Annotated in this window: 44 protein-coding genes and 3 pseudogenes (1 of these 47 cut by a window edge); 35 read left to right on the forward strand and 12 right to left on the reverse strand. The window is 72.5% G+C overall.

All coding sequences use genetic code 11. The annotated features are described in order from the left end of the window. From ACIGW2_RS19435 to ACIGW2_RS19450, 4 genes are all read left to right on the forward strand, one after another. Positions 1 to 1,254, forward strand: partial view of an ATP-binding protein gene (locus tag ACIGW2_RS19435; protein ID WP_391653572.1) — the final stretch only. Its footprint begins 1,302 nt before the window's first position; the window shows 1,254 of its 2,556 coding nt (coding positions 1,303-2,556); the start codon falls outside the window, past its left edge; it ends in the stop codon at positions 1,252 to 1,254. A gap of 157 nt (positions 1,255 to 1,411) precedes the next feature. Further along, positions 1,412 to 2,095 carry a response regulator gene (locus ACIGW2_RS19440; protein ID WP_361580598.1) on the forward strand — a complete coding sequence of 228 codons (684 nt, stop codon included), beginning with the start codon at positions 1,412 to 1,414 and terminating at the stop codon, positions 2,093 to 2,095. 47 nt (positions 2,096 to 2,142) lie between these two features. Further along, positions 2,143 to 2,541, forward strand: coding sequence for an OB-fold nucleic acid binding domain-containing protein (locus ACIGW2_RS19445; RefSeq protein ID WP_356066235.1), 399 nt, complete (start codon positions 2,143 to 2,145; stop codon positions 2,539 to 2,541). Positions 2,542 to 2,544: 3 nt separating this feature from the next. Further along, positions 2,545 to 3,300: a DUF3159 domain-containing protein gene (locus tag ACIGW2_RS19450; RefSeq protein WP_391653571.1), complete on the forward strand. Its 756-nt coding sequence runs from the start codon at positions 2,545 to 2,547 to the stop codon at positions 3,298 to 3,300. A 95-nt stretch (positions 3,301 to 3,395) separates the two neighbouring features. Here ACIGW2_RS19450 and ACIGW2_RS19455 read toward each other — a convergent pair whose 3' ends face one another. Together ACIGW2_RS19455 and ACIGW2_RS19460 are read right to left on the reverse strand one after the other, a co-directional pair. Then, positions 3,396 to 4,070, reverse strand: a complete 675-nt coding sequence (locus ACIGW2_RS19455; protein ID WP_361580605.1) for a TrkA family potassium uptake protein — start codon at positions 4,068 to 4,070, stop codon at positions 3,396 to 3,398. Next, positions 4,070 to 4,738, reverse strand: a complete 669-nt coding sequence (locus ACIGW2_RS19460; protein ID WP_046911473.1) for a TrkA family potassium uptake protein — start codon at positions 4,736 to 4,738, stop codon at positions 4,070 to 4,072. The genes ACIGW2_RS19455 and ACIGW2_RS19460 overlap by 1 nt, the downstream gene beginning before the upstream one ends. 254 nt (positions 4,739 to 4,992) lie before the next feature. On the opposite strand from ACIGW2_RS19460, the gene ACIGW2_RS19465 reads away from it, so the two are divergent. Beyond that, entirely contained in the window at positions 4,993 to 7,044 is a 2,052-nt protein-coding gene (locus ACIGW2_RS19465; protein WP_391653570.1) for an APC family permease, read from the forward strand. Between the two features lie 63 nt (positions 7,045 to 7,107). Further along, positions 7,108 to 8,436 (forward strand): class I SAM-dependent RNA methyltransferase, encoded by a 1,329-nt coding sequence (locus tag ACIGW2_RS19470; protein ID WP_399844638.1) that lies wholly within the window; start codon positions 7,108 to 7,110, stop codon positions 8,434 to 8,436. Between the two features lie 154 nt (positions 8,437 to 8,590). Here ACIGW2_RS19470 and ACIGW2_RS19475 read toward each other — a convergent pair whose 3' ends face one another. From ACIGW2_RS19475 to ACIGW2_RS19490, 4 genes and pseudogenes are all read right to left on the reverse strand, one after another. After that, the gene (locus ACIGW2_RS19475) at positions 8,591 to 9,043 is read right to left on the reverse strand and encodes a hypothetical protein (protein ID WP_399844640.1); all 453 of its coding nucleotides are present in this window, start codon (positions 9,041 to 9,043) and stop codon (positions 8,591 to 8,593) included. Between the two features lie 544 nt (positions 9,044 to 9,587). Then, positions 9,588 to 10,643, reverse strand: a pseudogene (locus ACIGW2_RS19480) (PAS domain S-box protein); the annotation flags it as partial. 126 nt (positions 10,644 to 10,769) lie between these two features. Then, positions 10,770 to 11,399 (reverse strand): annotated as a pseudogene (locus ACIGW2_RS19485) (caspase domain-containing protein); the annotation flags it as partial. Then, positions 11,396 to 11,779, reverse strand: coding sequence for a hypothetical protein (locus ACIGW2_RS19490; protein ID WP_399844642.1), 384 nt, complete (start codon positions 11,777 to 11,779; stop codon positions 11,396 to 11,398). The gene ACIGW2_RS19490 and the pseudogene ACIGW2_RS19485, both read right to left, overlap by 4 nt. Before the next feature lie 356 nt (positions 11,780 to 12,135). On the opposite strand from ACIGW2_RS19490, the gene ACIGW2_RS19495 reads away from it, so the two are divergent. The 4 genes from ACIGW2_RS19495 to ACIGW2_RS19510 all read left to right on the forward strand — a co-directional run bounded on the left by ACIGW2_RS19495 (position 12,136) and on the right by ACIGW2_RS19510 (position 20,229). After that, the gene (locus tag ACIGW2_RS19495) at positions 12,136 to 13,146 is read left to right on the forward strand and encodes a quinone oxidoreductase family protein (RefSeq protein WP_399844644.1); all 1,011 of its coding nucleotides are present in this window, start codon (positions 12,136 to 12,138) and stop codon (positions 13,144 to 13,146) included. A 105-nt stretch (positions 13,147 to 13,251) separates the two neighbouring features. Then, the gene (locus tag ACIGW2_RS19500) at positions 13,252 to 14,751 is read left to right on the forward strand and encodes a sigma-70 family RNA polymerase sigma factor (RefSeq protein WP_399844646.1); all 1,500 of its coding nucleotides are present in this window, start codon (positions 13,252 to 13,254) and stop codon (positions 14,749 to 14,751) included. 311 nt (positions 14,752 to 15,062) lie between these two features. Then, positions 15,063 to 17,498 (forward strand): non-reducing end alpha-L-arabinofuranosidase family hydrolase, encoded by a 2,436-nt coding sequence (locus ACIGW2_RS19505; protein ID WP_399844647.1) that lies wholly within the window; start codon positions 15,063 to 15,065, stop codon positions 17,496 to 17,498. A gap of 103 nt (positions 17,499 to 17,601) precedes the next feature. Further along, positions 17,602 to 20,229 (forward strand): RICIN domain-containing protein, encoded by a 2,628-nt coding sequence (locus ACIGW2_RS19510; protein ID WP_399844649.1) that lies wholly within the window; start codon positions 17,602 to 17,604, stop codon positions 20,227 to 20,229. A gap of 150 nt (positions 20,230 to 20,379) precedes the next feature. On the opposite strand, the gene ACIGW2_RS19515 is transcribed toward ACIGW2_RS19510, so the two are convergent. Both ACIGW2_RS19515 and ACIGW2_RS19520 read right to left on the reverse strand, forming a co-directional pair. Further along, complete coding sequence (locus tag ACIGW2_RS19515) at positions 20,380 to 21,588, reverse strand: cytochrome P450 (protein ID WP_391653532.1); 1,209 nt, start codon at positions 21,586 to 21,588, stop codon at positions 20,380 to 20,382. A 38-nt stretch (positions 21,589 to 21,626) separates the two neighbouring features. Further along, positions 21,627 to 22,259 carry a class I SAM-dependent methyltransferase gene (locus ACIGW2_RS19520; RefSeq protein WP_391653531.1) on the reverse strand — a complete coding sequence of 211 codons (633 nt, stop codon included), beginning with the start codon at positions 22,257 to 22,259 and terminating at the stop codon, positions 21,627 to 21,629. Positions 22,260 to 23,001: 742 nt separating this feature from the next. On the opposite strand from ACIGW2_RS19520, the gene ACIGW2_RS19525 reads away from it, so the two are divergent. The 17 genes and pseudogenes from ACIGW2_RS19525 to ACIGW2_RS19605 all read left to right on the forward strand — a co-directional run bounded on the left by ACIGW2_RS19525 (position 23,002) and on the right by ACIGW2_RS19605 (position 44,672). After that, positions 23,002 to 24,339, forward strand: coding sequence for a YcaO-like family protein (locus ACIGW2_RS19525; RefSeq protein WP_399844652.1), 1,338 nt, complete (start codon positions 23,002 to 23,004; stop codon positions 24,337 to 24,339). Positions 24,340 to 24,413: 74 nt separating this feature from the next. After that, positions 24,414 to 25,019, forward strand: coding sequence for a cyclodehydratase (locus tag ACIGW2_RS19530; protein ID WP_391653529.1), 606 nt, complete (start codon positions 24,414 to 24,416; stop codon positions 25,017 to 25,019). A 114-nt stretch (positions 25,020 to 25,133) separates the two neighbouring features. Continuing rightward, entirely contained in the window at positions 25,134 to 26,831 is a 1,698-nt protein-coding gene (locus ACIGW2_RS19535; RefSeq protein WP_391653528.1) for a TOMM precursor leader peptide-binding protein, read from the forward strand. Positions 26,832 to 26,834: 3 nt separating this feature from the next. After that, positions 26,835 to 27,557 carry a tpaF gene (locus ACIGW2_RS19540; protein ID WP_399844655.1) on the forward strand — a complete coding sequence of 241 codons (723 nt, stop codon included), beginning with the start codon at positions 26,835 to 26,837 and terminating at the stop codon, positions 27,555 to 27,557. A gap of 169 nt (positions 27,558 to 27,726) precedes the next feature. Then, on the forward strand, positions 27,727 to 29,607 hold the full coding sequence (locus tag ACIGW2_RS19545; protein WP_399844657.1) for a hypothetical protein: 1,881 nt from the start codon (positions 27,727 to 27,729) through the stop codon (positions 29,605 to 29,607). After that, positions 29,604 to 31,568, forward strand: coding sequence for a YcaO-like family protein (locus ACIGW2_RS19550; protein WP_399844658.1), 1,965 nt, complete (start codon positions 29,604 to 29,606; stop codon positions 31,566 to 31,568). The genes ACIGW2_RS19545 and ACIGW2_RS19550 overlap by 4 nt, the downstream gene beginning before the upstream one ends. Positions 31,569 to 31,605: 37 nt before the next feature. Next, positions 31,606 to 34,440, forward strand: a complete 2,835-nt coding sequence (locus ACIGW2_RS19555) for a lantibiotic dehydratase (RefSeq protein ID WP_399844660.1) — start codon at positions 31,606 to 31,608, stop codon at positions 34,438 to 34,440. Next, positions 34,421 to 35,383 carry a lantibiotic dehydratase C-terminal domain-containing protein gene (locus ACIGW2_RS19560; RefSeq protein WP_399844663.1) on the forward strand — a complete coding sequence of 321 codons (963 nt, stop codon included), beginning with the start codon at positions 34,421 to 34,423 and terminating at the stop codon, positions 35,381 to 35,383. The genes ACIGW2_RS19555 and ACIGW2_RS19560 overlap by 20 nt, the downstream gene beginning before the upstream one ends. Before the next feature lie 82 nt (positions 35,384 to 35,465). Further along, entirely contained in the window at positions 35,466 to 35,621 is a 156-nt protein-coding gene (locus tag ACIGW2_RS19565) for a thiocillin/thiostrepton family thiazolyl peptide (RefSeq protein WP_073444393.1), read from the forward strand. A 48-nt stretch (positions 35,622 to 35,669) separates the two neighbouring features. Beyond that, entirely contained in the window at positions 35,670 to 35,825 is a 156-nt protein-coding gene (locus ACIGW2_RS19570) for a thiocillin/thiostrepton family thiazolyl peptide (protein ID WP_073444393.1), read from the forward strand. Between the two features lie 125 nt (positions 35,826 to 35,950). Further along, entirely contained in the window at positions 35,951 to 37,084 is a 1,134-nt protein-coding gene (locus tag ACIGW2_RS19575) for a hypothetical protein (protein WP_399844665.1), read from the forward strand. 19 nt (positions 37,085 to 37,103) lie between these two features. Then, the gene (locus ACIGW2_RS19580) at positions 37,104 to 39,089 is read left to right on the forward strand and encodes a RiPP maturation radical SAM C-methyltransferase (protein ID WP_391653520.1); all 1,986 of its coding nucleotides are present in this window, start codon (positions 37,104 to 37,106) and stop codon (positions 39,087 to 39,089) included. Positions 39,090 to 39,103: 14 nt separating this feature from the next. Continuing rightward, positions 39,104 to 39,781: a DUF5825 family protein gene (locus tag ACIGW2_RS19585; protein ID WP_361580781.1), complete on the forward strand. Its 678-nt coding sequence runs from the start codon at positions 39,104 to 39,106 to the stop codon at positions 39,779 to 39,781. A 2-nt stretch (positions 39,782 to 39,783) separates the two neighbouring features. Next, a complete protein-coding gene (locus ACIGW2_RS19590) occupies positions 39,784 to 40,164 on the forward strand; it encodes a hypothetical protein (RefSeq protein ID WP_392173524.1) in 381 nt (126 codons plus the stop codon). An 810-nt stretch (positions 40,165 to 40,974) separates the two neighbouring features. Continuing rightward, entirely contained in the window at positions 40,975 to 43,071 is a 2,097-nt protein-coding gene (locus ACIGW2_RS19595) for a calcium-binding protein (protein WP_399844668.1), read from the forward strand. Between the two features lie 301 nt (positions 43,072 to 43,372). Next, positions 43,373 to 43,651, forward strand: a pseudogene (locus ACIGW2_RS19600) (IS110 family transposase); the annotation flags it as partial. Between the two features lie 25 nt (positions 43,652 to 43,676). Further along, a complete protein-coding gene (locus ACIGW2_RS19605) occupies positions 43,677 to 44,672 on the forward strand; it encodes a phosphotransferase family protein (RefSeq protein ID WP_399844669.1) in 996 nt (331 codons plus the stop codon). Positions 44,673 to 44,899: 227 nt separating this feature from the next. Here the strand turns inward: ACIGW2_RS19605 and ACIGW2_RS19610 are convergent, their stop codons facing one another. Next, positions 44,900 to 45,277: a hypothetical protein gene (locus ACIGW2_RS19610; protein WP_399844671.1), complete on the reverse strand. Its 378-nt coding sequence runs from the start codon at positions 45,275 to 45,277 to the stop codon at positions 44,900 to 44,902. 143 nt (positions 45,278 to 45,420) lie between these two features. On the opposite strand from ACIGW2_RS19610, the gene ACIGW2_RS19615 reads away from it, so the two are divergent. The 4 genes from ACIGW2_RS19615 (at position 45,421) to ACIGW2_RS19630 (ending at position 48,278) form a co-directional block, all read left to right on the forward strand. Further along, on the forward strand, positions 45,421 to 45,852 hold the full coding sequence (locus tag ACIGW2_RS19615; protein WP_361580792.1) for a cell division protein SepF: 432 nt from the start codon (positions 45,421 to 45,423) through the stop codon (positions 45,850 to 45,852). Between the two features lie 55 nt (positions 45,853 to 45,907). Continuing rightward, a complete protein-coding gene (locus ACIGW2_RS19620) occupies positions 45,908 to 47,290 on the forward strand; it encodes an ATP-binding protein (RefSeq protein ID WP_399844672.1) in 1,383 nt (460 codons plus the stop codon). Further along, positions 47,277 to 47,648, forward strand: coding sequence for a nucleotide pyrophosphohydrolase (locus ACIGW2_RS19625; protein ID WP_391653513.1), 372 nt, complete (start codon positions 47,277 to 47,279; stop codon positions 47,646 to 47,648). The genes ACIGW2_RS19620 and ACIGW2_RS19625 overlap by 14 nt, the downstream gene beginning before the upstream one ends. A 126-nt stretch (positions 47,649 to 47,774) precedes the next feature. Then, on the forward strand, positions 47,775 to 48,278 hold the full coding sequence (locus ACIGW2_RS19630) for a DUF6099 family protein (protein ID WP_356061014.1): 504 nt from the start codon (positions 47,775 to 47,777) through the stop codon (positions 48,276 to 48,278). 6 nt (positions 48,279 to 48,284) lie between these two features. Here the strand turns inward: ACIGW2_RS19630 and ACIGW2_RS19635 are convergent, their stop codons facing one another. From ACIGW2_RS19635 to ACIGW2_RS19645, 3 genes are all read right to left on the reverse strand, one after another. Further along, entirely contained in the window at positions 48,285 to 48,479 is a 195-nt protein-coding gene (locus ACIGW2_RS19635; protein ID WP_361580801.1) for a hypothetical protein, read from the reverse strand. A 308-nt stretch (positions 48,480 to 48,787) separates the two neighbouring features. Beyond that, entirely contained in the window at positions 48,788 to 49,333 is a 546-nt protein-coding gene (locus ACIGW2_RS19640; protein WP_399844674.1) for a TetR/AcrR family transcriptional regulator, read from the reverse strand. Between the two features lie 85 nt (positions 49,334 to 49,418). Further along, positions 49,419 to 50,918, reverse strand: coding sequence for an MFS transporter (locus ACIGW2_RS19645; RefSeq protein WP_399844676.1), 1,500 nt, complete (start codon positions 50,916 to 50,918; stop codon positions 49,419 to 49,421). Between the two features lie 204 nt (positions 50,919 to 51,122). Here ACIGW2_RS19645 and mmuM point away from each other — a divergent pair, with 204 nt between their 5' ends. The 4 genes from mmuM to ACIGW2_RS19665 all read left to right on the forward strand — a co-directional run bounded on the left by mmuM (position 51,123) and on the right by ACIGW2_RS19665 (position 57,640). Beyond that, the gene (gene mmuM / locus ACIGW2_RS19650; protein WP_399844678.1) at positions 51,123 to 52,046 is read left to right on the forward strand and encodes a homocysteine S-methyltransferase; all 924 of its coding nucleotides are present in this window, start codon (positions 51,123 to 51,125) and stop codon (positions 52,044 to 52,046) included. A gap of 91 nt (positions 52,047 to 52,137) precedes the next feature. Continuing rightward, positions 52,138 to 53,709 carry a 3' terminal RNA ribose 2'-O-methyltransferase Hen1 gene (locus ACIGW2_RS19655; RefSeq protein WP_399844680.1) on the forward strand — a complete coding sequence of 524 codons (1,572 nt, stop codon included), beginning with the start codon at positions 52,138 to 52,140 and terminating at the stop codon, positions 53,707 to 53,709. After that, positions 53,706 to 56,285 carry a polynucleotide kinase-phosphatase gene (locus ACIGW2_RS19660; RefSeq protein WP_399844682.1) on the forward strand — a complete coding sequence of 860 codons (2,580 nt, stop codon included), beginning with the start codon at positions 53,706 to 53,708 and terminating at the stop codon, positions 56,283 to 56,285. Before ACIGW2_RS19655 ends, ACIGW2_RS19660 begins: the two co-directional genes overlap by 4 nt. 122 nt (positions 56,286 to 56,407) lie before the next feature. Next, on the forward strand, positions 56,408 to 57,640 hold the full coding sequence (locus ACIGW2_RS19665) for an arginine deiminase (protein ID WP_391653507.1): 1,233 nt from the start codon (positions 56,408 to 56,410) through the stop codon (positions 57,638 to 57,640). Positions 57,641 to 57,671: the final 31 nt, after the last annotated feature.

Consider the following 57,671-nt stretch of genomic DNA (forward strand, 5'->3'; position numbering starts at 1 on the left):
TTCGGCTCCCTGCTGCTCAACTGGTTCTTCACCCCGCCGCTGCACCGGCTGACCATCGCCGACCCGCTCAACATCGTGGCCATCGCCGTCTTCTTCGGCGTCGGCATGTCCGTGGCCTCCGTGGTCGACCTGGCCGCCCGCCGCACCCAGCAGGCGGCCCGACTGCGCGCCGAGTCCGAGGTGCTGTCCCACCTGGCCGGCAGCGTGCTGCGCGGCGAGACCAGCCTGGAGGCCCTGCTCGAACGGGTCCGGGAGACCTTCTCCATGGAGTCCGTCGCCCTCCTGGAACGGGCCGGCGACGTGGCGCCCTGGACCTGTGCCGCGAGCGTGGGCGCCCATCCGGTCACCCGGCCCGACGACGCCGACGTCGACATGCCGGTCGGCGACCACCTGGCCCTCGCCCTCAACGGACGGGTGCTGCCGGCCGAGGACCGCCGGGTCCTCGGCGCCTTCGCCGCCCAGGCCGCCGTGGTCCTGGACCGCCAGCGGCTGGTCGGCGAGGCCGAGGAGGCCCGCAAGCTCGCCGAGGGCAACAAGATCCGCACCTCGCTGCTCGCCGCCGTCAGCCACGACCTGCGCACCCCGCTCGCCGGCATCAAGGCCTCCGTCAGCTCGCTCCGCTCCGACGACGTCGAGTGGTCCGAGGAGGACCGGGCCCTGCTCCTCGAAGGCATCGAGGAGGGCGCCGACCGGCTCGACCACCTCGTCGGGAACCTCCTCGACATGTCCCGGCTGCAGACCGGCACCGTCACCCCGCTGATCCGCCCCACCGACCTCGACGAGGTCGTCCCCATGGCCCTCGGCGGCGTCCCCGACGGCAGCGTCCACCTGGACATCCCCGAGACCCTCCCCATGGTCGACGTCGACCGCGGCCTGCTCGAACGGGCCGTCGCCAACATCGTCGAGAACGCCGTCAAGTACAGCCCCGGGGGAGCCCCCGTCCTGGTCTCCGCCAGCGTCCTCGGCGAACGCCTCGAACTGCGCGTCACCGACCGCGGCCCCGGCGTCCCCGACGAGGGCAAGGACGGCATCTTCGAACCGTTCCAGCGCTTCGGCGACGCCCCGCGCGGCTCCGGCGTCGGCCTCGGCCTCGCCGTCGCCCGCGGCTTCGTCGAGGCCATGGGCGGCACCCTCGCCGCCGAGGACACCCCCGGCGGCGGCCTCACCATGGTGCTCACCCTGCGCACCGCCCGCGGCTCCGCGCCGCCCCCGGACCCGGGCCCCGCCCCGCGGTCCATCACCGGCTCCCGGTGACCCGGGCCCCGGCCCGTCCCCGGTCTCCCCGCCGAAGCCCCACCGCCGAAGCCCCACCCACGCCCCCCGACAAACCCACCGCCGAAGCCCGCCCCCCGTCAAACCCACCGACGAAGCCCACCGCCGAAGCCCCCGACGAAAAGGAAGGCCACCCGCCATGACCCGGGTCCTCGTGGTCGACGACGAGCCGCAGATCGTCCGCGCCCTGGTGATCAACCTCAAGGCGCGGAAGTACGAGGTCGACGCGGCCCCCGACGCCGCCACCGCCCTCCGGCTCGCCGCCGAGCGCCATCCCGACGTCGTCGTCCTCGACCTCGGCCTGCCCGACATGGACGGCGTCGACGTGATCCGCGGCCTGCGCGGCTGGACCCGGGTGCCGATCCTGGTGCTCTCCGCCCGGCAGACCTCCGACGAGAAGGTCGAGGCCCTCGACGCCGGCGCCGACGACTACGTCACCAAGCCCTTCGGCATGGACGAACTGCTCGCCCGGCTGCGCGCCGCCGTCCGCCGGGCCGAGCCGGTCGGCCGCGAGGAGGGCCTCGTGGTCGTCGAGACCGAGGGCTTCACCGTCGACCTCGCCGCCAAGAAGGTGCACCGCGACGGCAAGGACGTCCGGCTCACCCCGACCGAGTGGCACCTCCTGGAGGTCCTGGTCCGCAACAGCGGCCGCCTGGTCAGCCAGAAGCAGCTGCTCCAGGAGGTCTGGGGCCCCTCGTACGGCACCGAGACCAACTACCTGCGGGTCTACATGGCCCAGCTGCGCCGCAAGCTGGAGCCGGACCCCTCCCACCCGCGCCACTTCGTCACCGAACCGGGCATGGGCTACCGCTTCGAACACTGACTCCCGTCCCCGACGGGCCGTCGGCGGCGGCCGGTACGCTTTTACGTATGAGTGCCGCACCGCGTACAGAGAAGCCCGCCGGGCGCTTCCGCCGCATGCTCGACCGGCTGTCGACCTCCCAGGAGGAGCTGGAGTCGGTGGAGCTCCAGGAGGACTCCGCGGCCTCGGGGTGCACGCGCATCTCCGACTGCTCCGACCGCGAGATAGTCAAGGTGACTGGTACGTTGCGGACGGTCACCCTGCGCCCCCGTGCGGGTGTGCCCGCGCTGGAGGCCGAGCTGTTCGACGGCACGGCCCCGCTGGACGTGGTCTGGCTGGGCCGCCGCTCCATCGTGGGCATCGAGCCGGGCCGCAAGCTGATCGCCTCCGGCCGCATCTCGATGAGCCACGGCCGGCGGGTCCTCTTCAACCCCAAATACGAGCTCCGACCGCTCGGACAGGAGTAGCCGGTGACGTCAGTCGACAAGCCGACCGCCGACACGGACATCCCGACCGGCCAGGCCGACAAGGCGGTGACCGAGGCCGCGCTGTTCGAGGCCTTCGGCGGCGTCCGCGGCATGGTGGAGACGGTCCTGCCGGGACTGCTCTTCGTCACGATCTACACGATCAACAAGAACCTGCACGTCTCGGCGATCGCCGCGCTCGGCGTCTCGCTGCTGCTCGTGGCCGTGCGCCTGGTGCGCCGCGACACCGTCAAGCACGCCTTCAGCGGCGTCTTCGGCGTCGCCTTCGGTGTCGTCTTCGCGATGATGACCGGCAACGCCAAGGACTTCTACCTGCCGGGCATGCTCTACACCCTCGGCCTCGCCCTGGCGTACATCATCACGACCCTGGCCGGCGTGCCGCTGATCGGCCTGATCCTCGGCCCGGTCTTCAAGGAGAACCTCTCCTGGCGCACCCGCAACCCGGGCCGCAAGAAGGCCTACGCGAAGGCCAGCTGGGCCTGGGGCCTCATCCTGCTCGCCAAGTGCGCGATCCTCTTCCCGCTCTACTGGTGGGCCGACACCACCCAGCTCGGCTGGGTCCTGGTCGCCCTGAAGATCCCGCCCTTCCTGCTCGCGGTCTATCTGACCTGGGTCTTCCTCGCCAAGGCGCCGCCGCCGATCGACGTGTTCGCGGAGATGGAGGCCGAGGAGGAGGCCGAGAAGGCCCGCAAGGCCGCGGAGGCCCGCGGCGCCGCGGACCGGGGCCGTACCGAGGCCTGACCGCCCGCCGCCACCGTCGTCGTACGGACGTCGTCGTACGGGAAGGGGCCCGGGACCTGACACAGGTCCCGGGCCCCTCGCCGTGCGGTCAGCGGCTACGCGCCGCCCTCCCGGCGCACCGAGAGCAGCTCCTCCAGCTGCTCCTCGCGCGCCTGGGTGGCCACGAACAGCAGCTCGTCGCCCGCCTCCAGGGTCTCCTCCGGGCTCGGGGTGAGCACCCGGGAGCCGCGGATGATCGTGACCAGGGAGGTGTCCTGCGGCCAGGCCACCTCGCCGACCTGGGTGCCGGCGATCGCCGACTCGGGCGGCAGGGTCAGCTCGACCAGGTTGGCGTCGCCGTGGCTGAAGCGCAGCAGCCGGACCAGGTCGCCGACGCTCACCGCCTCCTCCACCAGGGCCGACATCAGACGCGGGGTCGAGACGGCCACGTCCACGCCCCAGGCCTCGTTGAACAGCCACTCGTTCTTCGGGTTGTTCACCCGGGCGACCACGCGCGGCACGCCGTACTCGGTCTTGGCGAGCAGCGAGACGACCAGGTTCACCTTGTCGTCGCCGGTCGCCGCGATCACCACGTTGCAGCGCTGCAGTGCCGCCTCGTCCAGTGAGGTGATCTCGCAGGCGTCGGCGAGCAGCCACTCCGCCTGCGGCACCCGCTCCACCGAGATGGCGGTCGGGGCCTTGTCGATGAGGAGGACCTCGTGGCCGTTCTCCAGGAGCTCGCCCGCGATGGAACGGCCCACCGCGCCGGCGCCCGCAATAGCGACACGCATCAGTGACCGCCCTCCTCGGGACCCTCGGCGAAGGCCGCCTCGACCTTGTCGATCTCGTCCGTCCGCATCATGACGTGCACGAGGTCGCCCTCCTGCAGCACCGTCTGCGAGGTCGGGAGGATCGCTTCGCCCAGGCGGGTGAGGAACGCCACGCGCACCCCCGTCTCCTCCTGGAGCCGGCTGACCTTGTGCCCGATCCACGCGGGCGAGGTGTGGACCTCGGCGAGCTGCACTCCGCCGCTCGGGTCACGCCACAGCGGCTCCGCGCCCGAGGGCAGCAGCCGGCGCAGCATCTGGTCGGCGGTCCAGCGGACCGTGGCGACCGTCGGAATGCCGAGGCGCTGGTAGACCTCGGCGCGCCGCGGGTCGTAGATCCGCGCGGCCACGTTCTCGATGCCGAACATCTCGCGCGCGACCCGCGCCGCGATGATGTTCGAGTTGTCGCCGCTGCTGACGGCGGCGAAGGCGCCGGCCTCCTCGATGCCCGCCTCGCGCAGCGTGTCCTGGTCGAAGCCCACGCCGGTCACCCGGCGCCCGCCGAACCCCGAGCCCAGGCGGCGGAAGGCCGTCGGGTCCTGGTCCACGACCGCGACGGTGTGCCCCTGCTGTTCGAGGGTCTGCGCGAGAGCGGCTCCCACTCGCCCGCAGCCCATGATGACGATGTGCACGTCCCCTTACCCCGCACTCCTGATCGTCTTACTGACCTGCGAAAACACCCTGCTCACAACTTTCCCGGCCGCGACCGCGGCCACCTACCCGGCTTCATTCCGGTCCATGCTGTCCGTCCGAGCTTATGCGGCACCGACCCCGGCGACCCATCCGAGGTCGCGGTGCGTCCGTCCGAAGCGGTACCCAGGGAGATTCCGTGCGGATCGGGGTGCTGGTCGGCATGGCCGGTTTCGAACGCTTACGATCCTCTGTTGTGTCCAAACTGACCGACGTGCCCAAACGGATCCTCATCGGACGGGCCCTGCGCAGCGACAAGCTCGGCGAGACCCTCCTCCCCAAGCGGATCGCCCTTCCCGTGTTCGCCTCCGACCCGCTGTCCTCGGTGGCGTACGCGCCGGGCGAGGTGCTGCTCGTCCTCTCCGTCGCGGGCCTGTCGGCCTACCACTTCAGCCCCTGGATCGCGCTCGCGGTCGTGGTGCTGATGTTCACGGTCGTCGCCTCGTACCGGCAGAACGTCCACGCGTACCCCAGCGGCGGCGGCGACTACGAGGTCGCGACCACCAACCTCGGCCCGAAGGCCGGACTGACCGTCGCGAGCGCCCTGCTCGTCGACTACGTCCTCACCGTCGCGGTCTCGATCTCCTCCGGCATCGAGAACCTCGGCTCGGCCGTCCCCTTCGTCGTCGAGCACAAGGTGGCCTCGGCGGTCGCCGTGATCGTGCTGCTGACCCTGATGAACCTGCGCGGGGTGAAGGAGTCCGGCGGACTCTTCGCCATCCCCACGTACGTCTTCGTCTTCGGCGTCTTCGTCATGATCCTCTGGGGCGCCTGGCGCGGCATCGTCCTCGGCGACGACATGCGCGCCCCCACCGCCGCCTTCGAGATCAAGGCCGAGCACGGCGGACTCGCCGGCTTCGCCCTGATCTTCCTGCTGCTGCGCGCCTTCTCCTCCGGCTGTGCCGCCCTCACCGGCGTCGAGGCCATCTCCAACGGCGTGCCCGCCTTCCGCAAGCCCAAGTCGAAGAACGCGGCCACCACGCTGGCCCTCATGGGCGGCCTCGCCGTCACCATGTTCTGCGGCATCATCTTCCTGGCCATGGCCACCGACGTCCGGATGGCCGAGAAGCCGGCGACCGACCTGCTGCACAACGGCGTCCCGGTCGGCGAGGGCTACGTCCAGGACCCGGTGATCTCCCAGGTCGCCGCCGCCGTGTTCGGCGACGGAACGTTCTTCTTCGTCCTGCTCGCCGCCGCCACCGCGCTCGTCCTCTTCCTGGCCGCCAACACCGCGTACAACGGCTTCCCGCTCCTCGGCTCGATCCTCGCCCAGGACCGCTACCTGCCGCGCCAGCTGCACACCCGCGGGGACCGCCTCGCCTTCTCCAACGGCATCGTGCTGCTCGCCGGCGCCGCCGCCCTCCTCGTCTGGATCTACGGCGCCGACTCGACGCGCCTGATCCAGCTCTACATCGTCGGCGTCTTCGTCTCCTTCACGCTCAGCCAGATCGGCATGGTCCGGCACTGGAACCGGCACCTGACCACCGAGCGCGACCCGGCCAAGCGCCGCCACATGATCCGCTCCCGCGCGATCAACGCCTTCGGCGCCTTCTTCACCGGCCTCGTCCTGGTCGTCGTCCTCGCCACCAAGTTCACCCACGGCGCCTGGGTCGCCCTGCTCGGCATGGTGATCTTCTACGTGACGATGACCGCGATCCGCCGCCACTACGACTCCGTCGCGGCGGAGATCGCCGCCGCCGAGGAGCGCCCCGACGAGTACGTGCGGCCCTCCCGGGTCCGCTCGATCGTCCTCGTCTCCAAGCTCCACAAGCCCACCCTGCGCGCCCTCGCCTACGCCAAGCTCATGCACGCGAGCGAGCTGGAGGCGCTCACCGTCAGCGTCGACCCGGCGGAGACCAAGGCGCTGAAGGAGGAGTGGGAGCGGCGCGGCATCAACGTGCCGCTGAAGATCCTCGACTCCCCGTACCGCGAGATCACCCGGCCGGTCATCGAGTACGTGAAGAACCTCCGCAAGGAGAGCCCGCGCGACGCGGTGTCCGTCTACATCCCGGAGTACGTGGTCGGCCACTGGTACGAGCACCTGCTGCACAACCAGAGCGCGCTGCGCCTCAAGGGCCGGCTGCTCTTCACGCCGGGCGTGATGGTGACCTCGGTCCCGTACCAGCTCCAGTCCTCCGAGGCCGCGAAGAAGCGGGCGCGCAAGCGCCAGGAGTGGAACGCGCCGGGCTCGGTGCGCCGCGGACCGGTGGAGAAGACCCGCAAGGAACCGGCCGGCAGGAACGGCTAGACTGGTGGGCTGCTGTGAAAACAGCGGCCCACTTCGTTTCGTAGCCTCCGGGAGCCCCCGATCATGCAGAACACCCCTGTGAAGTCCCTGATCGGGGAGGAGTACGAGGTCGAGGTCGGCCCGGTGGCCCACGGCGGCCACTGCATCGCCCGCACCGAGGGCGGCCGCGTCCTGTTCGTGCGCCACGCCCTGCCGGGCGAGCGGGTCCGCGCCCGGGTCACCGAGGGCGAGGAGACCTCCCGCTTCCTGCGCGCCGACGCGGTCGAGGTCCTGGAGGCGTCCAAGGACCGGATCGAGGCGCCGTGCCCCTTCTCGGGCCCGGGCAAGTGCGGCGGCTGCGACTGGCAGCACGCCAAGCCGGGCGCGCAGCGCCGCCTGAAGGGCGAGGTCGTCGCCGAGCAGCTGAAGCGGCTCGCCGGTCTCACCCCGGAGGAGGCCGGCTGGGACGGCACGGTCGTCCCCGCGGAGGGCGACAAGCTCCCCGCGGGCCAGGTCCCGCAGTGGCGCACCCGCGTGCAGTACGCGGTCGACGCCGAGGGCCGCGCGGGCCTGCGCAAGCACCGCTCGCACGAGGTCGAGGTGATCGACCACTGCATGATCGCCGCCGAGGGCGTCTCGGAGCTCGGCATCGAGCGCCGCAGCTGGGAGGGCATGGCCTCGATCGAGGCCGTCGCGGCGACCGGCTCCCAGGACCGCCAGGTCATCCTGACCCCGCGCCCGGGCGCCCGCCTTCCCCTCGTGGAACTGGAAAAGCCGGTCTCGGTGCTCCGCGTCCACGAGGGCGACGGCTCGGTCCACCGCGTCCACGGCCGCCCCTTCGTCCGCGAACGCGCCGACGACCGCACCTACCGCGTCGGCAACGGCGGCTTCTGGCAGGTCCACCCGAAGGCCGCCGACACCCTGGTCCGCGCCGTCATGCAGGGCCTCCTCCCGCGCAAGGGCGAGACCGCCCTCGACCTCTACTGCGGCGTCGGCCTCTTCGCGGGCGCCCTCGCCGACCGCCTCGGCGAGAACGGCGCCGTCCTCGGCATCGAGTCGGGCAAGCGCGCCGTCGAGGACGCCCGCCACAACCTCGCCGACTTCCCGCGCGTCCGCATCGAACAGGGCAAGGTCGAGTCCGTCCTCCCGCGCACGGGCATCACCGAGGTCGACCTCATCGTCCTGGACCCGCCCCGCGCGGGCGCCGGCAAGCAGACCGTCCACCACCTGACCGACCTGGGCGCCCGCCGCATCGCCTACGTAGCCTGCGACCCCGCGGCCCTGGCCCGGGACCTGGCCTACTTCAGGGACGGCGGCTACCGGGTGCGGACGCTGCGGGTGTTCGACCTGTTTCCGATGACGCACCACGTGGAGTGCGTGGCGATCCTGGAGCCGGTGAAGAAGGGCGACTGACCTGGGGTTTTGCGGGTGCGCAGTATGTGCGGTGTGGGAGTTACGGGCGATATCTTGACGCTCATTTGACGCTCGTTCTGATGGGGCGTCAGGCTCGGGGGTCGGGCGGCCCCGACGAACACCGTGCACTGCCTTACCCCCCCGGTGGAGTGATTCAGGCCCCTTCCACGACCGAGAGGTGATGGCGGAGTTCGTCGGCCACTCGTGCCGCGTCGCCGTTGGCGGGGAGGCGCCAGTCGATCTCGATGCCCCGTTCCACGGCCGGCTCGCTGCTGAAGCGGACGAGGTCGGGGGCGGGCAGATAGGTGTCGCGCAGCCAGAGGAGGAAGGGGGCAGCCTCGCCTGCCGTGGTGTCGGCCAGCATCACACAGTCCCGCCCGTGGACGGTGGCGGTGCCGTCGTACTCGGTGCCGTCGTCGGTGCTCGCCCAGAAGGAGAGATACGGCTCGCCCTGATGCGTGCGGTCCTGGCGGACCTTGTAGCGGACCTCGGGGAACGATTCCCGGAGGGCTTCACCCAGGCCGGTGAGGTCGAGGGCCCAGGCGTGTGGTTCCCGTCCCGGGGCGTAGAACAAGAACGTGGTCCGGTCGTCGTCATCGTGCGTCATGGAGTGCCTCCTTTCTGATCGCGGCAGGTCAGCCACCGATCAGCGCAGCGGTCCGAGTTGTAGAACGCGCCGAAGCACGATCACCTGAGGATCGTGACCAAGCTCGGGTGCCGCGCAAAAGAGTGACCCACGAAGTACGCAGCTAGAGGCTGCCTTTGGGCGAAATCCCGACGGCACAACTATGGACCACTCGCAAACGCTCCAGTCTGCAGATGGTCTAGGAGGCAGGGCCTACAGGCCGTCACGAGAGTCCATGCGTCACGTCCGGGGCGAGGGCAACAAACTCGTCTTCTCGGTCCGGGCGAGTACCGCGGGAATCCCGGTCTCCCCCATCACTCCGCTCGCGGTCTAGCTCGCTCCGGAGCCGGCCGGCGATCTCCACGAGCGCGGCGTCCTCGAGGGCCCGGCCGTGGCGTACGTTTTACGGCTTGAATCGTCGACGCCAAGGTGCAGCACGGCGAGTGTGGGGTTCGGGCCGATCGGTAGGCCCCGGTGCCGGTGGGGCGGGTACGGTTCGAGGCCGTATGGACCGTTCGCCCCGGGGGGCCGCATCCGGTGTGTCGCACAGCGAGCGGGCCAGGCGGATCCGTAGCTCCGACTCCGTGCAAAGGCCGGTGAGTTAGTCGAGGGTCGTCCGGCGCTCCAGCTCAGAATCGCGCTGTTTCCGCTCGTCCATGTCAATGACATGGGTGAGGAGGAAGCGGGGCCCGTCGGTGGAGTCGGCGACGACGGAGTTGGACACCGAGACCCACACATAGCTGCCATCGCGCCGCCCGAGCCGCAACTCGGCCCGGCCGCCCTCGGCGGAGGCGCTCAGCAGGGCTTCGATGTCCTCGGGGTGGACGAGGTGGGCGAAGGAGTACTGCCGCAGAACGGAGGCGGGGCGGCCGAGGAGGCGGCACAGGGCGTCGTTGGTGCGCAGCAGGCGACCGTGCTGGTCGCCGCCCATCTCGGCGATGGCCATACCGGCCGGCGCGTACTCGAAGGCCTGCCGGAACGACTCCTCGCTGGCACGCAGGGCCTGCTGTTCGCGCTCCAGGCGGACCAGCGCCCGCTGCATGTTCGCCCGCAGGCGCGCGTTGCTGATGGCGATGGCGGAGTGGAAGGCGTACGTGCGCAGTGCCTCGCGGGCCTGGGCGCCCGGGCGGCGGCCGTCCTTCGGGCGGTCGACGGAGATCACGCCGATCAGCTCGCCGAGGGGCGAGTGCATCGGCGCGAAGAGCCGGTCCTCGGGGTGCCACCCGCCCTCCTGCTCGGGCGCAGGGCCCTCGGTATGCCACTGGGGTACGTCGTCGTCGTTGAGCACCCAGCCTTCGCTGTGCGGGATGAACCGCAGGCCCTCCCAGTCCTCGCCCATCACCAGCCGCCGCTCCCACGAGGCGCGAGACCCGACCCGGCCGGTGATCAGTGATTCGGCGGCCGGGCTGCCTGCCAGCGCGGCCACGACGAGGTCGCCGTCGGCCCGGACGAGGTTGACGGCCGCCAACTCGTAGCCGAAACCGGAGACGGCGGCGTCGGCGATGGCCTGGAGGGTGTCGGCTAGGCTGCGGGCCGTGTAGATCTCGGCGATGGCCTGGTCGGTCCGCAGGGGCTCCAACACCTGGGGCGGGCCAGTGACGAGTGTCGGCTCGGGCGGCGGGGTGTAGGCGGCGTTGCGGATGAAGGGCGCTTGACCGAGCTGGTTACGGCACAGCCGCTGCGGCTCCGGGCGGTCGCGGGTGACCAGTCGTGTACGGAGCCGGGTGAAGAGCGTGTCGAGGTCCAGGTACTCGGGCCCACCCGGCACGCCCTCTTGCATCAGCGTGACCAGCTCGCCGGTGAAGGCGGTGAGTGGCTCGCCCGGCGGCGAGAGCGCCACGGCCGTCTCGGCTGAGGCCGCGAGGAGGTAGGTGCCGTCCACCTCCAGGGTGGCGGCGGCCGACTGGACCCCGAAGGCCCGTGCGCTGTAGCAGCAGTCCAGGACGACGATCCTGCGCATGGCCGGGCTCTTCTCGACCGGCCAGCGGATCCACTCGTAGGGCGTGGCGGTGTCGTGGACCGATTTGGGATCGCTCGTCTCAGTGGCCAGGTGGAGTTTCCCGGTACGGGGATCGAGTAGGCCGTGCCCCGCGTAGTAGACGAGCAGGGTGTCGGTGGCCGCGTCGACGGCCTCCTGGACCGCCCGCGACACGTCACGGGGGATGGAGGGGTTCGCGACCATGGTGACGTGACCGGGCGGCAGTTTCCACAGGTCCGTGAACAGGTCGCGGAGCAGGGCCAGATTGCCCGCCACGGCCGGCAGGCCGTCCAGGGCGGTGAACTCGCTCGCCCCGATCAGCAGGACTCTGGTCCCGTCCGGGCCGGGCAACGCGGTCAAGCCGCCGACCCCCCCGTACCCTCGCCGTCGTTCAGGAGCGAGCGCATCAGCTTCTCCGCCTCCTCCTGGCTGTGCCCGCTGATCTCGACGCGGGTTCCGTCGGGCCGCTGCACGACGAGTGTCGGCGACGGCGTGCGGGTGGACCGCCAGGAAGCGATTGCGGCAGCGAGCGAGGCGGTGCTGAGGCCGCTGCTGAGGACGAGGGAGAGGATGTCGATCCCGTCGCCTTGCTGCCCGGGCACGGGTGTAAGCGAGCTTTCCAACTCGCCGCGGACATGCCGCCGTACCGCCCGGTCGTCTTCCAACCAGGCTCCGAGGGACCGCAACTCCGCCTCGACGCCGGCTGAATCGCCAGCCGCACGCACGGTGATGATCGTCATACGGTCAGCTTAGGGCTCGCGGAGAATCAACATGCTGATTTGAACTCGGTGGAGGTGCTACCCGCGGGGGCGTCAGCGGGCGTGTGGAACCTGGGAATGTGTAGTTCACGGCTGCGGACCCCGACTCGACGAGCTGCGTGTGGACCGCCAAGATAGGGTGATCGGCAACCTGGCAGCGCCACCCCTCACACTTCGGGGCCAATCCCCCAAACCCTTCGCGTCGAGGTTGGTCACTGGTGTAGATGGATGCCGAGCCCAACCAGCAGAGGCGCGGGCAGCGTCTCAGCTCTCAGCAGGGTGGAGGGCTGGTCTGCTTGCCGGGAATCGGATCGCCGTCAACGGGGTTGGTGGGGATCATGCGAGCGATTCAGGTGTACGAAGTGGGCGGTCCCGAGGTGTTGCGGGTGGCCGAGGTGGACCAGCCGCGGCCGGGGCCGGGTGAGGCGGTCGTGGAGGTCGCCGCGTCCGGGGTGAACTTCCTCGACGTCTACCACCGCGAGGGCCGGTACAGCCTTCCGCTGCCCTTCACTCCGGGGGCTGAGGGTGCCGGTACGGTCGTCGACGTCGGGCCCGGCGTCGTTGACGTCGCGGTCGGGGACCGGGTCGGTTGGGTGGAGATTCCCGGCACGTACGCCGAGCGTGCGGTGGTGGACGCCTCCCGGCTGGTGCCGCTGCCCGACGACATCGACTTCGAGACAGCCGCCGCCGTGCTCCTCCAGGGCATGACCGCGCACTATCTCGTCAAGGACGCCTATCCGGTTCAGGCGGGCGACACGGTGCTCGTGCATGCGGCCGCCGGTGGCATGGGGCTGCTTCTGACCCAGCTCATCACCCATCTCGGCGGCAGGGTGATCGGCACGACGTCGACCACGGCGAAGGCCGAGCTGGCGAAGCGTGCCGGGGCCGCCGAGGTGATCCTCTCCTCCGCGGTCGACGATCTCGCAGCCGAGGTGAGGCGGCTCAACGACGGTCAGGGACTGCCGGTTGTCTTCGACGGCGTCGGCGCGCACACCTTCGACGCGAGCCTCGCCAGCCTGCGACCCCGCGGCCATCTCGTGCTCTTCGGCGCGGCAAGTGGTGCCGTGCCGCCGTTCGATCCGATGCGGCTCGCCCAGGGCGGTTCGCTGACGCTGATCCGGCCCAGCCTAGGGGACTTCATCGCCGATCGGTCCGAACTGCTCCGACGGGCCGCCGACGTGTTCGCGTGGGTGCGCTCCAAGGCGCTCCAGATCACCGTCACGGGCCGCTACGCGTTGTCCGAGGCCGCCCGGGCCCACAGCGATCTCGAAGGTCGGCGTACCACCGGCAAGTTGCTCGTCATACCCGGTGCAGCTGACAGGGGACGCCGCGAGGAGACGCGGGGCTGATCGCGTGGAGGAGGGGCTCCGGCCCGCGGCTTTGGGCGGGCGGAGCGGGCGGCGTTAGGGTGGCGCGCCGGAGCGGGGGGATTGCCGGCCCTGGAGGAGGTGGGGATGGGGCTCGTCGATGTGGGCCACGCGGAGCTGGTCGTCGCCGCGCAGGGGGGTGACGTTCGGGCGCGGGAGGAGTTGATCGCCGCGTACCTGCCGTTGGTGTACAACATCGTCGGGCGAGCCCTGAGCGGACATGCCGACGTCGACGACGTCGTCCAGGAGACCCTGCTGCGGGTGGTGCGCGACCTGCCGGCGCTGCGGGCGCCGGAGAGTTTCCGGTCCTGGCTGGTGTCGATCACGCTCCGGCAGATCAACAGCCACTGGAACCGGCAGCGCGCCCTCGCCGAGCGGACCACGGGCATCGACGAGGCGCGGCGGATACCGGACGCCGGCGCCGGGCCCGTGGACGCGACGATCCTGCGGCTGCACGTGTCGGACGAGCGGCGCCGGGTCGTCGAGGCAGGGCGGTGGCTCGACCCGGACCACCGGATGCTGCTGTCGCTGTGGTGGCAGGAGTGCGCCGGCATGCTCAGCCGGGAGGACATGGCCGCCGCGACCGGGCTCACGGTCGCGCACCTCGGCGTGCGCCTCCAGCGGATGCGCGAGCAGCTGGAGGTGTGCCGGACGATCGTCGCCGCGCTCGAGACCGACCCGCGCTGTCCGGGGCTGGGGGAGACCGTCGCCGGCTGGGACGGGCACCCCGCATCGGTGTGGCGCAAGCGGATCGCGCGGCACACGCGGGACTGCCCGGTCTGCGTGGCCACCTCGCCGGAACGCGTTCCCGCCGAACTGCTGCCCCTCAGCCTCACGACGCTGACCGTCCCGGCCGCGCTGATCGCCGCACTCGCCGCCAAGGGCCTGCTGTCCGGCACGGCGACCAGTGCGGCGACCGGGGCAGGGGCACTGCACGGCGCCCTGTTCGGCAAACTCCAGGCGGTGACCGCTCATCCGCTGGTGAGCCTCGCGACCGGCGCGGTGATCATCGCCGGCACCGCCACCTACGCGGCCTGGCCCGAACCGGCGCCGCCCCGCGTCCCCGGCGTCACCGTCACCGCCGCCCCCACGGCCGGCACCCCCACGCCCCTGCCGTCGGCGAGCCCCTCCGCCGCTTCCGGCACCGTTCCCCTCGGCGCGCGGGCGCTGGAGTCAGCGGACCGCCCCGGCCAATTCGTCACGTACACGGGTGACTTCGCGGCACTCGGCGGTGTCGACGCGTCCAGCGGCGCGCAGCAGCAAACACGCCGGCGGATCACGTTCACCGTCGTCGGGGGACTGGCCGACACGCGGTGCGTCACCTTCCGCGCCGCGGACGGCCGGTACCTGCGCCACTCCTACCTGCGGCTGCGGCTGAGCGGCGACGACGGCAGCGCGCTGTTCCGCGAGGACGCCACCTTCTGTCCCCGTCCCGGGGCGGTCGCCGGGTCCGTGACCCTGCACGCGCACAACTATCCGGGGTCCGTCCTCCGCCACCGCGACGGCGGCATCTGGCTCGACGGCTCCGACGGCACCCGGGCCTTCGCCGGCCAGGCCTCCTTCCTCGTGCGCACCCCCGGGGCCTGAGCGACGCGACCACGCGACGGCGTCCTGCATAACGCTTTCTTCCTGCGAGATGCATCACGGGGCGATTCCGCGGGCGGCTCGACTTTTCTGTTACGAGCCCGCGTGCCCGGAAGCCTCCACTTCAGGGGTGTCCTTCCCGCCCACCCGCCCGCCACGACCGGCCGGCGCGGCGGGGATCCGGCTTCCCCCGCCTCGTATCCCCTGAAGAACTTGAACCTGAAGAAAGCACCGCACATGACGCCACACCCCCACGAACTCGAACCTGAACTCGAACTCCGGGCGACCGGCACCCACGGCTCCCGAGGAGAGTCATGAAGGGCCTGCACCGGCTCCGCCGGCGACGCCGGACCTGGGCGATCGGGCTGTCGGCCACCGCGCTGGTGGCCGGCGTCGTGACGCTCCTGCCCAGCTCCGCGGGGGCGGCGGGCCTGGGGGCCCAAGCCGCCCCCTCCGGGCGGTACTTCGGCACGGCCGTGGCCGCCGGCAGGCTCGGCGACTCCGCGTACACCGCGATCGCGGACCGGGAGTTCAACATGATCACCCCGGAGAACGAGATGAAGTGGGACGCCGTCGAACCGTCCCGCGGGCGATTCACCTTCGGCCCCGCGGACCGGATCGTCGAGCGCGCCCTGGCCCGCGGCCAGCGCGTACGCGGCCACACCACGGTCTGGCACTCCCAGCTGCCCTCCTGGGTCGGCTCCCTCCGCGACGCGAACACGCTGCGCGGCGTGATGAACCACCACATCACCACCCAGGTGACCCACTACAAGGGCAAGGTCTACGCCTGGGACGTGGTCAACGAGGCCTTCGCGGACGGCGGCAGCGGCCGGCTCCGCGACTCGGTCTTCCAGAAGGTGCTCGGCGACGGCTTCATCGAGGAGGCGTTCCGCACCGCCCGCGCGGCCGATCCCTCGGCCAAGCTCTGCTACAACGACTACAACATCGAGAACTGGTCGGACGCCAAGACCCAGGGCGTCTACCGCATGGTCAAGGACTTCAGGTCCCGTGGCGTGCCCCTCGACTGCGTCGGCTTCCAGAGCCACTTCGGGGCGGGCGGCCCGCCGGTGAGCTTCAGGACCACCCTGGCCGGCTTCGCCGCCCTGGGCGTCGACGTCCAGATCACCGAGCTGGACATCGCCCAGGCCTCGCCCACCCACTACGCGAACGCGGTCGGCGCCTGTCTGGCCGTGGCCCGGTGCACCGGCATCACGGTGTGGGGCGTCCGGGACGGCGACTCCTGGCGCAGCGACGAGAGCCCGCTGCTGTTCGACAGCGGCGGCCGGCCCAAGCCCGCGTACACCGCCGTGACGAACGCCCTCCGCGCCGGCGCCGGTACGGGTGCGGGCACCGGCACCACCCCGGGCAAGCCGTCGACCGACGGTACGGGGCAGATCAAGGGCCTCGCCTCCGGCCGCTGCGTCGGCGTCCCCACGAATTCCGCCACCGCCACCGGCACCGTCAACGGCACCCGGGTCCACCTGTGGGACTGCGGTGCACAGGCCGGAGGGCGCTGGACCCACACCGCCGCCAAGCAGCTGAAGCTGCACGGCGTACCGGGCGACAAGTGCCTGGACGCGAAGGGCAAGGGCACCGTCAACGGCACACCGGTGATCGTCTGGGACTGCAACGGCGGCGCCAACCAGCAGTGGAACGTCCACGCGGACGGCTCGATCACCGGCGTCCAGTCCGGGCTGTGCCTCGACGCCGTCGGCGCCGCCACCGCGAACGGCACCACGCTCCAGCTGTACGCCTGCGCGTCCGTGAAGAACCAGAAGTGGACCTGGACCGCACCGTCCGGGACGGGCGGCGGCGGCACGTGCGATCTCCCGACGCGGTACGCGTGGAGCTCGACCGGCCCGCTCGCCCAGCCGTCGAACGGCTGGGCCGCGGTGAAGGACTTCACCCACGTCACGTACGAGGGCAAGCACCTCGTCTACGCGTCGAGCGCGTCGAGCACGTCGGGCGCGTCGGGAACCTCGTACGGTTCGATGGCCTTCCGCCCCTTCACGAACTGGTCGGACATGGCGTCGGCCGGCCAGGTCCGGATGAACCGGAACGCGGTCGCGCCCACCCTCTTCTTCTTCGCGCCCAAGAAGATCTGGGTGCTGGCCTACCAGTGGGGTGCCTGGCCCTTCAGCTACCGCACGTCGAGCGACCCCACCGACCCCGACGGCTGGTCCGCGCCGCAGCCGTTGTTCACCGGCGGCATCCCGCGCACCGAATCCGGCACCGGACCGATCGACCAGACCCTGATCGGCGACGAGAAGAACATGTACCTGTTCTTCGCCGGTGACAACGGCAGGATCTACCGGGCGAGCATGCCGATCGGGAACTTCCCGGGCAGCTTCGGCTCCTCGTACACCACGGTCATGAGCGACACGGAGAAGAACCTCTTCGAGGCGCCGCAGGTCTACAAGGTCCAGGGCAAGAACCAGTACCTGATGATCGTCGAGGCCCGGGGCGCCGACGAGCGGCGCTACTTCCGCTCCTTCACCGCGACCAGCCTGAACGGTACGTGGACCCCGCAGGCCGCCACCGAGTCCAACCCCTTCGCGGGCAGGGCCAACAGCGGCGCCACGTGGACCGAGGACATCAGCCACGGCGACCTGATCCGCGCCAACCCCGACCAGACCATGGCCATCGACCCCTGCAACCTGCGGTTCCTTTACCAGGGCAAGTCCCCGACCGCGAGCGGACCCTACGACCGGCTGCCGTACCGGCCGGGCGTGCTCACCCTGCGGCGCTGACCCGCACGAGCGTCTGCCGCGCGAGCGCCTGCCGTGCGAGCGCCGACTCGCACCATCACCGACCTGCCCGTTCCACCGTCGTACGAGGAGTGACACCCCCCCCATGAACCACCCCACCCACGCCGCGCGCCGCGGACGCCACCGCCGTCGCCGGACCGCCACCGCCCTGCTGCTCGGCGTGCCCGCCACCGTCGTGCCGTACCTCCTGTTCGTGCAGGACGACTCGCAGGCCGCGACGGTCGACGCCGGCGCGTACTACAAGCTCGTCTCGGTGCACAGCGGCAAGGTGCTGGACGTCAACGCCTTCTCCACCGCCGACGGCACCCGCATCCAGCAGTGGACCGACCAGAACACCGCCAACCAGCAGTGGAGGCTCAAGCCCACCGGCGACGGCTTCTACGAGCTGGTGAACCGCAACAGCGGCAAGGTCCTCGGCATAGCGGGCGATTCGACCGCGCGGGCGGCCGCCGCCGAGCAGCAGACCGACAGCTCCGCCGCCTCCCAGGAATGGCGGATCGACGCGGTGAGCGGTTCCGACGCCGTCACCCTCACCTCCCGCAGGAGCGGCCAGGTCCTGGACGTCTCCGGAGGCTCCACGGCCGACGGTGCCGCGGTCATCCAGTACGGGGCCCACGGCAGCGCCAACCAGCAGTGGCGGCTGGTGCGGACCGGCGATGCCCCGGCCCCCGGGACCGGACCGTACGCGTGGAAGAACGCCCAGGTGGTGGGCGGCGGTTACGTCACCGGGCTGGTGTTCAACGCACGGGAGCGGGGGCTGCTGTACGCGCGGACCGACATGGGCGGCGCCTACCGCTGGGACGCCGCGGCCGAGCAGTGGATCCCGCTGACCGACTGGATCGGCGAGAAGGACTGGAACCTGCTCGGCATCGACGCGCTGGCCACCGACCCCGTCGACCCCGACCGGCTCTACCTCGCGGCCGGCACCTACACCAACGACTGGGCCGGCAACGGCGCGATCCTGCGCTCCACCGACCGCGGCCGCACCTTCCAGCGCACCGACCTGCCGTTCAAGCTGGGCGGCAACGAGGACGGCCGCGGGGCCGGCGAACGCCTGGCCGTCGACCCCTCGGACCACCGCACCCTGCTCCTCGGCACCCGCAAGAACGGCCTGTGGCGCAGCACCGACAGCGGTGCGACCTGGCGGCAGGTGTCCTCGTTCCCCGTCAAGGACGGGGCCGGCAGCGGCGCTGGCGTCTCCTTCGTGACGTACGGCCCCGCCGGCAGCAAGACGGTCTACGTCGGCGTCGCCGACAGGTCCACCTCCCTCTACCGCTCCACCGACGGCGGCAGCACCTGGCAGGCCGTCCCCGGACAGCCCACCGGCCAGTTCCCGCAGCACGGCGTCCTCTCCGGCGACGGCTCGCTCTACCTGACGTACACCAACGCCCTCGGACCCAACGGCGTGACCGCGGGCTCGGTCTGGAAGCACACGCCGAGCGGCGGCGGTACGTGGAAGAACGTCTCCCCGTCCAGCGGCTCCCACGGGTTCTCCGGCCTGGCCGTCGACCCGCGCCGGCCGTCCACCGTGATGGTCACCACCCTCGACCGCTGGTGGCCCGAGGACGAGATCTACCGCACCACCGACGGCGGCACGACCTGGAAGGCGCTGGCCGAGAAGTCCGTACGGGACGCCTCGGCCGCCCCGTACGTCGGCACCCACACCGGGCACTGGATGACCGCCCTGGCCATCGACCCCTTCGACTCCGGGCACGTGCTGTACGGCACGGGAAACGGCATCTGGCGCAGCAAGGACGCCGCCGCCACCGACACCGGCGGCACCAGCCACTGGACCGCCGGGGCGCGGGGCCTGGAGGAGACCGCGCTGATGGACGCGATCGCCCCGCTCGGCGGTGCCGCCGTGGTCACCGCCATGGGCGACCAGGGCGGCTTCCGGCACGACGACCTGAACAAGGTCCCGGCCGGGCGGCTGGGCAATCCGCTGATGACCAACAGCACGGACATCGACTTCGCCCAGTCCGCGCCCTCGATGATGGTCCGCGTCGGCCGTGGCGGCGCACAGGACGGTGCCTTCTCCACCGACGGCGGCCTCAGCTGGAACGGCTTCGCGGCCGAGCCGGTGGCCGGCGCCCAGGACGGGCGGGTCGCGCTTGCGGCCGACGGCTCCACCATCGTCTGGACCCAGGCCGGCCAGGCCCCGTACCGCTCGACCGACAAGGGGGCGAGCTGGTCGAGGGTCGGCGGCCTGGGCACCGACGCCGTCGTCGTCGCCGACCGCTCCTCCGCCAGGACCTTCTACTCCCTGTCCGGCGGCACGCTCCACGCCAGCACCGACGGCGGCGCGACCTTCACCGCCCGGGCGACCGGCCTGCCCGCCGGCCGGCTCACGGCCGTCCCGGGTGTCGCCGGCGACCTGTGGATCGCCGGGGGCGACCGCGGGCTGCTGCACTCCACCGACGGCGGCCGCACCTTCACCGCGCTCACCTCGGTGGGGTCCGCCTCCGCCCTCGGCTTCGGCAAGGCCGCACCCGGCGCCTCCTACCAGGCCCTGTACCTGATCGGCACCGTCAAGGACGTCACCGGCGTCTTCCGCTCCACGGACCGGGGCGCCACCTGGCTGCGCGTCAACGACGACGCCCACCAGTGGGGCGGCATCGGCGGCGTCGGCGTCATCACCGGTGACCCGGACACCTACGGGCGCGTCTACGTCGGCACCAACGGCCGCGGCCTCCAGTACGGCGACCCGTCCTGACCCACCGGCGGCTCCGCCTCCGGCCGAGGCGGAGCCGCCCGATCAGCCGTCACGGCTCGGGCGTCGCCCTCGACCTCCCCGCCGAGATCACGGCGTGCGGCGTGCGCCTCTCCGAGGTTTCGCCGGTTCCGCGAGGGCCGCGCCCGCCCGTCACAGCACCAGCGGCAGCTCCCGCACGCCCGTCATGCTCAGGCTCGGCAGGAAGCGGGGCGGGCGGTCGGGGTCGGTGCGGAGGTGGGGGTGGCGGTCGAGGAGGATGTTCAGGGCGACCTTGCCCTCCAGGCGGGCCAGGGGGGCGCCGATGCAGAAGTGGGCGCCGCGGCCGAAGGCCATGTGGGGGTTGGGGTCGCGGGTGGGGTCGAAGACGTCCGGGTCGGGGAAGTGCTTCGGGGAGCGGTTGGCGACGCCGAGGAAGGTCACCAGGATCGAGTCGGCCGGGATGTGCTCGCCGCCGAGTTCGACGGCGGTCGTGGTGGCGCGGGCCGTGCCGGCGAAGGGGCTGAGGTAGCGCAGTGACTCCTCGATCGCCGCGGGGACCAGGCCGCGGTCCGCGCGGACCCGGGCGAACCACTCCGGGTGGCTGTCGAGGCACAGGATCGAGTTGCCCAGCAGCATCGTGGTGGTGATGTGGCCGGCGATCAGCAGGATGTGGGAGAAGTTGACCACCTCGTTGTCGGTGAGGTGCTCGCCGTCCACCTCGGCCTGGACCAGCTTGGTGATGAGGTCGTCGCGGGGGTTCTTCCGGCGGTCCAGGACGTGCTCGCGCATGTAGTCGGAGAGCTTCGCGACCTGCCGCATCGCGTCCTGGAGCTGCTGCCGCTGCGCGTCGCTCGGGTCGGTGAAGGAGAACTCCTGGGTCGCTTCGAGCAGGGCGGTGCCCCACTGCCGGAACTTGTCGCGGTCCGCGCTCGGTACGCCGAGGAGTTCGGCGATGACGATGACCGGAAGCGGGTACGCGAGGTCCTCGACGAGCTCCATGCGGTCGCCGGCCGGCAGCGCGTCGAGCAGCTCGTGGGTGAGTTCCGCGATCCGCGGCTCCAGGTCGGCCACCACCTTCGGGTTGAAGGCGTGGCTGATCAGCCCGCGCAGCTTCTTGTGTTCGAGGGCGTCCATCTGGATGAGGTTGCCCTCGCGGAACTGGTCCGCGCCCTCCAGCATCTCCTGCGGGACGACGCGCTGGGTGTTCGAGGAGTACGTCGCCGGGTTCGCCAGGACGTGCTGGACCTCCTCGTACCCGTACACGCACCAGATGCCGGCCTGTGCGTCGAACACCACCGGGGCCTCCGGTGCCCGGCCGCGCAGCCAGAACTGCGCCGGGTGGGCGCCCCACGAGTCGACCATGTCGGCCATCGATGTCATGCTCCGCCGTCCTTTGCTCGATGAGGGGGTGTGGGGTTCTACGCGGCCGGCTTGCGCGCGACGACCCGCTCGACGACGCCCGCCTTGAGACGCTTCTGGTACTCGATGACGAAGCCCGCCTGCTGGACCAGGGGGAGCGGCCGCCGGGTCTGGTAGTCGCCGCACTGGCGCAGCATGGACTTCTCCAGGAGGCGCTGGCCGAAGAAGATCAGCTTGTGGTGGCTGCCCACGTGGTCGAGGAGCACCAGCTGTCCGCCGGGGCGCAGCAGGCGGTGCATGTCGGCGATCACCGCGCGGTGGTCGGGCACGCTGCACAGCCCGAGCGTGCAGACCACGGTGTCGAACGAGCCGTCCGGGAACGGCATGTGGTGGGCGTCGCCCGCGTGCAGCTCGACCTGCCGGCCCAGGGCGGCCGCCCGCTGCCGGGCCAGGTCGAGCATCGCCGGGCTGAGGTCGAGCCCGGTCAGCGTCACCCCGTCCGGATAGAACTCCAGGTTGCGGCCGGTGCCGATGGCGACCTCGAGCACGTCCCCCTTGGCCTGCCCGCAGGCCCAGGCCCGCCCGTCGTCGAGCAGCATGCGTTCGAGCCGGCCCATGTCGTCGTCGTAGCGGGGCGCGTACTCCTGCCACAGCTTGAGGAGCCGCTCGTTCTCCTTGGTCACGTCGGTCACGTGGTCTCCCTGTCGATCCGGGTGGTCAGTCCGAATGTGTCGAGCCGTGAGGTGTCGATCCCTGACGGGCCGGCCGGCCGTGAAGCGCGCCGGGCCCGTGATGTGTCGGGCCGTGATGTGTCGGGCCGTGATGTGTTGCGGTCCGTGGGCCGTGCTGCCGGACCGTCATGGCCTCACGAGGGACGGAATCCTGCCTCGCCATGCGCCGGTGTCCGGCGTCGCAGGCGTCGAAGGGGGGCGGCGAAAGGACAAGATTCACTTCGTGCCAGCTGACTGTGCCAGAAAGAACACCCCTTGGCTACGGGTGATTATGAGCCAGCCTTTATATCGCCCGCGGCTCGGTAAAGCCCCTGCAAAGCAATGAGATGCGCACGGGGTGCACGTGCGGACGCACCTGCGAACCACCGGTTTTGAGACCCGTTGGCCACCGGTCGGCGCGAGGACCGCGTGTCATCTTGTGCGAACGACGGCGTGCCGCTACCGCGAGGCGGATGGCGTTCGCACGCCACCTGACACCACGTCATGTTCCGCTGTGTGAAACGCCGCTCTGACCTGCGGAAACAGTGGGGTCTGGGCAGCGGGAATGATCTCATCCGCAAAACGCGTCTCCTTGATCCCCCTTGACTGCCCGCATCCCGTCAGGTGACGATCAATGCGTCGGCCGGCCCCTCGTGGCGCCGCCGTTGCGTCTGTGATTCTCCGCCTCTGCGATTTTCGCTTCGATTCTCGACGGGGAGGTTCAATGGATGTCATCGCACCCGAGATGCGGCGATTAACGTCGCTCGTCTCGCCCTACGGTCTCGTGTCCCGCACCACGTCCCTTCCCGTCGCCGACGGCGATCCGCAATTCGCGGTCCGCGTCTCCGGGATCGGCGATCCCGGAAAAGCCCTGGAAAGCCTGAGGGGCTGGACCAACGACGGCGACATCGGCAACATCGACGGCGCCGGCAGCGCCCTTGGCGCCGAGCGCGCCAAGCTGATCTCGATCGCCGAGGCGCTGGAGCGCTACTCGGTCTGCTCCTGGCACGACGAGGACATGGTCCTCGCCTCCGAGGCCGAACTCGTCTCCCGAGACGCGGAGTTCGTGTCGCCGGCGCGCTGGCCCCGGTGTTCCGACCGCGAGCTCGCCCGCGACGACTGCGGACTGCTCCCGTACGACCCCGCCGTCCCCATCCGATGGGTGCGGGCCTGGTCCCTCACCCGTCGGCACGCCGTCCTGGTGCCCGCCATCGCCGTGTACCTCCACATGGCCCCGCGGTCCCCGTCCGAACGCTTCACCCGGGGCATCACCACGGGCGCCGCCGTCCACTCCGACCTGCGCGGTGCCGTACTCGGCGGACTCCTGGAAGTCGTCGAACGGGACGCCCTCACCCTCGCCTGGCTGCAGCGCCTGCGGCTGCCGCGGCTCGCGGTCGACCCCGAGCTCCTCGATCCGCCGGCCCGCGCCGACCACGCCGCCGGCACCGCCCGGCACATGGAGGTCCGGCTCTTCGACGCGACGACCGACTTCGGCATCCCCGTCGTGTACGCCGTGCAGCTCTCGCCGCACGAGCGGCAGCTGGCCCAGATCGTCGCCGCGACCTGCGACGTCGATCCACGGCAGGCCGTCGGCAAGATCTACCGCGAGCTGGCCTCCGTACGGGTCGCGCTGCGCGGCAGCGTGGCCGCCCGCCCGGTGCGGCGGCCCGAGGACGGGACCGTCAGCGTGTCCGGCTCGGCCGCGTACAACGCCTCCGTCGAACGGCGGCACGTCTTCCGGCACCTGCTGGAGGGCGAGCGGGAGGTCCGGCGCCTCGACGAGCTCCCCGACCTGTCCGCCGAGGCCGACCCGCTGGCCACCGCCGTGGCCCGGCTGGCCGCGCGGGGCGCCGAGGCCCTCGTCGTCGACATCACCACGGACGAGGCGAGACAGGTCGGCATGCACGCCGTCAAGGTGCTGGTGCCGGAGGCGATGCCGCTGTCCTTCATCCACAGCGAGCGCTACCTCGGCACACCCCGGCTCTACGCCGCACCGGCGGCGATGGGCCACGAGAGTCATGGCGAAGAGGCGATCAATCCGGAACCGCAGCCGATCGCCTAGTCCAGCAAGTGATCTTCGGTAGTCGACAGCGACAGCGACAGCGACAGCGACAGGGACGGGAGACGGAGCACGTGGTGTCCGAACAGCCGGTGGACTGTCTGTACCTGGTGCGGGACGCCTTCGGCGAGCAGTACGCCGAGGCGTACCGGCCGGCGGCGTGGACCCGTGTGCACGGGAGCGCGCTGCCCGACGACCCCCGGATGGCGCGCGCCGCCGCCCTCGTCGCCGTCCACTCCGGACGGGACGAGGAACTGCGCGACGCGCTGGACCGGTTCGGCTTCGAGCACGGCGTCCCCACCGTGGGGATCGAGCTGCTCCCCACCCGGATCGTCTGCGGCCCGGCCGTGATCCCGGGCGCCACCGCCTGCTACTCCTGCCACCTGCGCCGCGGCGAGCAGCACCAGGACCCCGCCCGGCCCGACCGCGTCGCCGAGGCGACCCGGGGACTGCCCGAGGGCTTCGGCCCGATGCACCTCGCCATCGCGCACGGCCTGCTGGAACTCGCCCGGGCCGAGCTGCGCGACGGACCCGCCGGACTCGGCGGCACGGTACGGAAGTTCGACCTGGTGACGAGCGCGGTGTCGACCGCGTCGACCGTGGCCGTGGACCGCTGTCCGCGCTGCGGCACCCGATGGGCCGACGAGCGGAAGGGGGTCGCCGCGCTGGCCGGCCTCGTATGACCGGCTGATCCGCCGGGCCCGGTCCGACCAACCCGGCCCGGCGGATTCAGTCCGACAGGCGGCCCTGCCCGAGGGCCCCGACAAGACTTCGCTACGGGGGAGGAGTGCACGACCATGGGTGTGGAGCTCAAAGCCGAGGCCCTGGGACGGGCCGCCGGCCGGGACAAACAGATCGCCGTTCCGGTACGGCCGGTGCTGCGCAAGGGCGTACGGCTGCGCCGGTCCGGCGACGCCCTGCTGCTCGACGGCGCCGACAAGCGCCAGGCCTTCACCGGGAGGTTCGCCCGCGAGCACCTCGGCCGGCTGGTCGACGCCTGTGACGGCGGCACCACCCGGGCCGGCATCGCCGCGAAGGTGGGCCTCGACGAGGCCGTCGTCCTCAAGGCCCTCGCCCTGCTCTGGGCCTCGGGCGCCCTGGAGGAAGGCGCCCCGTCCGATGCGCCCCCGTCCGACGCACCCTCGTCCGACGCACCCTCGTCCGTGTCGCCCGAGCTCGCCTGCCTGCTGTCCCGGCTGGGCAACTCCACCGGCGTCAACCCCTCCTGGACCGACGCCGCGGCCCGGCTCGACCGCACCACCGTCCACCTGGCGGGGGACCGCGACCTCGTCACGGCCACGGCACGCTGCCTCGACGGCGTCTGCGAGGTCGTCGACGACCTCGACGACCTCCCGCTCGACACCGGCGCCCTGGTTGTCTTCTTCGAGACCCGGCGCTCCCGGCCGCACCTCGCCGACCTTCGGGACCGATGTTGGCTGGAACGCCGACCCCTGCTGCGCGTCCGGACCGACGCCACCTCGGTGACCCTGGGGCCGTACGTGGACCCCGCGTTCACCCCGTGCCTGGAATGCGGCACCGCGCCCGAGACGCACGAGGAGCCGGAGGGGTACGGGAAGCCCCAGGCGTACGAGGGGAACGAGGAGCCCGAGACGTACGAGGCCGCCGCCGACGGGCACGCGCTCGTCGCGGGACTCGTCGCCCACCACGTACTGGCCCTCTCCTCGCGCTCGATCCGCACCTACCTGCCGCTCGACTCCGGCATCGTCGACCTCACCACCCTCGCGACCCGCTACCGCCCCAGCGCCACCCGCCCCGGCTGCCCCACCTGCTCGTTCAGCAAGGGCACCACGGCGGCCGTTGCGCCGGACAGCGCGGTGTACGAGGCGTCGATCGCGCTCCCGGTGCGCACGTTCCTCGACACCAACGGGCACCTGGCCCACTTCCAGTCGAAGAACATGAACCTGCAGTGGCAGTTCCGCGACTGGCCGAGCTGCCCCCGGGTGCCCCTGCCGGCGGCGGACGTCACCCGCCTGGCCGGAGCACCCGCACCCGCGGAGGACGGGCCGGGAGGCGTCGGACCCGCCGACATCGCCCTCCTGCTGGCCGTCGCCTTCGGCATCCGCGAGCGCTCCGACGGCTGGGTGCAGCGGTGGACCGCGGCCGGCGGAAACATCGGCTCCGCGACCGCCTACCTGGTGAGCCGCGACCCCTCCGTCCTCCCCGTCGGCGGCTACGCCTACCGGGAGAAGGACCACGACCTCGCCCAGCTCACCGCCGAGGCCCTGCCCGGCGAGGCGCCGCTGCTCCTGGTCGTCGCCGCCAACCTCAAGAAGATGGGCTCCAAGTACGGCACGTTCGGACTCCGGCTGTCCTTCTGCGACGGCGGCGTGGCCCTGTCCTCCGCCCGGAAGGTCGCCGACCGGCTGAACCTCCCGTACCGGCTGGCCACGGACTGGGACGACCGGGCCCTGACGGCGTACCTCGGCCTCTCCGCCGCCGAGGAACCCATCACGGCCGTCATGGAGGTGGGCTGACCCGTGCGCACCGACTCCTCCCTGATGGAACCGCTGCTCGACGCCTTCACCGAGCGCACCCCGACCGGCGACGGGCGCGCCGCGGAACGCGCACCGATGCCGTTCGCGGACGCCGTGCCCGTCACCGACACCGGCACCGGCGCGGGCCCGGACGCCCGGCCCCCGCTCGACCTGCACGACACGCTCCAGGCGCGCCGCTCGACCCTCCGCTACGGCGACGCGCCCGTACGGACGGACCTGGTCCTGCGGCTCCTCGGCGAGGCGCTGGCGCGCGACACCGCCGACTGGGCGCTCGACGACGCCATGGGCCCGCTGGAGGCCTTCGTCTTCGCGCTGCGCAGCGAGGGCCGGCCGGCCGGCGTGTACCGCGTCACGGCCGGGGAGACCTCCTTCCTCGCCCCGGCATCGGCCATCGGTGACCCCGAACTGATGGGTGTGCAAAGGGAGTTCGCCGACGGAGCCGGAATCGTCACCGTCTGCGTGAACCTCGACGCCGCCGACTCCTGGGCCGGTGCGCACGGCTTCCGCCTCGCCGCGGTCCGCGCCTCCATGGCGCTCTACGACTTCCACCTGCGCTGCCAGTCCCACCGGCTCGCCGGCACCGTCTTCGGCGGCTTCATCGGCGCGTCCGTCCGCAACCTGATCCAGAGCGACGGCACGACCAGACATCCGCTGCTCTCGGCCACGTACGCCCACCCCCACCCCCACCCCCACCCGGCGGCCTGACCACCCGCCGCGTTCTCCCAACCCCCCGTCCTTCCGCCCCCCACTCGGTGTTCCGAGCCCCGTTCCGGGCTTTCCGATCGCCGTTCCGACCGCTGCCCTGCCGGCTGACCGGCCGACCTGCTGACCGCTGTGTCGCGTGGGGCGCGGTGTCACGAAAGTGAGTGATGTGATGTCCCCTGAGGGGTCCCCCGAGGGTTTCGCGCCCGCGTCGGCCACGGGCGTCGTGCTCGCCCGGCCCGACGTCTCGACGCTGCGGACGAAGCAGGGCGCGTGGATCGGAGTCGGCGGCGCCTCGTTCACCGTCAAGGGCGGGTCCGCCTTCCAGGTCGTCTCGACCCTGCTGACCCGCGCGGACGGCAGCCGCAGCGGCCGTGAGCTGGTGGACGAGTTCCCGGCCGGGGCGCGCCCGGCGGTGTCCCGCGTGCTCGACGCCCTCGTGGCGCGCCGGTGCGTGGCCGTCCTGGACGCCCCGCTGGCACGGCAGGTCGAGGCGAAGGGACCGGCGGCCGAGTGGCTGCTCCCGCACCTCGCCCAGCTGACCGACGCACCGGTCCGCGCCCTGGACCGGCTCCTCGCCACCACCCTGCGGCTGTACGGGCGCCCCGACTGGCTCGACCGGCTGCGCGGACTCCTCGAAGCCGCGCCCCTGGCCGGCCTGCACACCGAGTTCCACGCACTCACCGCGGCGGACCCGGAGCCGCAGCTGCCGGGGAACGGGAACGGGAACGGGGCCGGGCACGGGTGGGTGGTCCTCGACGCGGACGGCCTGCCGCACGAGCGTGTCGTGCGGCTGCAGGACACGCTCCTCGCGCGCGGTGTCCCGCACGGCGTCACCGGCGAGGTCGCCGGACGCCGCTGGATCCTCTGGTCCGACGACGCGGCGACCGGCTGCTGGGAGTGCCTGTGCCGGTACGGGCGTACGGCTCCGGACGCCGCCCCGGCCGACGAGGACGCCCTCGCGGCCACCCTGGTCCAGGCCCTCTACCTGCGCGCCGCCGGGCTCGGCGGCACCGCGGCAGCGGCGGTTTCCCTGGAACTCGCCCAGGGCCAAACGATAGTGACGGAGCATCAGGTGTGGGCGGCGGTGGGGGCCGGGTGCCGGTGCCATCGGGCCCGGGAGCGGCGGAACGTCACCGGCCGCCCGGCCCCCGGGGCCGCGGGCGACGACGCGGGCGAGGTGCTGGTCCGCAGGAACATCGTCAGCCCCGAGGACGACAGCCGTCTGGACGACGTCCACGAGCGGATCGTCGACACCCTGCGCGGCTGGACCGACGAGTTCGCCGGCCCCTTCCGTCACCTCGACGGCGGCGACCTGACCCAGGTGCCCTTCGGGCAGGCCAGGGCCACGGCGCTCGTCGGACTCGGCGAGGCGTGCCGGGTCCACGAGCTCGTGGCGGCCACGCTGTCGCCCCGGGAGGCGATCTACCAGGCCGCTCTCAACGCCGTCGAGCGCTTCGCGTCCTCCGCGTCCCCCGCGTCCCCCGCGTCCCCCACGTCCCCTGCGTCTCTCGCGTCCCCTGCGTCCCCCGCGTCTCCCGTGGCGACCGCGGTCGGCGCCGGCTGGGCGCTGGAGGAGGCGGTCTACCGCGCGCTGCTCAAGTCGTCGCTGGCCCGCCCCGCGGAGCTGTTCTCGTGGGTGCGGCTGACCGACGACGACCTCGGACACGGCGAGTGCGCCTCCTTCGCCCGCTACATCCAGCGGGCCGTCGACCGCCGACGCGACCGCGACCCCGACCGCGAGAACGACGGTGATCGCGACCGGGAGCCGGTGCGCTGGACCGGCACCCGGCTGCCGAACGGCGTCCACCGGGTCACCGGCCGCACCGCCGGCGGGCCGGTCGTACGGGGCGCCGGGGTCTGTTACGGCGAGGCGGTCGCCATGGCGCTGCTCGGGCTCGTCAACGACGACGGCGCCCTGGTCCCGCTCAACCCGCACTTCCGCACCTGGCCGGAGGTGTGGCGGCAGCTCGCCCGGCCGGAGTTCGCCGAGGTCACGGAGCGGACGGTGCCCTTCGCGCACGGCAAGGTCCGACTGGTGGAGGTCGTATGAGTGTCCACACGCAGGCAGCCGCCCCGGCGGCCCCGGCGGTCGCCCCGCCGACCGCCACCCCGGTTGTCCCGCCGGCCGTCCCGCCGGCCGCCGCCGACCTCCTCGGCGCGCTGGAGTCCCTGCCCGACGCACCGGGCACGCGACCGGCCGAGGTGCTCCTCGGCCCGCTGACCGCCCCCACCCGGATCGCGACCGGCCCCGCGCCGGACGCCGCCGGCGGCACCCGTTCCGGGCGCGGCCTCGCGGTGCTGTTCTGGTGCGGCGGTGTCCACGTCCTCGCGTACGAGCTCGACCACGACCGGGACGGCGGCTGCCCGCGCTGTCTGGCCTGGTTCCTCAGCCGGAACGTGGAGTTCGCCGAACTGCCCGGACCGGAGGCGTCCGGCGACGAGCCCGGGGCGGCCGCGCGCAGCCTGGCGCTCTGGCAGGGGCTCGGCCCGGCCCTGCGCGCGACCGTCACCGGGCTCGCGGTGCGGCTCCTCGGGGAGCCCGCCCCCGGCGGCTCGCTCGCGACGGTCGACCGGGCCGCCGGGACGGTGCGCCGGGGACTCGTCCCGCCGCGCACGGGCTGCCCGGGACGCGCGCCCGCGACCGCCACCACCACGCTCTCCTTCGGCTCCGCGCCCGAACTCCTGGAGAAGGCCGACGGGGCGCTCCGGGCCCGGCGCCCGCTGCCGCCGACCCTCACCTCCGACTACCTGGGCCCGCACGCCCTGTTCCGGGAGCCGCTCGTCGACCTGGACGGGCCGCTGCCGCAGGCGCAGGTGGGCCTTCCGCTGGGCAACGGGATGCTGGAGCCCGGGGTCGGACGCACCCGGAGCTTCGCCCGGAGCAGGACGACCGCCGTCCTCGAAGGGCTGGAACGCCACACCGGCTTCTGCCACCAGCCGGCCCGCGGCACGGTGCGGGCCTCCCTCGCGGAGCTGGGGGAGCGGGGCCTCGACCCCCGTACGCTGGGGCACCACTCGGCCGAGCAGTACGCCCGGGAGGGCTTCCTGTGGGACCCGGTGGACCCGGCCGAGGAGCTGGACTGGGTCCCCGTCACGCCGCTCGGCGACGGGCCCGCCCGCTACCTGCCCGAGGTCGCCCTGTCCTGGGTGCGGCGCGCCGGCGCCCGCAGGCCCTTCTTCTACGACACCTCCAACGGCTTCGCGCTCGGCCAGAGCCCCGAAGAAGCCACCCTGCACGGGCTGTTCGAGATCGTGGAACGGGACGCGTTCCTGCTCGCCTGGTACCGCAGGCTGCTGCTGCCCGAGCTGACGCTGGGGCCGGCCGACCGGGACATCACGGAGCTGATGGAACGCGTCGAGGTGGTGACCGGCTTCCGGGTCCGGCTCTACTGGGCCACGCTGGACATCGACGTCCCCGTCGTCCTCGCGCTCGCCCAGCGCGACGCGGACTCGGGCCCCTGCACGCTCGTGTCGACCGCGTGCGGTCTGCACCCGAGGGCGGTGGCCGAGTCGGCCATCATGGAGGTCTCCGCCCGCGTGGCCTCCCTGCGGCACGCGTTCGACGACGACCCGGCGCACCGGCAGCGGCTCGCCGAGGACGTCGACCTGCTCGTCGAGATGGACGACCACAGTCTGCTCGGCGCCCTGCCGACCTCCCGGGACTGGTACTCCTTCCTCACCACGCCCGACCGGCCCGAACTCCCGCTCGCCGCGGCGGTCGCGGCCGCCCCGCGCTTCGACACCCTCGACCAGGACCTCGCGTACGTACGGGACCGGATCGAGGCCGTCGGCACGCACGCCTACGCGGCCGACGTCACCACGCCCGAGCTGCGCTGGCGCGGACTGGTGTGCACCCGCAGCTTCGTGCCCGGCTGCGTGCCGATGACCTTCGGGCAGGCCACCCGCCGTCTGGAGGGACTGCCCCGGCTCGCCGGCGGGTCACTGCCCCACGCCTCCCAGCTGCCCGACGACATGACCCCGGCGGACGTTCCGCCCCACCCCTTCGCCTAGCCCCCGCCGGAAAACGGTAAGACGAGGAGTACGTTTCGTGCGATCGGATGAACCCGCCCGGCCCCGCGCCGGTTCCACCCCCGGATCCGGTGCCGCCCCCGGCACGGACTCCACCGCGAGAGTCAGCCCGTACGTCGTGTTCCGGCGCAGCCGGCTGCCCGTGGCCGGACTCGACGAGCTGCGGTTCGACGAGCCCTGGGCCCGGATCGAGGAGGGCCGGCGGCTCCGGGACGAGTGCGCGCGGCGCGCCGGCGAGGTGTCCGACCGCCTGGCCGGTCTCGTGCCGACGGCGGACGCGACCGTGCGCGCCGAGCTCGTCCGGCTGCGCCGTGACGTCTTCAACCAGCGCGCCGAGCCGGCGGCCCGGCGGCTCGCTGCCGTGGAACCGCACCTCGACGCGGACACCCTGGGCGCGCTGCGCGCCTGGTTCGACCTGGTGGAGCGGACCGGGCGGTGCGAGGACGAGGCGCGGGAGCTGTTCGACGCCCGGATGCGCTCGGCCCGCGCGAGCTTCGCCCGCATCCTCGACCACGACGCGATGGCGCGGAGCATCCAGCTCTCCGGCGACCAGCTCTACGAGAGCCTGCGCCGCTACACCTCGGGCGAGATGGGCCAGGTCAAGCCGAGCCGCGCCCGGGTCCTGGAGTCCTCGCTGGTCAACTTCGCCTACCGGGCCGCCCTGAAGCCGTCCCCCTTCGGCCGGTTCACGGAGGTCGGCGCCTTCCCGCCGGACCTCCCGGACCTGCCGGACCTGCCGGACCTCCGGGACCTGCCGGACCTCTCGGAATCGAAGGCCCCGCCCGGCACCGGCACCGACACCGGCGCCCCGGCGTCCGAGCCCCGTACGTACTCGACGGCGACCCTCAACCGCGTGCTGGTCAACTGGCTGGCCGCCGGCGTGCGCCGGGTCGAGGGCGGCATCGACCTCTTCAAGGTGCTGCTCAACTCCTCGCTGAGGGTGGACGAGAACCGGATCGAGTTCATCGGCCTCGTGCCGGACTCCTCCGAGTACGGCCTCGCCGAGTCGATCGTGCGGCTCAAGCGGGACCGGGTCGTCGACTGCCTCCTGGACGTGCTCGCGGGGGGCACGGCGACGGTGCCGGAGGTGCTCGGCGCGCTGACCCGGCTCACCGGCAGCGACGCGACCAGCAGGAAGGCCCTGCGGGCCATGATGCGGATCGAGCTGCTGTACGTCAGCCCCGGCTTCGACGAGCAGGGCCCGGACTACTCCGCGAAGGTCGCCGGCGCCCTGCGCGCCGGGACGACCCGGCCCGTACGGCTCCTGAGCGGGCACCTCGACACCCTGCGCGAGCTGGAGACCAGGCTCTCCGACGCACCCGCCGAGGAGCGCGGGCGGCTGCTGAGCGCCGCCGGGCAGGCCCTCACCGACGTGGCCGAGGTCTGCGAGATGGACCCGCCGCCCCCGGAGATCTCCCGGGCGCCGGTGTACGAGGACCTGTGGACGCCCGACCGGCCCGCCACCTGGAGCAAGGACGCCGTGGCCGCGAGCGTGCCCGCGCTGGAGAGCCTGTGGCGCCTGTCCTCGCTGCTCGACTACGGACACACCAAGCGGCTCGGCATGTACCACTTCGCGACGACCGCCTTCGGCGACCGCGAGACCGTGCCGTTCCTGCCCTTCTTCGACCGGCTCGTCTCGCTCTCGGAGGGCGAGCAGGACGCGGTGTTCTGGGGACACGAGTCGGCCGCCGCCAAGAACTTCGTCGCGCAGCGCGCCGAGGCCCTGCGGGACATCGGCGAACGGCTGGTGCCCGAGGACGGTGTGGTCCGGATGAGCCCGGAGGAGCTCACCGCTGCCTGCGCCGGAGTGGAGGACTGCGTCGACCCGAAGTCGATCACCTTCCGCGTCCAGTTCGCCGACGGCACCCAGCCGGGAACCCGTCCCGGCACCAGCCCCGGCCCCGGCGCCCGTACCCCCGCCGCGTCGCCGCAGATCGTCGTCAACGGCGTCCTGACCGGCTACGGCGTCTACTTCTCCCGCTTCAGCTCCTTCGTCCAGGGGTCCGCCGTCGAGGACTGGACCCTGCGGACCGCCGTCCGGGAGCACCTGCGCAAGGCGTTCCCGGGGCAGGTGGACCTCAACATGGTCGCCGGCCTCAACTTCAACCTGCACCCGCCGCTCACCGACCGGGTCCTGAACTACCCCGGCACCTGGCCCACCGCACCGGAGATGAAGGCCTACAGCCTCGACCGACTCGCGATCCGGATCGACCACGCCTCGCGCGGTCTGATGCTCTGGGACCCCGAGCTCGACGAGCGGGTGCACCTGGCCCCGATGAACTTCATGCTCCCGATCGTGGTGCCGGTCCTCTACAACCTGCTGGAGGTGCTGAGCCCGACGATCCGCTACAACTACGCGCCGATGGACGACATCGGCCGGGCCATGGGCCACCAGGGCTATCCCGGTTCGGCACCGCGGCTCGTGGTCGGCGACGTCGTCGCCAGCCGGCGGACCTGGACGGTGCCGGCGCGCGAGATACCGGAGCTGTCCGAGCTCAGCAAGGACGACTACCCGGCGCTGCTCCGCTTCGACCGATGGCGTCGCGAACGGGGCCTGCCGCAGCACGCGTTCGTGCTGACCCAGCGCCTGGACGAGTACAACCTGCTGTCCGGCCTGGTCGAGGAGATCCCGCGGGACTGGTCCGACTTCCGGCACCTGACCCGGGCCAGCGTCCACAAGCCGATGTACGTCGACTTCCGCAATCCGTACCTGGTCCGCAGCTTCGCCAAGTCGGCGCTGACCAGGGACGACGTCCACGTGTCCATCCGGGAGTGCGTGCCCGCCCCCGACGAGTACGGCGGCCCCGGGCCGGCCGCGGCAGAGGAGTTCTTCCTTGAGCTCTACCGAGACTGAACGCCGGACGCGGGAGTGGGCGCCGCTGCACGTCTTCCTGCCGATGTCGCTGCAGCCCCGCTTCCTGCGGGACGTGATCCGTCCCCTCATGGACGAGGCCGGGTTGCGCAACGGCTTCTGGTACCTGCGCTACTGGCAGGGCGGCCCGCACATCAGGCTGCGGCTCCACGAGGCCCCGCCCGGGACGGTGGAAGCGGTGCGGGACGCGCTCGCCGCGGCGGTGCCGGCCCTCGACCCCGCCCAGGCCGTCGAGTACGAGCAACAGGCCTCCCACCAGCCGGGCCTGGCCGAACTCGAAGGCGCCAGACCCGTGGAGGTGAGGGCGGCGGGCACCGTCGAGCGGGCCGAGTACGCGCCCGAGTACGCGAAGTACGGCGGCACCACCGGACTGCGCGTCGCCGAGGAGCTCTTCCGCTCGACCTCGACCGCGGTGCTCGACCTCCTCGGCGGCATGACGGACCGGCAGCTCGCCGCCTCGCCGGCCGGCCCGGCCATCCGCGTCATGGCCATGTCCCTCAGAGGCTCCGGAATGGACCCGGCACAGAGCCGGGAGTTCCTCGGGCATTACGAGAAGGACTGGCGCAGATGGGTCCCTCCCGGATATGACGAACAATGGGAAGGGCTCTACGAGAAAACCCGCGGCAGAGTGCAGAATATGTGTCGCGCGGTCTGGCTCGAAGGCGCCACCGACGTTTTCCACGACACCTATGCCAGGGCTCTGAATTCCGCCCGGGCGGCCCAGGACGACAGGACTTCTGCGCCCGAGAGGGCCGGCCTGACCAGCGGCGACGTCACCGAAATCGCCCTGGAGGGAACCCCGTACGTCCACTGCCTGGCCAACTACATCCACACGACCAACAATCGCCTCGGCATTCTGCCGTCCGCCGAGGCGTTCCTCGCCCATGTCATCCGCCGCGCCCTCGGGGAAATCGAAGAGGCGTGAAATTTTTCCGCGACAGGGCTTCCCAAGCCGCCGACCGGTTCTGGTACGGTGAAATTGCGATCACGGAGGGGGGTGATTCCAAGTGGATTCCACGCAGGAGCTCGACCTCAACGCGCTGGAGATCTCGGACCTGATCGAGGACTCGAACTACAGCGACGAGACGCTCTCGCAGGCGATGGCGGCCTCGACCACCACCACCGGCTGCACGACCAGCTCGTGTTCCTCCTCGTCGTCCTGACCAGACGACGAAGACCTTTTCCGGATCCCTAAAGGGAGGTGAATTCGAATGGATTCCACGCAGGAGCTCGACCTCAACGCGCTGGAGATCTCGGACCTCATCGAGGACTCGAACTACAGCGACGAGACGCTCTCGCAGGCCATGGCGGCGTCGACCACGACCACCGGCTGCACGACCAGCTCGTGTTCGTCCTCGTCGTCCTGACCGGCGGCTAGACGGGTCGCCGCCGCCGGGCGCCGTTCACCGAACGCGCGCCCGCCGGCGGCGGCCACGCGAGGGGGCTCCGGCCCCCTCGGCAAGGTGCAACGTTTCTGTGGAGGTTGGTTCGTGTGCACGTCTTCGTGACGGTCCCCCTCGACCCCCTCGACGCCCTCGGCCCCCTCGACCAGGGGGGTGCGACGGTGACGGGGCGCATCCGCGGTTTCCTCGCCGACCTGTTCGGCCCGCGGCGGCCGGCCTGGCCCGGTGACTACTACGCCGTGCGCACCTGGGACCGGGCCGACGGGCGCGACTGCCTCCAGCTCAGCCTCCAGTCCGACACCGCCGGCGCCGACGAGGCGCGCGACCGGGTCCGGGACGCGGCCGGGGCCCACGGCCTGCGGCCGGAGGTGGCCGAGCTGCCCTTCGAGGAGATCCCCTCACCGCTGTGGAACTCCGGCATCGGCGGCGAGGGCGTCGACGCCGTCGCCAAGCGCCTCTATCGCGCCGTGTCCCCGCTGCTCGTCACGACCGTCTCGGCCCTCGGCGACGACCCGGCCGACAAGACCCGGGCGTACGTGCCGGCGCTCGACCTGATGGTCGCGAACGCGGCGGCCACCGTGGCCGAATCCGAGCAACGGCGGCTCTCCTCCCGCGGCTTCGGCGAACTGCTCGCCCTGCGCATGCTCAGCTACCGCTCCCACTACGAGGGCGCCAAGCACGCGCTGGCCAAGGACCCCGAGGCCTTCGAGCGCCGCTGCGCCGCGTTCTACGAACGGCTCGGCCCCCGGGTCCGGGACCTCATCCGCGCCTGCGCGGACGCGCCCGACGCCACGCCCGGCGGCGAGCCGGCCGCCCCCTGGGCGCGGGTCGTACGGCAGCATTTCGGAGCCGTACGGGAAGAATGCCGCGCCGGGCGCATCACGCATTCCGGGCGCACCCTCGACGACTTCCACGAGAACCCGGACGACCATCTGCCGCCCAGCGCCTTCCACGCGAAGAAGCTGTCCCCGGAGATGTCGGAACTCCTGCACCGCAGCTCGGATTTCCTGGCGTACCGGGTGCAGGCGAGCCTGCTCTACAGCTGTCTCCACACCATGGGATTCGGTCTGGCCGAACGGTTCCTGTTCTGCTACGTCCTCGCCCGCGCCAACGAGGAGGTCTCGGGAATGACCACCGAGGAGCTGGCGCACGGACTGGATTCCGTCGCCCGGGAAATCGCGCGGCGGCGTCCGGTCGCCCCAGTCATCGTTCAGCAGACCTAGGAATCAGCGGGGGAGAATCATGCGCATCACGCTCGTCAACGTGCCGTGGAGTCCGATCGGCTTTCCGTCGGTGGCGCTCGGCCTGCTCAAGAGCCTCACTCTGAAGGAATTCCCGGACGCCGAGGTCGACGTCGTGTACGGAAACCTCGACTTCGTCGACTGGATCACCTCACGGCGCCCCGACTTCACGTACGAGGACTACCGCTACTACGACCTGGAAAGCTGCTACATCGGCACCGGGGACTGGGTGTTCTCCTCGGCCCTTTACCACGACCCCAAGTGGAAGGTCCCGGAGTTCCTGGAACAGTTCGGCCCGCAGTCGGAGACCGTGCACGGCCAGGAACTGGCGCACGGAAACACCGAGGAGAGCCGGATCCGCACCACGCTCTGGCTGCACGAGCACGTCGAGGAGTTCACCGACGAGCTGGCCCGCCGGATCGTCGCCGGCAAGCCCGAGATCGTCGGCTTCACCACCACCTTCCAGACCCTCACCGCCTCCATGGCGGTGGCCCGGCGGGTGAAGGAGCTCGCGCCCGGGACGGTGACCGTGTTCGGCGGCGCCAACTGCGAGGGCTCGATGGGCGAGGCGCTGCACCGCAACTTCGACTTCGTCGACTACGTGGTGCGCGGCGAGGGCGAGCTGGCCTGGCCGGGGCTGCTGCGCTCGCTCGTCGCGGACGAGCCGGCCTTCGAGACGGTGCCCGGACTGTGCTGGCGGGACCCGAGCGGCACCTCGGTGCACAACCCCGTGAGCACCAAGCCGCTGCCGCCGGCCGCGATGGTGCTGCCGCACTACGACGAGTACGTCGAGCAGTTCGGGAAGTCGCACGCCCGGTTCTGGCTGGAGCCCCGGCTGGTCCTGGAGAGCTCGCGCGGCTGTTGGTGGGGCGAGAAGCACCACTGCACCTTCTGCGGGCTGAACGGCGCCAGCATGATGTTCCGCAGCAAGCGCCCGGAGCAGTTCTTCGACGACCTGGTCTCGCTCACCCGGCGCCACCGGATCCTCGACGTGATGATCGTGGACAACATCCTCGACATGTCCTACCTGGACTCGCTCCTCCCGCGGCTCGCCGAGGCGGACCTCGACCTGCGCCTGATGTACGAGATGAAGGCGAACATGCGGTACGAGCAGCTGGAGGTCATCGCCAAGGGCGGCGTGGTCTGCGTCCAGCCCGGCATCGAGAGCCTGAACAGCAAGGTCCTCAAGCTGATGGACAAGGGCGTCTCCGGCTGCCTGAACGTGCGCGTGCTGCGGGACGCCGAGTCGCTCGGCCTGACGGTGGCGTGGGCGTACCTCTACGGCTTCCCCGGGGAGACCGACGAGGACTACGAGAAGATCATCGAGCAGTTCCCCAAGCTGCACCACCTGGAGCCGGCGGGCGGCGACGACCGGCTCGCGGTCCAGCGCTTCGCCCCGTACTTCGAGAACCCCTCGCTCGGCTTCGAGGAGCGGTGGGCGGCCCCGCAGTACGGGCTCACCTACGACCTTCCCGAGAAGGAACTCTTCGACATCGCCTACATCTTCAAGGCGACGCACCAGGGCATCGGCAACGACATGGCGTGGAAGCTGCGGGCCGGCATGGACGCCTGGCGCGACGCGCACTGGCACAGCCAGCTGTCGTGGTTCGAGACCGACGAGGGCATCACGCTCACCAACACCCGGCCGGGCTTCGACTGGGAGGTCGTCCAGCTCACCTCGGAGCTGGAGATCGCGCTCTTCCGGATGCTCGACCAGCCGAGGACGCTCGCCTACCTGGAGCGCGAGTGCGCGAAGCGGTTCGGGCAGGCGGACGTCGCCGCCGTGGTGGACCGCTGGCTGAACGAACTGGGCCTGCTCTTCACGGACGACGGGCGGATGATCCACGTCGTCACCAGGGACCGCAACCAGCGGTTGATGCAGATCCGGGTGGGCCAGGGACTCGCGGCCCTGCCGGTGGGCCGGCCGGTCGGCGAGCCGGTGCGGCCCGCGGAGTCCGAGAAGTCCGCCGATTCCGTAGCGGTGTGAGGGAGGGATTCGTCATGCAGACCATGAACGAGGCCGCGACGCTTCCCGGCAGCGGGTTCCAGGTCCGGTTCGCGATGTGGCGGCACGGCAGCCCGGCCGTGCGCGCGCTGCCCGGGATGCACCTGGGGGACCGGGTGCTCGGCGCGGACATCGCGGACGAGGCACGCCGGATCTACGAGTCCGGGGTCCGGTTCGTGTCGATCGAGCCGGTCGTCGACCTCGGAGGACGCCCGGGCACGGAACACATGATCCCGGTGCTCTCCTTCGTCCGTGACCTCACCAGCTACGGCGTGGAGGTGGACTGGCGGGCGGAGATGACGGCGCCGGAGGGCCCGGAGTGGTGGGTGTTCAGCCACCTCTTCCCGCCGTCGTTCATCGAGGGCCCGCGCGGTGCAGAGGCGCTGCGGATCTGGCGGGCGCGCTATCACGTGGGCCGCTGCTTCTTCCGCCGCGGACCGGGCTTCCTCCAGATCCGGGACCGGCGCAAGGGCGGACTGCGCCGGCTCACCGTCGCCGACGAGGCCTACGTCTCGGCGGTCGAGGCGCTGGCCGCCGACCGCGGCGAGGACGCCGTGCCGGCCCCGGCGATGGCGGTGTTCGAGAAGCACCACCTGGCCGTCCGCATCGGCGACGGCGTCTGGTGGGCGCCGTACCGGCTGCGGCGCTGGGCCGCGCCGTCCTGGGAGGTGTGAGCGTGTACGTCAGCATCGTCCTGTGGAACCTGAAGAACTCGAAGGCCACGGTCGAGAGCCTGCGGGAGTACCTGCGCGACTACGCGGTGGACGCCTTCTCCACGCTCCGGGGCATGAAACTGAAGACCTGGTTCGCGGACGCCGAGAAGGGCTACTGGGGTGCGGTGTACCTCTGGGACGGCGTGAACATGCAGGACCCGCTGTCGGTCAGCAAGGCGATCGAGCTCATCGGCTATCCGCCGACGACCACGAGCGTCTTCGCGGTCGAGGCGATCGCCGAGGGCATCAGCGTCATCGACTCCTTCGCGGGCATCGGCCGCGCCTTCGAGGAGCAGCAGCCGGACCCGGAGCCGTCCGCGCCGGACCCGGAGGCCGTCGCCTAGGCCCTGTCCGGCGGAAGCACACCCCGAAAGGGCCCCACCACTCGTGGGGCCCTTTTCGCGTGCCCTGCCGGGGAACGGCCTCGCCGCCGGGCCGGGTCACCCCGTGGCCGAGCTGACGCTCCGCGCCGAGGGCTTGCGCTCTTGAGCCTGACGGCCTCCGGCGCCGCCGCCGGCGACGTGTCCCTCTCCCTGCCCGGCCCGCACGGCACCGTCCGCGTCCGGATCACCGGCGCCGCCACGACAACGCGCCGCTCCCGGGGCGTGCCCGCCGGGCTCACCGTCGCCGGCGGGGCCTCCCGGCTCGCCTTCAATGCCGGCCGTACCGATGTCGGCCGTACCGACGCCCGCCGTACCGGGCGCTCCGCCTGCTTGCCCGCTCCTCGCGGCCCTGCGCCCGAACGCGCCGCCACCCCGGCCGCCCGATCTCGCCTCCTTGTCGATCCTGCGGATCTAGGCCGTACCGCTCCGAACCGACGTCACCGCCGGCGGGTCCGCCTTCGCCACGGCCGCCGGGACTCCGCCGAGGACCACTACGACATCGAAGTCCCGCGCGGCTTCCGTGACCTGACCGTCGATCAATTTCGAGGCCGCCCGGAACACCGGCCCCGCGATCCGGCCCCGCGATCCGGCCCCGCGATCCGGCCCGGGTCGCCCGGACGGCAGGCGCGGGCCGGTTCCCGCGCGCTCCCTCCCGGGAGTGGATCCGGCGGGGCCAGTGGGAGGCAGCGCGGCACCGCCGACGCGGAGCGGGACGGCGCGCCCGGAAGGGTGGGCGCGTCCCGTACGCGCGACACGGAGGTTCGCACCCGCATGACCCCGCCCCCGGATCACCCGGACCACCCGGATCACCAGGACCACCCGGATCACCCGGACCCGAGACCGCCGCACCGGCGCCGCCGCCCCGGCACCCGGAAGGCCGCGACCCTGCTCGCGTTCGGCCTGGCCGGCGCCCTGCTGCTGCCCGGCACCGCCCACGCGGCACCCGGAGACCTGGACCCCGGCTTCGGCCAGGGCGGACGGGTCACCACCCCGGTGACCGGCTACGCGGAAGGCCACGACATCGCGCGGCAGGGCGACGGCAAACTGGTCGTCGTGGGCACCAGCGAGGCCGGCTTCGCGCTCGCCCGCTACAACCCCGACGGCAGCCTCGACCCCGCCTTCGGCGGGGACGGCATCGTCACCAGCGCCTTCGACAGCGGCGCCGGCCAGTCCGCCAACGGCGTCGCCGTCCAGCCGGACGGCAAGATCGTGATCGCCGGCACCACCGAGATCCCCGAAGAGGGCGGCGGCTGCTGCTTCTTCTCCGTGGCGCGCTACAACCCCGACGGCAGCCTGGACGGCGGGTTCGGCAACGGCGGACTCGTCCGCGTCGACGAGTTCGGCGGCTCCGCCGACGGCTCCGACGTGGCACTGCTGCCGGACGGCCGGATCGTCGCCGCCGGCAAGGGCGGAGGCGGCGGCTTCGCGCTCGTCCGCCTCAACCCCGACGGCAGCCTCGACCCGAGCCTCGGCGGCGACGGCGCCGTCGTCGCCGGATTCACGGCCGCCTCGCCCCAGGACGGCAGCGGCATCGCCCGCCGCATGGCCGTCCAGCCGGACGGCAAGCCCGTCCTCGTCGGCTACGTCGGCAACACCGCCTTCGACATCGGCATCGCCCGCTACAACACCGACGGCAGCCTCGACACCACCTTCAGTGGTGACGGGATGGTGACCGCCGACTTCGGCAGCACCGAGTTCGGCAACGCCGTCGCCGTCCAGCCCGACGGCAAGATCGTCGCCACCGGCGCGGGCGGCGCCGGCGTCGCCCTGCTCCGCTACCAGGCCGACGGCACCCCCGACACGGGCTTCGGCACCGCCGGCCGCACCTCGGTCGCCTTCCCCGGAGACGGCGGCGCCGCCAACGACCTGGCCCTCCAGTCCGACGGCCGCATCGTGGTCGCCGGCATCGCCGACGACCCCAACAGCGCCGAGGCCAACGACTTCGGCGTCGCCCGCTTCACCACCACCGGCGCCCCCGACACCAGCTTCGCCGGCGACGGCTTCGTGGTCACCGGCTTCGGCGACTACGACGAGGCGCGCGCCGTGCTCGTCCAGCCGGACGGCAAGGTCGTCGCCGCCGGCTACGGAGCCGGCTTCGCCCTCGCCCTCGCCCGCTACGAGGGCGGCGGCACCCCGCCGCCCCCGCCGCCGGCCCCCAAGGCCGACCTGACGGTGACCAAGACCGGCACCACGACCGTGAACATCGGCGACCGCGCCACGTACACCGTGACCGTGACCAACTCGACCGCCTCCACGGCCGCCGCCACCGGCGTCACCCTCACCGACACCCTCTCCGGAGCCGGCGCGACCCTGATCTCCGCCACCAGCTCCCGGGGCAGCTGCACCACCACCACCGCCACCAGCGCCACCTGCGCCCTCGGCTCGCTCGGCATCGGCGAGAGCGCCGTCGTCACCGTCACGGCCGAGCCCCGCACCACCGGCACCCTCACCCAGCGGGCCACCGCGAGCGCCACCGAGCAGGACCCGGCCACCGGCAACAACACCGCCACCGCGACCACGTCCGTCACCAACGGCCGCGGCTGCACCCTCGTCGGCACCAGCGGCCCGGACACCCTCACCGGCACCTACGGCAACGACGTGATCTGCGCCCTCGGCGGCGACGACACCGTCCGCGCCGGATACGGCAACGACACCGTCCACGGCGGATACGGCAACGACAACATCGACGGCGGCTTCGCCGACGACACCCTCAACGGCAACCAGGGCAACGACACCCTGACCGGCTACTACGGCAACGACCGCCTCACCACCACCGACGGCGTCTTTGGCAACGACACCGCCAACGGCGGCTACGGCACCGACACCTGCACCACCGACCCCGGCGACATCCGCGTCAGCTGCCCCTGACGCCCTCTCTCCGCACAGCGGCCCCCGGCCCTCCCTCAGCCGGGGTGTGGGCGGCTCAGTCCGGTCTTCGCAAGGGCTGGGTGAGCGGTCGACGACGGGCAGCGGACCGCCTTCGGCCCGCATGGTCCTGGAGACCCGCTCTGGGACTGGCGCCGCTGTCCACCGGTGGGATCCGTGGCGGTGTCGTGGGCGTCGGGCAACGCCTCATGTCAGCCTGGCCCGCGAGGCCTTCACCTGGAGCGGTGAGACCCGGCGCCTTCGCCACGGCCACGGACCCCACCATCGTCCGCACCTCGCGGTGATGACGCGGACGCCGGCGAAGGCCGCGAAACTGACCCTCGCCCAGCTGCGCGCCGCCCTCAAGCGCGGCGGCCGCACCCGCGCCTTCGACACCGAGACAGCGCGCCTGCGGGAGATTTTCCGCTCCGAGTACGCCCGGCATCGCCCGGCCGTCGAGGACGCGTTCGGCCAACAGCTGCTGGCTCTGCTCAAGCAGCTGGATGCCGCCTGCCAGGCCGCGGACGACCTCACCATGGCCGCCGAAGCCGCGTTCAAGGAGCACACCGACAGCGAGATCCTGTCGGATAAGTGAGTAGCCTGCCCCCATGGTTGCGGGCGAGGGAACCGAGCACACCGGTGACAATCTTGAGGACCAGGGCTGGGGTGCAACGCGTGCCTGGGTGGAGAAGGGGCTCACCGAGGCAGAACGCATCGAAGACGTTTCGAGGTTGCGTGGCGGCTGGACGTCGGAAATGCGCCGTCTGGACATCTGCGGGCCGGGCGGTCGACGGTCGTTGGTCCTGCGGTCTTTCGTCAAGCCCTTCTACGTTCGCCACGCGGAGGGCCTGCTGACCCGCGAGGCAGCCATTCTGCGCCTGCTCGGCAGCACGGATGTGCCCGCGGCCAGGCTGGTGGCGGTGGACCCGACAGCACAGTACTGCGACCATCCGTCCTTGCTGATGTCCCTGCTGCCCGGGACCGTGCGTCTGGGTGACGAGGGCGCCGACCGGCGTGCCGAACTGCTGGCCCGTCAGTTGCTGCGCATCCACCGGCTGCCAGTGACCGCAGAGGCACGGCCTCGCACCTATCAGGCGTGGACCTCTCCCGAGCGGGTGAACCCGCCCGAAGACACCGAGCGGCCCGAGCTGTGGCAACGGGCCGTGGACGTGATCCGCCGCGAGCCCCCGGACTACCGGGCCTGCTTCCTGCACCGGGACTTCCATCCCGGCAATGTCCTCTTCACCGGCGACGGCGACGGCGAAGGCGACGGATTGCGGATCAGCGGCGTCGTCGACTGGGTGGAGACCTCGTGGGGACCGGCCGACCTGGACGTGGCCCATTGCTCGACAGCCCTCGCCCTGCTGCACGGGGTTTGCGCGGGCATGCAGTTCGCCGACCTCTACGTTGCGGCGGGAGGGACGCTGGCTGAAGATCACGCTTCTCATCTCTACTGGCGTCTGCTGGACGCCTTGGCCTTCGCTCCTGACGCGGAGAAGGTCGCCGTCCCATGGCGCGAAGTGGGCCGTGCCAATCTGACCCCCACCGTGCTGACCAGGCGGCTGGAGGGATACCTCCAGGCGCTTTTCGAACGCTACGCCTGAAGCCGGGTCGGTGGCCTGCGACCAAGAGAACAACCCCGTCATGCAGGCAGTCGTTCGGGACATTCGAACCACCCGTCTTCCAGGCGAGCCGAGATCGTAAGGGTGCAACGTGCTCGCCTCATGGTCCGCAAGCCGAATACCGAGGCGTCGCTTGACTTGTTCGCCCCCTGAGATGTCTCACAGGGGGCCGGGGGCCGCCCCGCGTACGGCTCAGGAAACGGCGCGGCTCATGGGTGCCGGGCCGACGTCAGCAGCCAGCGCCACCGGGGCCGTTCGGTCACCAGCGTCGTCGCCGCCAGCACGGACACGACGACCGCCGCCCACGCCGGCCACACCAGCCACGCCGACACCACCGCCGCCGTCAGCTGGAGCAGCACCAGCAGAATCGTCACCGCGCCCGGCACCGGCACCATCGCCTGCGCCTTGTCGCCGGGCGTGGCGAAGACCGTCGGCAACCCGATCAGAACCACCACCGACAGCGCGGCCAGCAGCCACGACGTCCCCGCGAGCGCCCACGGCGTCGCCACCCAGGCGACGAGCTCGGTGGCGAACCGGAAGACGGAGGCGAGCCGGTCGTCCGGTCTCGCGTGCGTTCGGTCCATCATTTCCCCCCACGGTGGTCGTCCGGGCCGGCGGGAGATCATAAGACCTCCGCCGCCGCGTGCGACCCGCCCCGTCGCGTACGAAACGGGCGAGACGGTTCGTGTCGGTGTTGGGCCGAACGGGTGAGTAACGGGAGGATGGGCGCATGAGTAGGTACGAGAGGTACGACGTCACCGACGAGCAGTGGGAGGGCCTGGCGCAGGTCGTGCCCCTGCGCGGCCGGGACGAATGGCCGTCCAGGGTCGACCACCGCACGATCCCCGACCAGTACGGGGCCGCCGAACAGCGCCGCATGGTCGTACTGCGGGTGCAGGTGTTCGCCGACGCCCGCGAGGTCGCCGAGTACCTCATCGCCCAGATCCCCGTGCTGCTCGACCTGACGAGCGCGGACACCGAGGTCGCCAAGCGCATCCTCGACTTCAGCAGCGGCGTGGTCTTCGGACTCGGCAGCGGCATGCACCGCGTCGACCGCAACGTCTTCCTGCTGGCCCCCGCCGGCACCGAGGTCGAGGGCGCCGCCGACGCGCACGCCGAGGACGCGGAAGAGCTGGTGGAGGGGGCGGTCCCCCGTTCGTAGGAAGGTCGCTCAGCCGTAACGGTTCGGCGTGCGGGCGGCTGCGTACGGTCCGGGCATGACCACCACCGGCGGCACCGCCCCCGACCGCGCGCACCACCCCGAGGCCACCGTTCCGGCCGCCGGGTTCGTCCCCCCACAGGGACGGACCCGCGGCCCGGCCCCAGACCCCCGCGTCCCCGCACCCCACGTCGCAGGGGCGCCGGACGGCGCAGCCGGAAGCCCCGCGGACCGCACTCCTGACGGACTCGCCGCCGATTTCGCCACCCGCCCGGCCGCCGTTCCCGCCGCCGCTCCGGCCGCCCGGCCCACCGTCACCGAACTGCGGCTCTCCGCCTTCGGACCACACCGCGGCACCGTGCTGCCGCTCGGCCCCGTCACCCTGCTGCGCGGACCGAGCGGCAGCGGCAAGAGCACCGCCCTCGACGCCTACGAGGCCCTGGCCCGGCTCGCCTCCGGCGCCGACCTCGACGAAGCCCTGCCCGACGCCGTCCACCGCGTCCCCGAACGCTCCCGGCCCGACGCCCAGGGCCGGCGCGGTCTCCGCATCGGATGCACCGTCGACGGACCGGCCGGCCCCGTCGCACTCGACCTCGCCGTCCAGGTCGAACCCACCCTGCGCATCGTCGGCGAACGCCTCACCGGCCAGGGCCGCACCCTCCTCGCCACCGCCCTGCGCGACCCCCGCCGCAACACCGTCCACGCCGAGTGGCACACCGCCGGCAGCACCCCCGTCACCCGCGCCCCGCTCCCCGACGACCTCCTCGCCACCGCCCTCCTCCCGCTCCGCGTCGCCGGCAAGACCCAGGGCCAGCGCGACGTCCTCGCCGCCGCCGAACAGGTCGTCGTCGGACTCCGCTCGATCTTCCCCTGCGACCCCCTCCCGCGCCGGATGCGCGCCCCCGCCCCGATCGGCGCGAGCGCCGGCCGGCTGCGCCGCGACTGCCGCAACCTCGCCGAAGTCCTGCACCGCACCGCCACCGAGTGCCCCCGGCGGCACGCCCGTCTCGCCGCCTTCGCCGCCGCGGGCTGCACCGGCCCGGTCGCGGCCCTCGGCTTACGGGAAACGGCCGACGGCTCCCTCGTCGAGGCCGTCCTGGAGCGCACCCCGCGCGCGGCCGGCCCCACCACCCCCCTCGGCCGCCTCGGCGACGGCGAACTGCGCTACCTCGCCCTCGGTCTCGTGCTGCTCACCGGGCCCGCCGTGCTCGCCGTCGACCCCGCCGAAGAGGTCCCCCAGGCCATGCAGACCCTCACCGTCCTCGCCGACGGCCTCGACCGCGGCCTGGACGCCCGCCAGACGCGGGCGCTCCTCGCGCTCGCCGGCGAGATCTGCGCGGCCGGCCACATGCGGCTGGTCGCGACGACGGGCGAGACGCCCCTGGCACCGGGGGTGGTACCGGGATTGACGGTGGTAGACCTGGGGCGTGACCGAACATGACCTCCCCGGACTGCAGCGCCGCCTCGCGGAGTTCGCCGCCGCCCGCGACTGGCAGCCTTACCACACACCGAAGAACCTGGCCGCGGCGCTGAGCGTCGAGGCGGCCGAACTCCTGGAGATCTTCCAGTGGATGACCCCGGAGGAGGCCGCCGACGTCATGGCGGACCCGGAGCGCGCGCACCGGGTCCGCGACGAGGTGGCCGACGTCCTCGCCTATCTGCTGCAGTTCTGTGAGGTGCTGGGCATCGACCCGCTGACCGCCCTTTCGGCCAAGATCGAGCGCAACGAACTGCGTTTCCCGGCCCGCCGGAGGCCCTCGGGAAGCGCCGAGGACCCTGATCGTCACTCTTCGGAGTGATCGAGTTTTCCCCAAGGAGATTCCTGTCCACAGATTTCCGAATTCCCCTGGTGTTCGCGCTCAGGGCGCCTCACGCTGGGTAATGGAATGAGTGAGCGGCAAGTCCGGGGAACGGGGGCGGCGTTGATGGAAGCGGAGCGATTGATCGCGACGGGGCGGCACGCGCTGGCGGAGAGCCGCGTGGCGCTGGACATCGTGGCGGAGGCCTGGCAGGCCCAGACCCTCGCCCAGGCGATAGGGAGTCACCTCGCGGCCTGCGGCCCGATGGAGCTGCGCGCCGAGGCGCGGGGGCTGAGCGAGATAGGCGGTGCGCGCGGGACGGTCGAGCATCCCGCCCTGCGCACGGGCGGACCGCGCGCCGCCCGGCTCACGGGCGTCGCGGACGCGCGCGCGGCCCTGACCGCGCTCGGCGCGCTGCTCGGCGAGGTGGGCATCGCCCTGGTCGGCGTGGCCTGCGCCACCGACGAGGAGGGGCTGTACTGGCAGTGCATCGAGGCCATCGACGCCGCCGACGAGGCCGGCGACCGGGTCCGCGCGATGCTCCGCCGGCTCGCCGTGCGGGAGCGTGAGCGGGACCGTCCGCCCGACCCGGCCCGCGGCCGGGCGGGCCCGTCCCCGGGCCCGCGCTGAGACGCCTCAGGCCGGGGCGTCCCCGGCCCGGGGCGGTGCGGCGTGGCCGCCGGCCGAGGACTGCAGGTCGGCGTCGAGCTGGGACAGGTCGGCGGTCAGCGCCGCCATCAGTTCCTCCATCTGCTGCAGCAGCCCCTTCGGGGCGCCACCCGACGGCGCCTGTGACGGCACGGACTGCTCCGGTGCGGCTTCCTGCGACATGACGGCCTCCTCGGCCCGGGGACCTCACCGGAGCGGGCCCACCAGAGAGCGACGCACCGGCAACACCCGCCGGCACGCGGGCCGGGCGGTCCGGCTCCGCCCGAGCCAACGACGCCCGCCACCCCCCGGTCACTGGCCCACGGGGACGCGGCCCGCCCGACGGGTGGATATTCACCCGCGCGTGCCGGTCGGGATCACGCGCTGACGAATCGGTTGACGGGGATGGGGGTGGGAGCGCCGGTCGGGGTGAGGACGGTGCCGGAGCGCGGGGTGCGCCGCCCGGCCGCCAGGGTGCCGGGTGTGGGTGGTCAGGGGTGTCGCGTGGTGAGGCCGGAGAGGAGGACCGTCAGGACCTGGTCGGCTTCGGTGGGGGCGTGTTCGCGGGTCCAGGCGGCTGCGGCGATCAGGGCGTAGAGGCCGGCGGAGGTGGTGTCGGTGCGGACCTCGCCCGCCTGCTGGGCGCGTTCGAGGAGGCGCCGACCGGTGGACTGCATGGCGGTGCAGACGCTGTTCAGTTCGGAGGTCTCGTCCCGCAGGCTGTCCATCAGGGCGGTGACGAGCCCACGGTAGATGGTGGTGTGGGCCACGGCGGCCCGCACCCAGGTGGTGAGGGCCGTGCCGGGGGACTCCGTGGTGAGCAGGGTCTGTCCGGTGTCGCCGAGTTCGGCGAGGCTGTCGCGGAGGATCGCCTCCAACAGGCTTTCCCGGGTGGGGAAGTGGCGGTACAGGGTGGCGTTGCCCAGGCCGGCCTGTTTGGCGATGTCGTCCAGCGAGGCGTTGATGCCGTGCTGTTCGAAGGCCTTCCGGGCCTCGGCCAGCAGCCGTTCGTAGTTGCGGCGGGCGTCTGCGCGCACCGGACGTGGCCCCTTCCCCATACGGCTCCGTGCGGCACCGCCCGGGCGCGGTCGGTCGTGTCCGGGCGGGAACCGTCTCCGCATGCTATCCGGCGGTGTCCTCGTGGTTCCGGGCGGTCTTCATGAGGGCGGTGAGCAGTACGGTCAGGGCGGTGCATCCGGCCGCCCAGAGGAAGGCGGTGGTGACGCCCTCGGTGAGGACGAGGTCGGCGGCGTCCTCGGGGTCGAGGCCGGCCGGGAGGTGGTCGGCCGCGGCGCGGCGGGCCGCGCCGAACACGGTGACCATGAGGGCGAGTCCGAGCGCTCCGCCGATCTGCTGCATGACGTTGAGCAGTCCGGACGCGGCACCGGTGTCCTTCGGTGCGACACCGGACATGAGGACGGTGGTGACGCCGACGAGGAGGGTGCCCATGCCGAGCCCGGAGACGAGCATCGGGCCGAGCAGGGCGTTCGGGTAGCCGGACTCGGGGGTGATCCGCGCGAACCACAGCAGCCCGATGCCGATGGCCGCCGCCCCGGCCGCGGTCAGGGTCCGCGGCCCGGTCCTCGGCAGCAGCTTCGCGGCGACGTGGGACGCGCCGAGGATGAGGGCGGCGAGGGGGACGAAGGCCAGGCCGGCGCGGATCGGGGTGAAGCCGCGGACCTCCTGGAGGAACTGGGTGAGGAAGAAGAACATCGCGTTGCCGGCGGCCATCACGCAGAGGAGGGCGAGGTAGCCGGCGGCGCGGTTGCGGTCGGCGAAGAGACGCAAGGGGGTGATCGGTTCGGCGGTCCGGTGCTCGACGAGGACGAAGGCGGCGAGCAGGGCGACGGCGAGGGCGATGGAGAGGAGGGTGAGGGCGTCGCCCCAGCCGTGTTCGGCGGCGCGGACGAAGCCGTGCACCAGGAGGGTGGTGCCGGCGGTCGAGGTGAGGGCGCCCGCCAGGTCGAAGCGGGCGGGCCTGCGCTCGGTCTCCCGGATCACGAGCGGCGCGGTGATCAGCAGGAGCAGCCCGATCGGCACGTTGACGAAGAGCACCCAGCGCCAGGAGAGCCAGTCCGTCAGGAGGCCGCCGCCGATCAGGCCGATCGCCGCGCCGGACCCGGAGACGGCGGCGTACAGGCCGAGCGCGCGAGCCCGTTCCTTCCCGTCGGGGAAGTGGGTGGCGATCAGCGCGAGGACGGTGGGGGCCGCGAGGGCGGCGCCGACGCCCTGGAGGGCGCGGGCGGCGAGCAGTAAGCCGGCGGAGGGCGCGAGGCCGCCGAGCAGGGAGGCGGCGGTGAAGACGGAGACGCCGGCGAGCAGGGTTCGGCGGTGGCCGAGCACGTCTCCGGCGCGTCCGCCGAGCAGCAGCAGTCCGCCGAAGGCCAGCAGATAGGCGTGGAGCACCCAGGACAGCCCGCTCGGGGTGAAGCCGAGGGCCTGTCGGAGCTGGGGCAGCGCGATGTTCACGACGTTCACGTCGAGGATCAGCATCGTCTGAAGGGTGAGGACGACGGCGAGCACCGCGCGGGGCCGCCGAGCCCTCCCCGGCGGGCCGGCGAGGGCTGCCGCGGGGCCGTTCCCGACGTTCTCCCGGGCGTTCCTGACGTTCTCTCGGTTCATGGTCGTGGTCTCCTCCTCGACTAACCGGGGGATGTCCCCGTTTTGCCTTCCGGAACATACAGGGACTGTCCCCGGTTATCAATCGGCGGGCCCGGCAAGGGGGTTGGGGTACGCCCGGCGGGTGGGCGGGCAGGAGAGGTACCGTGCAGGTGGGAGCCGTGATCCGGACGGCTTCGCGCGGAGCACGACCACCGGAGTGAGCCGATGAGACCCGAACGCACGCTGGCCGCCGCCCTCGCCGCGGGACCGCTCGTCCTCGACGGAGGGCTCTCCAACCAGCTGGAGGCGCAGGGCTGCGACCTGTCCGACGCGCTGTGGTCGGCGCGGCTGCTCGCCGACGCGCCCCAGCAGATCGAGGCGGCGCACGCCGCCTACGTACGGGCCGGCGCCCAGGTGCTCATCACCTCCAGCTACCAGGCCACCTTCGAGGGCTTCGCCCGGCGCGGCATCGGGCGCGAGGAGACGGCGCGGCTCCTGGAGCGCAGTGTGACCCTGGCCCGGGAGGCCGGGGAACGCACGGACCGGGAGGTCTGGGTCGCCGCCTCCGTCGGCCCGTACGGGGCGATGCTGGCCGACGGCAGCGAGTACCGCGGGCGGTACGGGATGTCGGTGGCCGAGCTCGAACGCTTCCACCGCCCCCGCGTCGAGGTCCTCGCCGAGGCGGGCGCGGACCTGCTGGCCCTGGAGACGGTGCCGGACGCCGACGAGGCCGAGGCCCTGCTGCGGGCCGCCGGCCGGTGCGGGGTGCCGGTGTGGCTCTCGTACACGGTGAGCGGCGTCCACACCCGGGCCGGACAGCGGCTGGAGACCGCGTTCGCGCTGGCCGAGGGCCTCGACCAGGTCGTCGCCGTCGGCGTGAACTGCTGCGACCCGGACGACGCCGGGCCCGCCGCGGAGATCGCCGCCGAGGTGACCGGCAAGCCGGTCGTCGTCTATCCCAACAGCGGCGAGCGCTGGGACGCCGGCACCCGCCGCTGGCACGGCGGCGCCACCTTCGCCGCCGCCACGACCTCCGCCTGGCGCGCCGCCGGCGCCCGCCTCATCGGCGGCTGCTGCCGCGTCGGCCCCACCGCCGTCGCCGCCCTGGCCGCCGCACTCGCGGCCGGCGAGACCCCGGCAGGGTCATAGGGCCAGGGTCAGGGCCAGGGCCTGCACCGCACCGACCGGCCCGCGTGAAATGCGTTGTGGCGGAGCCGCGCCCGAGGTCATCCTTGAGCGCATGCTCCTGACCATCAGCACCACCGGAACCGTCGACAAACCCGCCACTGACCTGGGCTTTCTGCTGCACAAGCATCCCGGCAGGGCGCAGTCCTTCACGACCGCGCACGGCACCGCGCACGTCCTCTATCCCGAGGCCGGCGCGGACCGCTGCACGGCCGCGCTGCTGCTCGACGTGGACCCCGTGGCGCTGGTGCGGCGCGGCAAGGGGAAGGGGCGCGGCGGCGCGCCGGACGCGGCGCTCGCGCAGTACGTGAACGACCGCCCGTACGCGGCCTCCTCGCTGCTCGCCGTCGCGCTCGCCAAGGTCTTCAAGAGCGCCCTGCACGGCAGTTGCGCCGCGCTCCCGGAGCGGGCCGCCGAGCCGTTGCCGCTGCGCGTCGAGGTGCCGGTGCTGCCCGCCAGGGGCGGGCCGGAGCTGGTGTCGCGCCTGTTCGGGCCGCTCGGCTGGAGCCGTGTGGCCGCCGAACCGATCGCGCTGGACCCGGAGTTCCCCGCCTGGGGCGACTCCCGTTACGTCCGGCTCGTCCTGGAGGGCGAGCTGCGGCTCGCGGACGCCCTGAACCAGCTGTACGTGCTGCTCCCGGTGCTCGACGACGCCAAGCACTACTGGGTCGCCCCGGACGAGGTGGACAAGCTGCTGCGCGCCGGCGACGGCTGGCTCGCCGACCACCCCGACCGCGCCCTCATCACCAGCCGCTACCTGTCCCGCCGCTGGGGCCTCACCCGCGAGGCCACCGAGCGTCTGGAGCGCCTGGAACTGGTGCGGCTCGCCGAAGCGGACGGACTGGACGTCGAGGACGTCGACAACGCCGTCGACGAGACGACCGACACCGAGGAACGGCCGGTGCCGCTCGCCGAGCAGCGCCGCGCGGCCATCCTCGGCGCGCTGCGCGCCGCCGACGCGGCCCGTGTGCTCGACCTCGGCTGCGGGCAGGGGCAGTTGGTGCAGGCGCTCCTCAAGGACGTGCGCTTCACGGAGGTCGTCGGTGTCGACGTCTCCGCCCGCGCCCTGTCCGTCGCCGCCCGCCGGCTGCGCCTGGAGCGGATGGGGGAGCGGCAGGCCGCGCGCGTGAAGCTGCTCCAGGGCTCCCTCACGTACACCGACAAGCGGCTGACCGGCTATGACGCGGCCGTGCTGAGCGAGGTGATCGAGCACCTCGACCTGCCCCGGCTGCCCGCGCTGGAGTACGCGGTGTTCGGCGCCGCCCGGCCCCGCACGGTGGTCGTGACGACCCCGAACGTCGAGTACAACGTGCGCTGGGAGTCGCTGCCCGCCGGGCACGTCCGGCACGGCGACCACCGCTTCGAGTGGACCCGCGAGGAGTTCCGTGCCTGGGCCGGGGCCGTCGCCGCCCGTCACGGGTACGGGGTCGAGTTCGCCCCCGTAGGCCCGGACGACCCGGAGGTCGGGCCGCCCACCCAGATGGCGGTCTTCACCCGCGCCGACGCGCACGCCCGCACAAGCGCCACCAGCCCGAACGACACCACCGACACCACCAGCCCGACCGACACCACTGACGCCAGCGACACCACCAGCACCACCGACACCACGAAGGAGGACGCGGCATGACCGAGAACAGCGACGGCACCACCGCCCCCGAGACCGGGCGGCGGCGCGTGCTGCCCGTCACCGACCTCTCCCTCGTGGTCCTCGTCGGAGCGACCGGCTCCGGCAAGTCCACCTTCGCGCGGCGCCACTTCAAGCCGACCGAGATCGTCTCCTCCGACTTCTGCCGCGGCCTCGTCGCCGACGACGAGAACGACCAGAGCGCCAGCAAGGACGCCTTCGACGTCCTCCACTACATCGCGGGGAAGCGGCTCGCGGCCGGACGCCTGACCGTCGTCGACGCCACCAACGTGCAGCGCGAGGCGCGCCGGCAGCTCGTACAGCTGGCCCGCGAGCACGACGTGCTGCCGATCGCGATCGTCCTCGACCTGCCCGAGGAGGTCTGCGCAGCGCGCAACGCCGCCCGCCCCGACCGCGCGCACCTGCCGCGCCACGTCGTCCAGCGGCACCGCCGCGAGCTGCGCCGCTCGCTCAAGGGCCTGGAGCGCGAGGGCTTCCGCAAGGTGCACGTGCTGCGCGGCGCGGCGGAGGTGGACGCGGCCGAGGTCGTCCTGGAGAAGCGGTTCAACGACCTGCGGCACCTCACCGGACCCTTCGACATCATCGGTGACGTGCACGGCTGCCGCTCCGAGCTGGAGACGCTGCTCGCGAAGCTGGGGTACGTGGACGGGCACCACCCGGAGGGCCGCACCGCCGTCTTCGTCGGCGACCTGGTCGACCGCGGCCCCGACAGCCCGGGCGTGCTGCGCCGCGTGATGGGCATGGTGGCGGCCGGGGACGCGCTGTGCGTGCCCGGAAACCACGAGAACAAGCTGGGGCGCTGGCTGCGCGGCCGCGCGGTGCAGCGGACCCACGGGCTCGCCGAGACCATCGAGCAACTGGAGCGCGAGCCGGCGGAGTTCCGCGCCGAGGTGGCCGCCTTCATCGACGGGCTGGTCAGCCACTACGTCCTCGACGAGGGCAAGCTGGTCGTCTGCCACGCCGGTCTGCCGGAGAAGTACCACGGCCGGACCTCGGGGCGGGTGCGCTCGCACGCGCTGTACGGGGACACCACGGGCGAGACCGACGAGTTCGGGCTGCCGGTGCGCTACCCGTGGGCGGAGGAGTACCGGGGCCGGGCGACCGTGGTGTACGGGCACACGCCGGTGCCGAACACGTCCTGGATCAACAACACCCTCTGCCTGGACACCGGCGCGGTGTTCGGCGGGAGGATGACCGCGCTGCGCTGGCCGGAGCGGGAACTGGTCGACGTACCGGCGGAGAAGGTCTGGTACGAGCCGGTGAAGCCGCTGGCGTCCGAGGCGCCCGGCGGGCACCAGGGCCGGCCGCTCGACCTGGCCGACGTGCACGGGCGCCGGATCGTGGAGACCCGGCTGATGGGCAACGTCGCCGTGCGCGAGGAGAACGCGGCCGCGGCCCTGGAGGTCATGAGCCGGTTCGCGGTCGACCCGCGGCTGCTGGCCTACCTGCCGCCGACCATGGCGCCGACCGCCACCTCGACGGTGGACGGCTTCCTGGAGCACCCGGCGGAGGCGTTCGCGCAGTACGCGGCCGACGGGGTCGGGCGGGTCGTGTGCGAGGAGAAGCACATGGGGTCGCGGGCCGTCGCGCTCGTCTGCCGTGACGCGGCCGTGGCGGCGGAACGATTCGGCGTGGCCGCGGCGGACGGGGTGACCGGCACCCTGCACACCCGTACCGGACGCCCGTTCTTCGACGACCCGGCCACCACCGAACTCGTCCTCGCGCGGCTGCGCGCGGCGATCGGCGCGGCCGGGCTGTGGGAAGAGCTCGACACCGACTGGCTGCTGCTCGACGGGGAGCTGATGCCGTGGTCGCTGAAGTCGACCGGGCTGCTGCGCTCGCAGTACGCGGCGGTCGGCGCCGCCTCGCGGGCGGTCTTCCCCAGCGCGCTGACGGCGCTCGAACAGGCGGCGGCGCGCGGGGTGCCCGGGGTCGACGCGCTGCTCGACCGGCAGCGGGAGCGGGCGGCGGACGCGGCGGCGTTCACCGAGGCGTACCGGCGCTACTGCTGGCCCACCGAGGGCCTGGACGGCGTGCGGTTCGCGCCCTTCCAGGTGCTCGCGGCGCGCGGGCGCTCGCTGGCCGCCGTACCGCACGACCGGCAGCTGGCCTGGCTCGACCGGCTCGTCGAGCACGACCCGACCGGTCTGCTCCAGGTCACCCGGCGGCTCGTGGTCGACCCGTCCGACGAGGTCTCCGTACGGGCCGGTGTCGACTGGTGGCGGGAACTGACCGCCGCCGGCGGCGAGGGCATGGTCGTCAAGCCGCTCGCGGCCGTGGCCACCGGCCGGGACGGGCGGCCCGTGCAGCCGGGCGTCAAGGTCCGCGGGCGCGAGTACCTGCGGATCATCTACGGTCCGGAGTACACCCGCCCGGACAACCTGGAGCGCCTGCGCCAGCGCTTCCTCGGCCACAAGCGCTCCCTCGCGCTCCGCGAGTACGCCCTCGGCCTGGAAGCCCTCGACCGCCTCGCCACCGGCGAGCCCCTCTGGCGCGTCCACGAGGCCGTCTTCGCCGTCCTCGCCCTGGAATCGGAGCCGGTCGACCCGCGCCTGTGATCCGGGCGGGGAACCGGTGCCCGCGCGGGCCGGCCCCTCGGGGCCGGCCCGCGCCCTGGCGTCCTCACCCCTGACACGCCGAGTACCACGCGCGAGGCGTCCCGCTCCGCCAGGATGGGCGCATGGGATTCCATGTCGATTCCGAGACCGGGCGGCTGCGCCGCGTCATCCTGCACCGGCCCGATCTGGAGCTGAAGCGGCTCACCCCGACCAACAAGGACGCCCTGCTCTTCGACGACGTGCTGTGGGTGCGCCGGGCCCGGCAGGAGCACGACGGGTTCGCGGACGTGCTGCGCGACCGCGGGGTGGAGGTGCATCTGTTCGGGGATCTGCTGCGGGAGGTCCTCGACGTGCCCGCGGCCCGCACGCTGGTCCTCGACCGGGTCTTCGACGAGAAGGAGTACGGGCCGCTGGCGGCCGACCACCTGCGGGCGGCCTTCGACTCGCTGGACGCCGCGGGCCTTGCGGAGGCGCTGGTGGGCGGGATGACGAAGCGGGAGTTCCTGGCGGGGCACCGCGAGCCGACCTCGGTGCGGTTCCACGCCCTCGACCTCGACGACTTCGTACTCGGCCCGCTGCCGAACCACCTCTTCACCCGGGACACCTCCGCCTGGATCTACGACGGGGTGTCGATCAACGCGATGCGCTGGCCGGCCCGGCAGCGCGAGACCGTCCACTTCGAGGCGATCTACAAGCACCACCCGCTGTTCACCGGCCCGGAGGCGGGCGGCTTCCACCACTGGTCGGAGGGGCAGGCCGACTACCCGTCGACGATCGAGGGCGGCGACGTCCTGGTCATCGGCAACGGCGCCGTGCTCATCGGGATGAGCGAGCGCACCACCCCGCAGGCGGTGGAGATGCTGGCCCGCGGCATGTTCGCGGCCGGCTCGGCCCGCGCGATCGTGGCCCTGGACATGCCGAAGCGCCGGGCCTTCATGCACCTGGACACGGTGATGACGATGGTGGACGGGGACACCTTCACGCAGTACGCGGGCCTCGGCATGCTCCGCTCGTACACCATCGAGCCCGGCGACGAAGGGCAGTCCCTGCGGGTCACCGACCACCCGCCGGAGCAGATGCACAGCGCCATCGCGGCGGCGCTCGGCCTCCAGGACATCCGGGTGCTCACCGCGACCCAGGACGTGCACGCGGCCGAGCGCGAGCAGTGGGACGACGGGTGCAACGTGCTCGCCGTGGAGCCCGGCGTCGTCGTCGCGTACGAGCGCAACGTCACCACCAACACGCATCTGCGCAAGCAGGGCATCGAGGTGATCGAGATCCCGGGCAGCGAGCTGGGCCGGGGGAGGGGCGGTCCGCGCTGCATGAGCTGTCCGGTGGAGCGGGACGCGGTCTGAGCGTCGTCGTCGCCGACGTCGGCGGCGAGGG

Origin of the sequence: Streptomyces sp. NPDC053541, assembly GCF_044544705.1 — a bacterium.
In the GTDB taxonomy this organism is placed as follows: Bacteria; Actinomycetota; Actinomycetes; order Streptomycetales; family Streptomycetaceae; genus Streptomyces.

What these genes read in the sequence shown, in the direction of transcription:
- ACIGW2_RS19440 (WP_361580598.1), top strand. Translation starts at nt 1,412, where the DNA reads ATGACCCGGGTCCTCGTGGTCGACGACGAGCCGCAGATCGTCCGCGCC.
- ACIGW2_RS19445 (WP_356066235.1), top strand. Translation starts at nt 2,143, where the DNA reads ATGAGTGCCGCACCGCGTACAGAGAAGCCCGCCGGGCGCTTCCGCCGC.
- ACIGW2_RS19455 (WP_361580605.1), bottom strand. Translation starts at nt 4,070, where the DNA reads ATGCGTGTCGCTATTGCGGGCGCCGGCGCGGTGGGCCGTTCCATCGCG.
- ACIGW2_RS19470 (WP_399844638.1), top strand. Translation starts at nt 7,108, where the DNA reads ATGCAGAACACCCCTGTGAAGTCCCTGATCGGGGAGGAGTACGAGGTC.
- ACIGW2_RS19475 (WP_399844640.1), bottom strand. Translation starts at nt 9,043, where the DNA reads ATGACGCACGATGACGACGACCGGACCACGTTCTTGTTCTACGCCCCG.
- ACIGW2_RS19490 (WP_399844642.1), bottom strand. Translation starts at nt 11,779, where the DNA reads ATGACGATCATCACCGTGCGTGCGGCTGGCGATTCAGCCGGCGTCGAG.
- ACIGW2_RS19495 (WP_399844644.1), top strand. Translation starts at nt 12,136, where the DNA reads ATGCGAGCGATTCAGGTGTACGAAGTGGGCGGTCCCGAGGTGTTGCGG.
- ACIGW2_RS19500 (WP_399844646.1), top strand. Translation starts at nt 13,252, where the DNA reads ATGGGGCTCGTCGATGTGGGCCACGCGGAGCTGGTCGTCGCCGCGCAG.
- ACIGW2_RS19505 (WP_399844647.1), top strand. Translation starts at nt 15,063, where the DNA reads ATGAAGGGCCTGCACCGGCTCCGCCGGCGACGCCGGACCTGGGCGATC.
- ACIGW2_RS19510 (WP_399844649.1), top strand. Translation starts at nt 17,602, where the DNA reads ATGAACCACCCCACCCACGCCGCGCGCCGCGGACGCCACCGCCGTCGC.
- ACIGW2_RS19515 (WP_391653532.1), bottom strand. Translation starts at nt 21,588, where the DNA reads ATGACATCGATGGCCGACATGGTCGACTCGTGGGGCGCCCACCCGGCG.
- ACIGW2_RS19525 (WP_399844652.1), top strand. Translation starts at nt 23,002, where the DNA reads ATGGATGTCATCGCACCCGAGATGCGGCGATTAACGTCGCTCGTCTCG.
- ACIGW2_RS19535 (WP_391653528.1), top strand. Translation starts at nt 25,134, where the DNA reads ATGGGTGTGGAGCTCAAAGCCGAGGCCCTGGGACGGGCCGCCGGCCGG.
- ACIGW2_RS19545 (WP_399844657.1), top strand. Translation starts at nt 27,727, where the DNA reads ATGTCCCCTGAGGGGTCCCCCGAGGGTTTCGCGCCCGCGTCGGCCACG.
- ACIGW2_RS19550 (WP_399844658.1), top strand. Translation starts at nt 29,604, where the DNA reads ATGAGTGTCCACACGCAGGCAGCCGCCCCGGCGGCCCCGGCGGTCGCC.
- ACIGW2_RS19570 (WP_073444393.1), top strand. Translation starts at nt 35,670, where the DNA reads ATGGATTCCACGCAGGAGCTCGACCTCAACGCGCTGGAGATCTCGGAC.
- ACIGW2_RS19580 (WP_391653520.1), top strand. Translation starts at nt 37,104, where the DNA reads ATGCGCATCACGCTCGTCAACGTGCCGTGGAGTCCGATCGGCTTTCCG.
- ACIGW2_RS19585 (WP_361580781.1), top strand. Translation starts at nt 39,104, where the DNA reads ATGCAGACCATGAACGAGGCCGCGACGCTTCCCGGCAGCGGGTTCCAG.
- ACIGW2_RS19595 (WP_399844668.1), top strand. Translation starts at nt 40,975, where the DNA reads ATGACCCCGCCCCCGGATCACCCGGACCACCCGGATCACCAGGACCAC.
- ACIGW2_RS19605 (WP_399844669.1), top strand. Translation starts at nt 43,677, where the DNA reads ATGGTTGCGGGCGAGGGAACCGAGCACACCGGTGACAATCTTGAGGAC.
- ACIGW2_RS19610 (WP_399844671.1), bottom strand. Translation starts at nt 45,277, where the DNA reads ATGATGGACCGAACGCACGCGAGACCGGACGACCGGCTCGCCTCCGTC.
- ACIGW2_RS19615 (WP_361580792.1), top strand. Translation starts at nt 45,421, where the DNA reads ATGAGTAGGTACGAGAGGTACGACGTCACCGACGAGCAGTGGGAGGGC.
- ACIGW2_RS19620 (WP_399844672.1), top strand. Translation starts at nt 45,908, where the DNA reads ATGACCACCACCGGCGGCACCGCCCCCGACCGCGCGCACCACCCCGAG.
- ACIGW2_RS19630 (WP_356061014.1), top strand. Translation starts at nt 47,775, where the DNA reads ATGGAAGCGGAGCGATTGATCGCGACGGGGCGGCACGCGCTGGCGGAG.
- ACIGW2_RS19635 (WP_361580801.1), bottom strand. Translation starts at nt 48,479, where the DNA reads ATGTCGCAGGAAGCCGCACCGGAGCAGTCCGTGCCGTCACAGGCGCCG.
- ACIGW2_RS19645 (WP_399844676.1), bottom strand. Translation starts at nt 50,918, where the DNA reads ATGAACCGAGAGAACGTCAGGAACGCCCGGGAGAACGTCGGGAACGGC.
- mmuM (WP_399844678.1), top strand. Translation starts at nt 51,123, where the DNA reads ATGAGACCCGAACGCACGCTGGCCGCCGCCCTCGCCGCGGGACCGCTC.
- ACIGW2_RS19655 (WP_399844680.1), top strand. Translation starts at nt 52,138, where the DNA reads ATGCTCCTGACCATCAGCACCACCGGAACCGTCGACAAACCCGCCACT.
- ACIGW2_RS19660 (WP_399844682.1), top strand. Translation starts at nt 53,706, where the DNA reads ATGACCGAGAACAGCGACGGCACCACCGCCCCCGAGACCGGGCGGCGG.
- ACIGW2_RS19665 (WP_391653507.1), top strand. Translation starts at nt 56,408, where the DNA reads ATGGGATTCCATGTCGATTCCGAGACCGGGCGGCTGCGCCGCGTCATC.